Source organism: Agromyces intestinalis (assembly GCF_008365295.1).
Classification (GTDB): domain Bacteria; phylum Actinomycetota; class Actinomycetes; order Actinomycetales; family Microbacteriaceae; genus Agromyces; species Agromyces intestinalis.
Genome location: NZ_CP043505.1, coordinates 1,192,261 through 1,249,536, shown reverse-complemented (window position 1 = coordinate 1,249,536; position 57,276 = coordinate 1,192,261). Strand labels below are relative to the sequence as shown.

General features: G+C 71.1%; 48 protein-coding genes (2 of these 48 cut by a window edge). 30 read left to right on the top strand and 18 right to left on the bottom strand.

Annotated elements, in window-relative coordinates:
* The 3 genes in view from FLP10_RS05830 to FLP10_RS05820 are tightly spaced (each overlapping or abutting the next) and all read left to right on the top strand, a layout consistent with a single transcriptional unit that may run on beyond the window.
* On the top strand, nucleotides 1-1,315 hold the 3' portion of the coding sequence (locus tag FLP10_RS05830; RefSeq protein WP_149160017.1) for a DUF5684 domain-containing protein. 287 nt of this gene lie to the left of the window's left edge; only the last 1,315 of its 1,602 coding nucleotides appear in the window; its start codon lies beyond the left edge, outside the window; it ends in the stop codon at nucleotides 1,313-1,315.
* A complete protein-coding gene (locus FLP10_RS05825; protein ID WP_149160016.1) occupies nucleotides 1,312-2,139 on the top strand; it encodes a PP2C family protein-serine/threonine phosphatase in 828 nt (275 codons plus the stop codon). The genes FLP10_RS05830 and FLP10_RS05825 overlap by 4 nt, the downstream gene beginning before the upstream one ends.
* Nucleotides 2,139-2,807, top strand: coding sequence for a hypothetical protein (locus FLP10_RS05820; protein ID WP_149160015.1), 669 nt, complete (start codon nucleotides 2,139-2,141; stop codon nucleotides 2,805-2,807). The genes FLP10_RS05825 and FLP10_RS05820 overlap by 1 nt, the downstream gene beginning before the upstream one ends.
* Here FLP10_RS05820 and FLP10_RS05815 read toward each other — a convergent pair.
* Nucleotides 2,791-4,197, bottom strand: coding sequence for an MFS transporter (locus FLP10_RS05815; RefSeq protein WP_246150213.1), 1,407 nt, complete (start codon nucleotides 4,195-4,197; stop codon nucleotides 2,791-2,793). The two genes, FLP10_RS05820 and FLP10_RS05815, sit on opposite strands and share 17 nt — an antisense overlap.
* A gap of 55 nt (nucleotides 4,198-4,252) precedes the next feature.
* Between FLP10_RS05815 and FLP10_RS05810 the strand changes: the two genes are divergently transcribed.
* Nucleotides 4,253-5,212: an ArsR/SmtB family transcription factor gene (locus FLP10_RS05810; protein WP_149160014.1), complete on the top strand. Its 960-nt coding sequence runs from the start codon at nucleotides 4,253-4,255 to the stop codon at nucleotides 5,210-5,212.
* A gap of 101 nt (nucleotides 5,213-5,313) precedes the next feature.
* On the opposite strand, the gene FLP10_RS05805 is transcribed toward FLP10_RS05810, so the two are convergent.
* The 4 genes from FLP10_RS05805 to FLP10_RS05790 form a co-directional block, all read right to left on the bottom strand.
* Nucleotides 5,314-6,288, bottom strand: coding sequence for an NADP-dependent oxidoreductase (locus FLP10_RS05805; RefSeq protein ID WP_149160013.1), 975 nt, complete (start codon nucleotides 6,286-6,288; stop codon nucleotides 5,314-5,316).
* 37 nt (nucleotides 6,289-6,325) lie between these two features.
* Nucleotides 6,326-7,099, bottom strand: a complete 774-nt coding sequence (locus FLP10_RS05800) for an alpha/beta fold hydrolase (protein WP_168209113.1) — start codon at nucleotides 7,097-7,099, stop codon at nucleotides 6,326-6,328.
* Entirely contained in the window at nucleotides 7,096-7,809 is a 714-nt protein-coding gene (locus FLP10_RS05795; protein WP_425457631.1) for a YqaJ viral recombinase family protein, read from the bottom strand. The genes FLP10_RS05800 and FLP10_RS05795 overlap by 4 nt, the downstream gene beginning before the upstream one ends.
* Nucleotides 7,810-7,997: 188 nt before the next feature.
* The gene (locus tag FLP10_RS05790; protein WP_149160011.1) at nucleotides 7,998-9,185 is read right to left on the bottom strand and encodes an ROK family transcriptional regulator; all 1,188 of its coding nucleotides are present in this window, start codon (nucleotides 9,183-9,185) and stop codon (nucleotides 7,998-8,000) included.
* Between the two features lie 116 nt (nucleotides 9,186-9,301).
* On the opposite strand from FLP10_RS05790, the gene FLP10_RS05785 reads away from it, so the two are divergent.
* The 7 genes from FLP10_RS05785 (at nucleotide 9,302) to FLP10_RS05755 (ending at nucleotide 17,485) form a co-directional block, all read left to right on the top strand.
* Complete coding sequence (locus FLP10_RS05785; protein WP_149160010.1) at nucleotides 9,302-10,420, top strand: Gfo/Idh/MocA family protein; 1,119 nt, start codon at nucleotides 9,302-9,304, stop codon at nucleotides 10,418-10,420.
* Nucleotides 10,417-11,991, top strand: a complete 1,575-nt coding sequence (locus FLP10_RS05780; protein ID WP_149160009.1) for a sugar ABC transporter ATP-binding protein — start codon at nucleotides 10,417-10,419, stop codon at nucleotides 11,989-11,991. Before FLP10_RS05785 ends, FLP10_RS05780 begins: the two co-directional genes overlap by 4 nt.
* Complete coding sequence (locus tag FLP10_RS05775; protein WP_149160008.1) at nucleotides 11,988-13,115, top strand: ABC transporter permease; 1,128 nt, start codon at nucleotides 11,988-11,990, stop codon at nucleotides 13,113-13,115. Before FLP10_RS05780 ends, FLP10_RS05775 begins: the two co-directional genes overlap by 4 nt.
* Nucleotides 13,112-14,257, top strand: a complete 1,146-nt coding sequence (locus FLP10_RS05770; RefSeq protein WP_149160007.1) for an ABC transporter permease — start codon at nucleotides 13,112-13,114, stop codon at nucleotides 14,255-14,257. Before FLP10_RS05775 ends, FLP10_RS05770 begins: the two co-directional genes overlap by 4 nt.
* A complete protein-coding gene (locus tag FLP10_RS05765) occupies nucleotides 14,257-15,465 on the top strand; it encodes a substrate-binding domain-containing protein (protein ID WP_149160006.1) in 1,209 nt (402 codons plus the stop codon). Before FLP10_RS05770 ends, FLP10_RS05765 begins: the two co-directional genes overlap by 1 nt.
* A 146-nt stretch (nucleotides 15,466-15,611) precedes the next feature.
* On the top strand, nucleotides 15,612-16,481 hold the full coding sequence (locus FLP10_RS05760) for a sugar phosphate isomerase/epimerase family protein (RefSeq protein ID WP_149160005.1): 870 nt from the start codon (nucleotides 15,612-15,614) through the stop codon (nucleotides 16,479-16,481).
* Entirely contained in the window at nucleotides 16,478-17,485 is a 1,008-nt protein-coding gene (locus tag FLP10_RS05755) for a sugar phosphate isomerase/epimerase family protein (protein ID WP_149160004.1), read from the top strand. Before FLP10_RS05760 ends, FLP10_RS05755 begins: the two co-directional genes overlap by 4 nt.
* Nucleotides 17,486-17,517: 32 nt before the next feature.
* On the opposite strand, the gene FLP10_RS05750 is transcribed toward FLP10_RS05755, so the two are convergent.
* The 3 genes from FLP10_RS05750 to FLP10_RS05740 form a co-directional block, all read right to left on the bottom strand.
* On the bottom strand, nucleotides 17,518-18,246 hold the full coding sequence (locus FLP10_RS05750) for an amidase domain-containing protein (RefSeq protein WP_149160003.1): 729 nt from the start codon (nucleotides 18,244-18,246) through the stop codon (nucleotides 17,518-17,520).
* A gap of 175 nt (nucleotides 18,247-18,421) precedes the next feature.
* Nucleotides 18,422-19,087, bottom strand: a complete 666-nt coding sequence (locus FLP10_RS05745; protein WP_149162106.1) for an ABC transporter ATP-binding protein — start codon at nucleotides 19,085-19,087, stop codon at nucleotides 18,422-18,424.
* Between the two features lie 89 nt (nucleotides 19,088-19,176).
* Nucleotides 19,177-20,736, bottom strand: coding sequence for an ABC transporter permease (locus tag FLP10_RS05740; RefSeq protein WP_149160002.1), 1,560 nt, complete (start codon nucleotides 20,734-20,736; stop codon nucleotides 19,177-19,179).
* A 152-nt stretch (nucleotides 20,737-20,888) separates the two neighbouring features.
* On the opposite strand from FLP10_RS05740, the gene FLP10_RS05735 reads away from it, so the two are divergent.
* From FLP10_RS05735 to FLP10_RS05725, 3 genes are read left to right on the top strand one after another with little or no spacing between them, the layout of a single operon-like run.
* On the top strand, nucleotides 20,889-21,080 hold the full coding sequence (locus tag FLP10_RS05735) for a hypothetical protein (protein ID WP_149160001.1): 192 nt from the start codon (nucleotides 20,889-20,891) through the stop codon (nucleotides 21,078-21,080).
* 34 nt (nucleotides 21,081-21,114) lie between these two features.
* Nucleotides 21,115-21,858, top strand: a complete 744-nt coding sequence (locus FLP10_RS05730; RefSeq protein WP_149160000.1) for a response regulator transcription factor — start codon at nucleotides 21,115-21,117, stop codon at nucleotides 21,856-21,858.
* A complete protein-coding gene (locus FLP10_RS05725; protein WP_149159999.1) occupies nucleotides 21,855-23,396 on the top strand; it encodes a sensor histidine kinase in 1,542 nt (513 codons plus the stop codon). The genes FLP10_RS05730 and FLP10_RS05725 overlap by 4 nt, the downstream gene beginning before the upstream one ends.
* Nucleotides 23,397-23,414: 18 nt before the next feature.
* On the opposite strand, the gene FLP10_RS05720 is transcribed toward FLP10_RS05725, so the two are convergent.
* The 3 genes from FLP10_RS05720 to FLP10_RS05710 all read right to left on the bottom strand — a co-directional run bounded on the left by FLP10_RS05720 (nucleotide 23,415) and on the right by FLP10_RS05710 (nucleotide 26,102).
* Nucleotides 23,415-23,813 carry a RidA family protein gene (locus FLP10_RS05720; RefSeq protein WP_149159998.1) on the bottom strand — a complete coding sequence of 133 codons (399 nt, stop codon included), beginning with the start codon at nucleotides 23,811-23,813 and terminating at the stop codon, nucleotides 23,415-23,417.
* 92 nt (nucleotides 23,814-23,905) lie between these two features.
* A complete protein-coding gene (locus FLP10_RS05715) occupies nucleotides 23,906-24,346 on the bottom strand; it encodes a MarR family winged helix-turn-helix transcriptional regulator (protein ID WP_168209112.1) in 441 nt (146 codons plus the stop codon).
* Nucleotides 24,347-24,356: 10 nt separating this feature from the next.
* A complete protein-coding gene (locus FLP10_RS05710; RefSeq protein WP_149159996.1) occupies nucleotides 24,357-26,102 on the bottom strand; it encodes an MFS transporter in 1,746 nt (581 codons plus the stop codon).
* 157 nt (nucleotides 26,103-26,259) lie between these two features.
* Between FLP10_RS05710 and FLP10_RS05705 the strand changes: the two genes are divergently transcribed.
* From FLP10_RS05705 to FLP10_RS05670, 8 genes are all read left to right on the top strand, one after another.
* The gene (locus FLP10_RS05705; protein ID WP_149159995.1) at nucleotides 26,260-27,489 is read left to right on the top strand and encodes a PucR family transcriptional regulator; all 1,230 of its coding nucleotides are present in this window, start codon (nucleotides 26,260-26,262) and stop codon (nucleotides 27,487-27,489) included.
* 123 nt (nucleotides 27,490-27,612) lie between these two features.
* Nucleotides 27,613-28,707 carry a DUF916 domain-containing protein gene (locus tag FLP10_RS05700; protein WP_149159994.1) on the top strand — a complete coding sequence of 365 codons (1,095 nt, stop codon included), beginning with the start codon at nucleotides 27,613-27,615 and terminating at the stop codon, nucleotides 28,705-28,707.
* A 77-nt stretch (nucleotides 28,708-28,784) separates the two neighbouring features.
* Nucleotides 28,785-31,172: a M64 family metallopeptidase gene (locus FLP10_RS05695; protein ID WP_149159993.1), complete on the top strand. Its 2,388-nt coding sequence runs from the start codon at nucleotides 28,785-28,787 to the stop codon at nucleotides 31,170-31,172.
* Between the two features lie 167 nt (nucleotides 31,173-31,339).
* A complete protein-coding gene (locus FLP10_RS05690; protein WP_149159992.1) occupies nucleotides 31,340-33,679 on the top strand; it encodes a Xaa-Pro dipeptidyl-peptidase in 2,340 nt (779 codons plus the stop codon).
* A 419-nt stretch (nucleotides 33,680-34,098) separates the two neighbouring features.
* Entirely contained in the window at nucleotides 34,099-34,614 is a 516-nt protein-coding gene (gene rplJ / locus FLP10_RS05685) for a 50S ribosomal protein L10 (RefSeq protein WP_149159991.1), read from the top strand.
* A 50-nt stretch (nucleotides 34,615-34,664) separates the two neighbouring features.
* Nucleotides 34,665-35,054 (top strand): 50S ribosomal protein L7/L12, encoded by a 390-nt coding sequence (gene rplL / locus FLP10_RS05680; protein ID WP_092672623.1) that lies wholly within the window; start codon nucleotides 34,665-34,667, stop codon nucleotides 35,052-35,054.
* 166 nt (nucleotides 35,055-35,220) lie between these two features.
* Nucleotides 35,221-35,685 carry a MarR family winged helix-turn-helix transcriptional regulator gene (locus tag FLP10_RS05675; protein ID WP_149159990.1) on the top strand — a complete coding sequence of 155 codons (465 nt, stop codon included), beginning with the start codon at nucleotides 35,221-35,223 and terminating at the stop codon, nucleotides 35,683-35,685.
* Complete coding sequence (locus FLP10_RS05670; RefSeq protein ID WP_149159989.1) at nucleotides 35,682-36,920, top strand: MFS transporter; 1,239 nt, start codon at nucleotides 35,682-35,684, stop codon at nucleotides 36,918-36,920. Before FLP10_RS05675 ends, FLP10_RS05670 begins: the two co-directional genes overlap by 4 nt.
* Nucleotides 36,921-37,067: 147 nt before the next feature.
* Here FLP10_RS05670 and FLP10_RS05665 read toward each other — a convergent pair whose 3' ends face one another.
* The 6 genes from FLP10_RS05665 to FLP10_RS05640 all read right to left on the bottom strand — a co-directional run bounded on the left by FLP10_RS05665 (nucleotide 37,068) and on the right by FLP10_RS05640 (nucleotide 44,857).
* Entirely contained in the window at nucleotides 37,068-38,195 is a 1,128-nt protein-coding gene (locus FLP10_RS05665) for a Gfo/Idh/MocA family protein (protein ID WP_149159988.1), read from the bottom strand.
* Nucleotides 38,192-40,159, bottom strand: a complete 1,968-nt coding sequence (locus FLP10_RS05660; RefSeq protein ID WP_149159987.1) for a DUF6807 family protein — start codon at nucleotides 40,157-40,159, stop codon at nucleotides 38,192-38,194. The genes FLP10_RS05665 and FLP10_RS05660 overlap by 4 nt, the downstream gene beginning before the upstream one ends.
* A gap of 158 nt (nucleotides 40,160-40,317) precedes the next feature.
* The gene (locus FLP10_RS05655) at nucleotides 40,318-41,652 is read right to left on the bottom strand and encodes an ABC transporter substrate-binding protein (RefSeq protein ID WP_149159986.1); all 1,335 of its coding nucleotides are present in this window, start codon (nucleotides 41,650-41,652) and stop codon (nucleotides 40,318-40,320) included.
* 64 nt (nucleotides 41,653-41,716) lie between these two features.
* Nucleotides 41,717-42,652 carry a carbohydrate ABC transporter permease gene (locus FLP10_RS05650; protein WP_246150212.1) on the bottom strand — a complete coding sequence of 312 codons (936 nt, stop codon included), beginning with the start codon at nucleotides 42,650-42,652 and terminating at the stop codon, nucleotides 41,717-41,719.
* The gene (locus FLP10_RS05645) at nucleotides 42,639-43,568 is read right to left on the bottom strand and encodes a carbohydrate ABC transporter permease (protein ID WP_149159985.1); all 930 of its coding nucleotides are present in this window, start codon (nucleotides 43,566-43,568) and stop codon (nucleotides 42,639-42,641) included. The genes FLP10_RS05650 and FLP10_RS05645 overlap by 14 nt, the downstream gene beginning before the upstream one ends.
* A gap of 260 nt (nucleotides 43,569-43,828) precedes the next feature.
* Nucleotides 43,829-44,857 carry a LacI family DNA-binding transcriptional regulator gene (locus tag FLP10_RS05640; protein WP_149159984.1) on the bottom strand — a complete coding sequence of 343 codons (1,029 nt, stop codon included), beginning with the start codon at nucleotides 44,855-44,857 and terminating at the stop codon, nucleotides 43,829-43,831.
* 263 nt (nucleotides 44,858-45,120) lie between these two features.
* Between FLP10_RS05640 and FLP10_RS05635 the strand changes: the two genes are divergently transcribed.
* From FLP10_RS05635 to FLP10_RS05625, 3 genes are all read left to right on the top strand, one after another.
* Nucleotides 45,121-46,479, top strand: coding sequence for an ABC transporter substrate-binding protein (locus FLP10_RS05635; protein ID WP_149159983.1), 1,359 nt, complete (start codon nucleotides 45,121-45,123; stop codon nucleotides 46,477-46,479).
* A gap of 110 nt (nucleotides 46,480-46,589) precedes the next feature.
* The gene (locus tag FLP10_RS05630; RefSeq protein ID WP_149159982.1) at nucleotides 46,590-47,558 is read left to right on the top strand and encodes a carbohydrate ABC transporter permease; all 969 of its coding nucleotides are present in this window, start codon (nucleotides 46,590-46,592) and stop codon (nucleotides 47,556-47,558) included.
* The gene (locus tag FLP10_RS05625) at nucleotides 47,555-48,547 is read left to right on the top strand and encodes a carbohydrate ABC transporter permease (protein WP_149159981.1); all 993 of its coding nucleotides are present in this window, start codon (nucleotides 47,555-47,557) and stop codon (nucleotides 48,545-48,547) included. The genes FLP10_RS05630 and FLP10_RS05625 overlap by 4 nt, the downstream gene beginning before the upstream one ends.
* 89 nt (nucleotides 48,548-48,636) lie before the next feature.
* On the opposite strand, the gene FLP10_RS05620 is transcribed toward FLP10_RS05625, so the two are convergent.
* Nucleotides 48,637-49,053 carry a nuclear transport factor 2 family protein gene (locus tag FLP10_RS05620; protein ID WP_149159980.1) on the bottom strand — a complete coding sequence of 139 codons (417 nt, stop codon included), beginning with the start codon at nucleotides 49,051-49,053 and terminating at the stop codon, nucleotides 48,637-48,639.
* Nucleotides 49,054-49,175: 122 nt separating this feature from the next.
* Between FLP10_RS05620 and FLP10_RS05615 the strand changes: the two genes are divergently transcribed.
* From FLP10_RS05615 to FLP10_RS05595, 5 genes are all read left to right on the top strand, one after another.
* Entirely contained in the window at nucleotides 49,176-51,101 is a 1,926-nt protein-coding gene (locus FLP10_RS05615) for an ABC transporter ATP-binding protein (RefSeq protein WP_246150211.1), read from the top strand.
* Between the two features lie 98 nt (nucleotides 51,102-51,199).
* Nucleotides 51,200-53,464, top strand: a complete 2,265-nt coding sequence (locus FLP10_RS05610; protein ID WP_149159979.1) for an adenylate/guanylate cyclase domain-containing protein — start codon at nucleotides 51,200-51,202, stop codon at nucleotides 53,462-53,464.
* 2 nt (nucleotides 53,465-53,466) lie between these two features.
* Entirely contained in the window at nucleotides 53,467-54,888 is a 1,422-nt protein-coding gene (locus FLP10_RS05605; RefSeq protein WP_149159978.1) for a mechanosensitive ion channel domain-containing protein, read from the top strand.
* A gap of 208 nt (nucleotides 54,889-55,096) precedes the next feature.
* On the top strand, nucleotides 55,097-56,464 hold the full coding sequence (locus FLP10_RS05600) for a cystathionine beta-synthase (RefSeq protein WP_149159977.1): 1,368 nt from the start codon (nucleotides 55,097-55,099) through the stop codon (nucleotides 56,462-56,464).
* Nucleotides 56,465-56,557: 93 nt separating this feature from the next.
* Nucleotides 56,558-57,276, top strand: partial view of a cystathionine gamma-synthase gene (locus tag FLP10_RS05595; RefSeq protein WP_149159976.1) — the 5' portion only. 454 nt of this gene lie beyond the right edge of the window; 719 of the gene's 1,173 nt are visible here — the first part of the coding sequence; it begins with the start codon at nucleotides 56,558-56,560; its stop codon lies beyond the right edge, outside the window.

The window sequence follows — 57,276 nt, the reverse complement described above, 5'->3', positions numbered from 1 at the left end:
GCTGTTCGGCAAGGGCGCCGGAATGACCGTGCTCGCGGTGCTGGTGCCGCCGCTCTGGGCGACGCTGCTCGGCTGGGGCAAGGTCGCTCCCGACCTCGAGCACGGTCGGCTGCCTGCCGCGCCGGCGCCGGCACGGGTCTCGGCGGCGACGGGGCCGCTCGCGACCGTGCAGCCCGGCCCGGTGCCCGCGCCGCCCCTCGGCTCTCCGGCGACGCCCGGCGCGTGGCCCATCGACGCACAGGCCCCCTACGATGCGCCCACCGCGCAGGCCCCGTACGGTGCGCCCACCGCGCAGGCCCCCTACGGTGCGCCCACCGCGCAGGCGCCGTACGGTGCGCCCGGGCCGGCGCCCTTCGCCACTCCTGCGGTGCCGTCCGCAGCTGTCGACGCCACCCTCCAGCAAGCGCCCGTCGCGCCCGGTCCGCCGCCCGAGAGCGTGGCGAACCCGGCAGCACCGAACCCGTGGGCCCCGGTCGATGCGCCGTACGTCGCCCCGACGGCGCCCGTCGCTCCGGCGGCGTCGTTCACCCCGGCAGAGGCGGCCCCCGCGCCGGCTCCGTTCACGCCGGTCGAACCGGCCACCCGGGCCCCCGCGCCGGCTCCGACTCCCGATCCGACGCTCCAGCCCGTCGAGGCGCCGAGCCGGGCCGAACCGTCGCACGGCATGATCGTGCCGCCGGCCGGCATTCTCGGCGCGGGCGACGCCGGGTCTGCGCATCCGCCCGCCGCTGCGCCGAGCCAGCCCGCCTGGCCGGCCCAGCAGCCCGCCGATTCGAGCCGGGCCCAGGCGGCCGCCTGGTCGGCGCCGAGCGTGCCGGTCGCGCCGGTCGCGCCGCCCGGCGCGCTCGACGAGGCCGACGGCGCCACCGTGCTGCGGTTCGACGACGCCGCGATCGATGCCGCCCGCCAGCCGGGGCCTGCGGCGGCCGAGCCCGAGCCGTACGTCGACGATGACTACGAGGCGACCGTCGTGGTCGACCGCCGACCGCGCGTCGCTTGGCGGCTCCGGCTCGACGACGGCAGCGAACTCGCCCTCAGCGGCGATCGCGTGCTGCTCGGACGCAACCCGGGCGAGGCGGCCGCCGGCGAGCAACGGCTCGCCGTGCCCGACTCCACCCGCACGCTGTCGAAGACGCACGCGCGGCTCGAGCTCGTCTCGGGTCAGTGGGTCATCACCGACCTCGGTTCGACCAATGGCGTGCTCATCGAGGTCGCGGGCGACGAGCAGCTCATCGACGCGGGTGTCGCCACGCCCGTGCCCGACCGCTTCGTGCTCGGCAAGCTCGGCATGCGGATCGTGATGGAGGCGCCGTGACCGTTCCCGTGATGCTCAGCGTCGGCGCGGCGACCCACCCGGGTCAGCGCCGCGAGGTGAACGAGGACTCGTACCTCGCCCGATCGCCCCTGTTCCTGGTCGCCGACGGCATGGGCGGCTACGAGGCGGGCGACCGGGCGAGCCGCGCGGTCGTCGACGCGTTCGACGCGCGGGGAGCCGAGGGCGCTGCGACGACCCTCGAAGCCGTCCGCGATGCGCTCGCCGATGCCGACGAGGCGGTCGCGTCGATCGCCGCGGGCACCTCGCGCGGAGCGGGCAGCACGGTGACCGGCGTCGCCCTCGTCGACGACGAGGGCACCCCGAGCTGGCTGGTGTTCAACGTCGGCGACTCGCGCGTCTACCGCCATCTCGGCACCGAACTGCAGCAGCTCACGGTCGACCACTCGCTGGCGCAGGAACTCGTCGACGACGGGTCGCTCGCACCCGAGGACATGCGCTCGTACGCGCAGCGCAACGTCATCACGCGGGCGATCGGCGCTCCCGACAGCACCGCCGACAGCTGGCTGCTCCCGGTCACGAACGGCGAGCGGCTGCTGCTGTGCTCCGACGGGCTCACGAGCGAAGTCTCCGACGAGGCGATCCGCGCCACCTTGACGATGTCGGGCCGGCCCGAGTCTGCCGCTGAAGCGCTCGTCGCCCGCGCCAACGAGGCCGGCGGTCGCGACAACATCACCGTGGTGGTGGTGGATGTGGTGGCGGGCGGCCTGCCCCAGTCCTTCGCCGGCGAATCGACGTCGAGGTCGGCCCCGGTCGAGTCGACGCTCGACGCGACGACGATCCCCGTGCGCGAGACGAGGCCGTGATGAGCGAGACGCGCAACCCGATCGAACCCGCCCCCGGCGAGGTCGAGGAGCGCACCTTCGTGATCGAGCGCCCGCGCCCGGTCGCCGAGCCGTACCCCGACTTCGAGGAGCGCACGATCGTCGTCGGGCGTGCCGATTCCGCCGCCGAGGCGGCCGACGACCTCGACCGAACGGTGGTCGTCGCGTCGGGCGAAGCCCTGGCATCCGACGATGTCGACCGCACCGTCGTCGTCGGTCGCACGGGCGACGGCTTCGAGGCCCCCGAGCGCGCCGCCGACGACGTCGACCGCACCATCATCGTGGGTGATGGCGCGCCTGCTGCGGACGCGACCGTGAGCTCGGGCGCGCGCCCGAAGCCGAACACGTCGCGCCGGCGTCGGCGCACCCTCACCCCGGCGCCCCTCGACCCGGCGACGCTGCGCCCGTCGGTGCCCGGTCGCGGCGCGGGCGCCGTCGAGAACTACCCCACCCGAGCGGTGCCGTCGAGCATCGCGCCGATCCCCGTCGTCATGGACGACACCCCGCCGAGCCGCGTCATCGCCGCGAAGCCGTCGATCGCGCGTCGCGCACGCCGCGACGCCGCTGCGGGACTCGTGGTGGTCGCGGCATCCGTGGTCGTCTCACTGGGCGGGTTGATCACGCTCGCGCTCGTCATTCCCTCGCTGTGACCCGCGCGTCGGCGCTTCGCACCGGCGCGGTATCCGAAGCATCCGACTCGATCGAGGCATCCGGACCGGTCGCGGCCGCCTCGGCCGCGCGCTCCTGCGCGCCGGCTGCGATCCGCGCGATGACCCACACGCCGAGCCCCGAGACGAGGAAGACCGCGGCGAGCACACCCCAGCCGAGCACGCCGTGCTGCTCGACGGTCAGGGCGACCAGCAGCGGCGCGCACATCGAGCCGACCGAGAATCCCATGCCGAACACGCCCTGGTAGGTGCCGCTGCGCACCGGGTCGGCGAGCTCGAAGCTGAGCCCCCAGCCGCCGGCCTGCGACAGCACCTCGGCGAACGCGTGCGCGAGCGCCGCGGCGACGAGCACGACCACCGCGACCCAGACGGGCTGCCCCGTCGCCATCGCGTAGACGAGGCAGGAGGCGGCCATCAGCCATGCCGCGATCGCCGAGACCCGCCCGGCCCGGCGCAGGTCGTGCGTGCCCTTCGACAGAGGAACCTGGAACAGCACCACGATGACCGTGTTCAGGATGAGCGTCGCAGAGACCAGCACCTCGGGTGCGTTCGTGTCGTGTGCGATCCAGAGCGGAACGCCGAGCTCCGCGACGCCGAACTGCATCGCGAACACCGCGCACAGCGCGGTGAGGGCGAGGTAGCGCGGGTCGCGCCACGGGGAGTGGGCGGCGAGCGTGCGGCGGGCGGCTCGCCTGGTCGCGACGGCGTCGGTGGAGCCGGTCGCGGTCAGAACCGGGTCGGATGCCGCGGCCGCCGGCGCGTCGACGGATGCGGGGAGCTTCGCGAGGCGCACCAGCCCGAGCAGGTAGGCGATCGCTGCGACCAGCAGCAGTGCCCGGTAGGCCTCAGCGGTGCCGACGGCGAGGGCGATCGCGCCGAGACCCGAGCCGACCGCGATCGCGAGGTTGGTGACGGTGCGCAGCACCGCGCGGGCGTGCACGCGCGACTCGCCGACGAATGCGCGGGCGATGATCGCCATCCGGTTCGAGTTCGCCGCCTGGCCGAATCCGCCGACGAGCATCGCCACGACGAGCGCGGACGCGAAGTCGCCCACGAACGCGTATCCGGCCAGCCCCACGCCCTCGAGTGCGGTGAGGGCGAGCAGCATCCGTTTGGGCGAGAACCGATCGGCGAGCCAGCCGCCCGCGAGCGAGGCGAGCACCCCGAGTCCGCTCGACGCGGCGAGCACGATCGCGACCTCGTGCGCCGGCAGGTGCACGATGAGCGTGAAGTACAGCACCGTGACGGTGAGGAAGATGCCGCGGCCGACGCGGCTGATCATCGTCGCGGTGACGAGGATGCGCAGCACGGGGTCGGAGACCGGGCCGAGCAGGCGCGTGAACAGGGCGGTGGGCGAGGTCGAACGGGTCACGTTCCAGTTCTTTCATCGCTCGACGCGCCGCGAAACCGATGTAGCGTAGTGCTTCATGCTGCGCTACCTGCTCACCGAGGACGACCTCGGCGCCGTGCGCTTCGGGATCTCGCCGCTGTGCGAGCTCGGGCTCAGCCTGCGGGCCATCCTCGACCCGTCGCGGTTCCCGCTGCAGGTCGGTTGGCTGCGGCGAACCGAGGCCGCGCGCGAACGACTCGACATGACGGTGCTCGGCGCGCTCATCGACGAACGGCTGTGGACACCTGACTTCCTGAACCCGCGACCAGAATCGCCGCTCACCCGGCTCGAAGACGAGCTGGCGGTGCTCGCGGCCACCCCGCGCGAGGTGTTCCGCGCCGACCTCGTCGGCGTGCACGGGCGCGTGCCCGACGTGTTCGAGGGGTCGAGCCGTCGCGCACTCGCCCGCATCGTCACCGAGCTGACCCGCTTGTGGGAGACCTGCTTCGAACCGTACTGGCCGCGCATGCGCGCCGTGCTCGAGGCCGACATCGGCTACCGCGGCCGACAGGTCGCGCAGGCGGGCGTCGCGGCGATGCTGAACGGCCTGTCGTCGGGCATCGCGTACGAGCAGGGCGTGGTGAGCGTCGCCCTGCGCGACCCGAGCGAGCGGTTACGCGCCGTCGGCGGCGAGGGGCTCACGCTCGTGCCGACGATGTTCACGCGCCGGGCGTCGGCCCCGGTCGGCGACGGCCTGCCGATGGTCATGTACTCGGCGCGCGGTCAGGGCGCGCTGTGGGAGGCCGAGCCGGTCGCGAACCCCGCCGCCGTCGCAGCCGTGCTCGGCGAGGTGCGGGCGAGCCTGCTGACGGTGCTGGGCGAGCCGGCGTCGTCGACCGAGCTCGCCGTGCGGCTCGACGTCACCCCGAGCGCGGTCAACCAGCACCTGCGGGTGCTGCGCGCGGCGGGCCTGCTCACCTCCTCGCGCTCCGGACGCAGCGTGCTCTACCTGCGCAGCGACCTCGGTGCGGCCCTGCTCGAGGGCGCCACCGGGTGAGCTCCCACCCGGTCCGCAGGGCCGTCGCGCAGGAAGCGCAGTTCACTGGAAGAACGTTCCTCACCAGAGGTCATCCCTGTGGTGAATCGGGTGCCCGATCCTCAGCGGGGATCGGGCGCGACCCGCAGCACCACCTTGCCGCGGACATGCCCGGACTCGAGCAGCCGGTGCGCCTCGGCGCCGTCGGCGAGCGGCAGCTCGCACTCGACGTGCACGCGTATCGCGCCGGTGTCGATGAGGCGCGTGATCTCGGCGAGCACGCGGGCGTCGGGCTCGACGACGTAGCCGGTGGCGCGCAGACCGCGCGCGGCCGCTTCGTCGCCCATCGTCGGCCACGAGCCCGTCGGCACGTTCACCAGCACCCCGTCGGGGTGCAGTACGTCGAGCGATCGGGTGCCGGTGTCGTCGGCGACGTTGCCGACCAGGTCGATCACGGCGTCCTGTTCGCCCGCGACGTGCTCGAACCGCTCGCGCGTGTAGTCGATCACGCGGTTCGCCCCGAGCGACCGCAGGAACTCGGCGTTGCGCGCCGAGCCGGTCGCGGTGACCTCGGCGCCGGCATGCGCTGCGAGCTGTACGGCGAAGTGTCCGACGCCCCCGGCTCCGGCGTGCACGAGCACCCGCGTGCCGGCGCCGACTCTCGCCGTCTCGAACACGGCGCCCCACGCGGTGAGCGCCGCCAGCGGCACGGCCGCGGCCTCGACGAACCCGAGCGAGGCCGGCATCGGTGTCACGCTCAGCGAGGTGACCGCGAGGTACTCGGCGTAGCTTCCCGCCACGCGCGGCACCCGCCCCATGCCGTACACCCGATCGCCGGGCTGCAGCGGGTGCGCCGCGTAGGGGCTCTGCTCGACCACGCCCGCGAAGTCGAACCCGAGCACGGCGGGCCAGGTCGCGATCGCGCCCGAGACCCCGCGGCCCGCGCGCGTCTTCACGTCGATCGGGTTGACGCCCACGGCGATCACGCGCACCAGCACCTCGTCGAGCACCCGGGTCGGGCGTGGCACGTCGGCGAGGCGCAACTCGTCGGGGCCGCCGGTGCGGTCGATCACGAGGGCCCGCATCGTGTCGTTCATGGATCCTCCCGGTGGGTGCGTTCGAAATCGAGGGGGTTCAGTCCTCGGCGAGGAAACGGCCGACGACGGCATGGATGGCGCGCGTCTGGGCAGGCAGCCCGGCATCGCGGGCGGGCACGGTCGAGAGCGGTGCATCGAGCGCTGCGGCCCAGCGCTGGGCGATCGGCAGCGGATGCACCGGGTCGCGTTCGGCGCCGACCACCAGCGAGCGGATGCCCGCCCGAGCGGATGCCGCGAGCTCGGCGTCGTCGGCGAAGGCGCGGTTGCGGGGGATCTCGACGAGCCGGATGGCCCGGGGTGCCGCGTCGGGCGCGGTGAACTGGGTGAGCAGCGCCCGGCCACCGGCCGGCGAGGCGTGCGCGACGCGCTCGTAGAGCTCGGTCGCGCGGAACAGGTCGGCACCGTCGGGCCCCGCCTCGGCGAGCATCTCGCCGATCACGGGGAAGGGCCGCAGGTGTTCGGGCAGCGATCGGTCGTCGAACGAGGGCCGCAGGTACACCGCCCGCCGCACCCGCAGCAGCCCGTCGATCGCGAGCCGCAGGCCGATCGCCGCACCCATCGAGATGCCGATGACGGTGAGTGGCGCGTCGTCGCCCTCGAGCTCGGCGAGGGTGCGCCGGGCGACGTCTTCGGCGAGCCGGTCGAGCTGGAAGTCGGCGGGCCGGCCCACCTCGGGGTAGGCACCGTGCGCCCGCACGTCGAGGGCGAGCACACGTTCGCTGCGGCCGGGCGAGGCGGCGAGCACCGGGGCGAGCAGGTCGAGCGGTTGGCGTCGGTCGGAGCCGAGGCCGTGCAGCAACAGGATCGTCACGCCAGCGGTCCGGGCCGGTAGTACGAGCGGTCTGACCTCCCGGCTGGAGCGGCCACGGATGCGTCGGGGGCGATCGCCGACAGCAGCTCGTTCGCGAGGCCGATGAGGATGGCGATCTGGTCTTCGTCGCGGTCGACCCAGCGGCACTCGGGGTCGCCGACGGGCACGAAGCCGTCGTGCTGCTCCCACACGACCAGGGTGCGCTCGGCACCGAGCACGTACTGCTGCCACCACACCTGGCGCAGGTATCCGCGGGGGATGCCCCGCCAGGGCTTGGAGGTGGTCTTGATCTCGCAGAGCTCGACCGCGCCGCGGTCGGTGACCCGCAACCCGTCGGGCGTGGCGAGGTGCCGCTGCTCGCCGTCGGCGTGGAAGAGCAGCGTCGACGGGTCGATGCCGTGCTGCTCGCGCACCCACGCGGCGATAACGGGTTCGCGCTCGCGCCCGTGGTCGGTGAACCGGCTGCCGCCGAACCCGCGGCCGCCCGTGCCGTGCAGCTTCTCCCATGCGGCGGTGCGCACCGAGTTGCGACCGGCGAGCTTCGCGGCATCCGTCGCGGTGACCCCGCGGGAGCGGGCCCGCAGCCACGCGACCCGATCGCCCGAGTCGGCCACGATGCGCCGCTCGTGCGGGTGCGGCGCGCGGATCGCCGCTGCGACCGCGGGTGCACGCTCGTCGAGGTCGAAGAGGGCGAACGGCTGGTCGATCACCCTCCGAGGTTACTCGCCGACCGCCCGCCCCCGCCGACCCCGCCGAGTGTTTCCGTTCGCGCACTGAGTTCCCGTTCGAGCGGAAACCTGCTGCGCAAACGGAAACACTCGGGGTGCGGGGTGGGGTGCGGGGTGGGGTGTGCGGGGTGGGGGTGCCGGGGTGGGGTGGGGAGGGGACGGATGCCGCGTCAGCGCGCCGCGAGCGCGTCGATGCCCTCGGGGCTGAGCGCGTGGTGGATCGCGAGCATGCTCGCGCCGAGCACGGCTGCGTTGCCGGCGGCCGCCGACTGCACGATCGCGAGGTGCTCGGTGGCCAGCGGCATCGACCGCGAGTACACCGCCTCGCGCACACCGGCGATGAGGTGTTCGCCCGCGCGGGCCATCGACCCGCCGATCGCGATGACCGACGGGTTCACGAGGCTGACGCACGCGGTCAGCACCTCGCCGATGTCGCGGCCCGCCTGGCGCACGGCCTGGATCGCCTCGAGGTCGCCGCGCTTGACCAGGTCGATCACGTCGTTGCCGCCGACCGCCTCGACGCCGCGCTCGCGCAGCGCCCGAGCGATCGCCGGGCCCGAGGCGAGGGCCTCGAGGCATCCGCGATTGCCGCAGTGGCACGGCACGTCGGCACCGCGCGCCACCTGGATGTGCCCGATGTCGCCCGCGATGCCCTGCGCGCCGCGCTGCAGCAGCCCGCCCGAGATGATGCCCGAGCCGATGCCGGTGGCGACCTTCACGAACACGAGGTGCTCGACCGCCGGCCAGGCCAGGGCGCGCTCGCCGAGCGCCATGATGTTCACGTCGTTGTCGACGAGCACTGGCACCTCGAGGTGCTGCTGCACCCAGCCGGGCACGTCGAAGCGATCCCATCCGGGCATGATCGGCGGGTTCACGGGGCGTCCGGTCGAGTGCTCGACCGGGCCGGGCACGCCGATGCCGACGGCGACGAGGTCGTGCCGGTCGCGGCCGAGTCCGTCGACGAGCGCGAGCCCCTGCTCGACCATCCAGCCGAGCACGCGCTCGGGGCCATCGGCGATGTCCATCGGCTCGCCGTGCTGGGCGAGCACGGTGCCGGTGAGGTCGGTGACGGCGATGATCGCGTGCGACGCGCCGAGGTCAGCGGCCAGCACGAGGCGCGACGCGGGGTTCAGCGCGAACTGCGACGGCGGCCGCCCGCCCGTCGAGACGGCATCGGCGACCGGCGTGATCAGGCCGAGGTCCATGAGCTCGTCGACGCGTGCGGCGACGGTCGATCGCGCGAGCCCGGTGGCCTGCGCGAGCGACGCCCGCGTGCGCGGTACGCCGTCGCGCAGCAGCTGGAACAGCTCGCTCGCCCCCGAGGTGCCGAGTGCCGATCCCCGACTGATGTCGACCATGTCACTGAGTAAAGCACACGCACTTCGAGACGGCATTGATCACAGCAATGTCACGAAACGGGCGACTTTTGCCGAACCACTGGCAGAAGTTGTGCAATCTGTGTCACCATGTGCCCATGACAACGGATGTCAGCGCCCGAGCCCGCACGCTGCGTGCCGGCTTCGTCGGAGGCGGCTTCATGGCCGCCGTGCACTCCCGGGCGGCGCGCGCGGCCGGTGCCGCACTCGAAGGTGCGGCGTCGTCGAGCCCCGAGGCATCCGTCTCCGCGGCCGAGCGACTCGGCCTGTCGCAGGGCTACGCCTCGCTCGACGACCTCATCGCCGATGTCGACGTCGTGCACGTGTGCACCCCCAACGCGACCCACGTCGACATCGCCACCCGAGCCCTCGAGGCAGGCCGGCACGTGATCTGCGAGAAGCCGCTCGCCACCGACATCGCGGGCGCCGAGGCGCTCGCCGCGCTCGCCGCCGATCGCGGGGTGGTCGCGGCGGTGCCGTTCGTCTATCGCTTCCACCCGATGGCCCGCGAGGCGCGAGCCCGCGTCGCCGCCGGCGAGACGGGGCGGCTGCTCGGCGTGCAGGGTGCGTACCTGCAGGACTGGCTCGCGGCTCCCGGCGACGACGACTGGCGGGTCGACCCGGCCCAGGGCGGCCCGAGCCGCGCGTTCGCCGACATCGGCTCCCACCTCGTCGACCTGCTCGAGTTCGTCTCGGGCGATCGCATCGTGCGGCTGAACGCCGCCACCCGCACCGCCTACCGGTCGCGGGCGACGAACACCGACATCGCCACCGAAGACCTCGTCGCCGTCGTCGTCGAGCTCGCGAGCGGTGCGATCGGCACCCTGCTGGTGTCGCAGGTCGCGCCGGGGCACAAGAACGGCCTGGTGCTCGAGCTCGCCGGCACCGACGCGAGCGTGCGCTTCGAACAGGAGCGCCCCGAGACGCTGTGGATCGGCCGCACCGACGTCTCGAGCATCGTCGAGCGCGACCCCGCCCGGCTGAGCGCCGACGCGGCGCGGCTGTCGATCGTGCCGGCGGGCCATCCGATGGGCTACCAGGACGCCTTCAACGCCTTCGTCGCCGACGCCTACGCGGCCGTCTCGGCAGCCGAAGCGGGCGCGAGCGAGGCGCCCGACGGCCTGCCGACCTTCGTCGACGGAGTGCGCGCGGTGCGCGTGACCGAGGCGGTGCTCGCCTCCGCGGCGAGCGGTCAGTGGGTGGAGGTGCGCGCATGACGGATGTCACGACCGCCGCGCCCGCCGGCGGTGCCACCGCCGAGGCCGCACCCGTGCTCGTCGCCTCCGGCCTCGAGAAGTCGTTCTTCGGCGTATCCGTGCTGCACGGCGTGGGCCTCGAGCTGCGCGCCGGCGAGGTGCACGGGCTGGTCGGCGAGAACGGCGCCGGCAAGTCGACGTTCATGAAGATCCTCGCGGGCGTCTACGAGCGCGACGCCGGCACGGTCGAGCTGGCCGGAGAGCCGGTCGACTTCCATCACCCCGTCGAGGCGGCGCACGCTGGGCTCGCGACCGTGTTCCAGGAATTCAACCTGCTGCCCGAGCGCACGGTCGCCGAGAATGTGTTCCTCGGTCGCGAGCCGCGCCGGCGCGGCTTCGTCGACCGCCGGGGCATGCTGCGCCAGACCCGCGAACTGCTCGCCGAGATCGGCATCGACGCGATCGACGCGGATGCCCCGGTGCGCAGCCTCACCGTCGCCGAGCAGCAGATCGTCGAGATCGTGAAGGCGCTCTCGACCGGGGCGCGAGTCATCCAGATGGACGAGCCGACCGCAGCGCTGGCCGACCACGAGGTCGAGCTGCTGTACGCGATCATCCGCCGCCTGCAGGCGCGCGGAGTCGCGATCCTCTACGTGTCGCACCGACTGAAGGAGATCTTCGACCTCTGCGACACCATCACCGTGCTGAAGGACGGCGCGCTCGTCTCGACGAGCCCCGCCGCCGACCTCGACACCGACGAGCTCGTGCGGCGCATGGTCGGCCGCCCGATCGAGGCGTACTACCCCGACCCCGAACCGGGCACCGAGCTCGGTGCGCCACGCCTCGAACTGCGCGCGGCCGGCAACGCCTACGTCGACTCCGTCGACCTCGAGGTGCGCGCGGGCGAGATCGTCGGCGTCGCAGGCCTGCAGGGCTCGGGTCGCACCGAACTCGTCGAAGCGGTCTTCGGCATCACCCCGTTCACGCGGGGGTCGATGCTCCTCGACGGTCGCGAGCAGCGCATCGGCGCCGCGCGGCAGGCGGTGAAGGCGGGCATCGCCCTCATCGCCGAGGATCGCAAGGCGCAGGGCCTCGCCGTCAATCAGTCGATCGGCGACAACGCGCTGCTGGTGATCCGCTCGGTGTTCGCCCGCCGCACCCGCGAGGTGCGACGCGAGCTGCCCGGCGTGCTGAGTTCGCTCGAGGTCATCTCGCGCGGGCTCGACCAAGAGGTGCAGTACCTCTCGGGGGGCAACCAGCAGAAGGTCGTGCTCGCGAAGTGGCTCGCCGCGCGCCCCCGCATCGTGCTGTTCGACGAACCCACCCGCGGCATCGACGTCGGCGCGAAGGTCGCCGTCTACCGCCTCATGCGCCGACTCGCGAAGGAGGGCGTGGCGATCCTCATGATCAGCTCCGAACTGCCCGAGGTCATCGGCATGAGCGACCGCATCGTCGTGATGCACGACGGTCGCGCGTCGTCGGAGCTGCCGGCCCGCAGCGATGAGGCCACGATCCTCACCGCCGCGACCGGCACACTCCGGCTGGGGGGCACCGGGGGAACGGATGCCACGGAACCGGGGGGAGCGCGATGAGCGCCGCGCCCGTGGCATCCGCCCCTTCCCCGCGTCCGCGCCGGCGGCGGCGGCTCGACGCGAGCCTCATCGTCGGCATCGCCCTCGTCGCGGTGATCGTGATCGGCGCGATTCTCGTCGCCACCGTCGGCCGCAACTTCTTCAGCCCCGGCAACATCCGCGACATCCTCACCGGCATGAGCGTGCTCGGGTTCGTCGCGATCGGGCAGACCTTCGTCATCCTGGGCGCGTCGCTCGACCTGTCGGTGCCGTACGTGGTCAGCCTGTCGAGCCTCATCGCGGCCGACCTCATGCGCGGCAACCCGGCGAACATCCCGGTCGCGGTGCTCGCCGCGCTCGGCGTCGCCGCACTCATCGGGCTGGCCAACGGGCTCATCGTCACGAAGCTGCACGTGAACGGCTTCATCGCGACGCTCGGGGTCGGGCTCATCATCGAGGGCTACCTCGACACGAACTACAAGGGCACCAGCGGCAACGTGCCGTGGGATTTCCAGCTCATCGGGGCGACCGGGCTCGGGCCGGTACCCGTGTCGACGCTCATCATGCTCGGCGTCGCGCTGCTCGGCGCGCTGTTCCTCGCCCGCACCCGCACCGGCCACCACCTCTACGCGGTGGGCGGCAACGAGCAGGTCGCCAGGTTCAGCGGCATCCGCACCGCCCGGCCGCTCATCATCGCGCACATGCTCTGCTCGATGACGGCCGCGCTCGCCGGGCTCCTGCTCGCGAGCCGGCTCGGCGTCGGCAGCCCGACCGTCGGCACCCAGGGCGGCTACGACCTGCTGTCGATCGCCGCGGTCGTGCTCGGCGGCACTCTGCTGATGGGCGGTCGCGGGTCGATCTGGGGCACCATCGGCGGCGTTGCGATCTTCGCGGTCGTCGACAACGTGATGAGCGTCATGCAGGTGAACCCGTTCCTGAAGGACGTGGTGCGCGGCATCGTCATCGTCGCCGCGGTCGCGATCTACACGAGCCGCCAGCTCGACCGACGCCGACCCAGGTTCGGGTCGGGCGGGCCCGCCGCCGACGGCGCGGGCGGGTCGGGCGCACGCGGCGCGGATGCCTCGGGCACGACGCCCGGCGCCGGCCCCGGGGCATCGGGTGAAGGACTGGAGGTGCGCGCATGACCGCGACCGACGCGACCGTCGCGCGACCGAGCCTGCTCGAGCGTCTCGCCGAGCTCGGCCGAGTGCTCGTGAGCCCGCGTGGTGCCGTGTTCCTGCTGCTCGCGGTGCTGCTCATCGCGATCGTGGTGCTGAACCCGTCGTTCGCCGAGCCCGGGCAGTTCATCCGATTCATCCAGCGCGTCGCACCCGTGGCGATCGTGGCGATCGGGCAGTACTTCGTGATCGTCGGCGGCGAGTTCGACCTCTCGATGGGCTCGGTGGTCACGGCGCAGGTCGTGATCGCCGGCAACCTGATCGGCCAGGACGAGTCGCGCTCGCTGCCGGTGCTCGCCCTCATGCTCGCGTTCGGCGCCCTCATCGGCCTGGTGAACGGCCTCATCGTCTCGTTCCTCCGGGTGCCGAGCTTCATCGTGACCCTCGGCATGATGCTCGCGCTGCTGGGCGGCGTGCTCTACTGGACGGGCGGCGCGGCGACCGGCAACCCGGCCGACGGGTTCCGCGAGATCGGGCGTGGCGGCATCCGCGGCATCCCGGTGCTCGAGATCCTGCCCTGGTCGGTGGTGGTGCTCGCGATCGTGCTGGCCGCCGCGATCTGGTTCTCGAAGCGGCCGTTCGGCCGCACCATCATCGCGCTCGGCGACAACCCCGTCACCGCCCGCTACTCGGGCACCCGCACCTGGTGGGTCAAGACCGCGACGTTCATCATCTCGTCGCTGTCGGCGACGGTGGCGGGCGTGCTGCTCGTCGGGTACGCGGGCGTGCACCCGTCGGTCGGCCGCGGCTACGAGTTCACCGCGATCACCGCGGTCGTGCTCGGCGGCGTGGTGCTCGGCGGCGGGCGCGGCTGGGTGGTCGCAGCGGCGGCCGGTGCGTTCTCGCTCGAGGCGCTGTTCACCTTGCTCAACTTCGCGGGCGTGCCGTCGACCTACCGAGACGCCGTCCAGGGCGTCATCATCATCCTCGCCGTCGCCTACTCGGCCACGGTGTTCCGCGCGCGCCGTCGCGGCCGCGCCATCGAGACTTCGCAGGCATCGGAAGCATCCGATGCGCCTGTGGAGGGGCCCGAGGCGACCGCCTCGGCTCGTCCTGCACCCATTCCCTCGACGCCGAGGGCAGACAACGAAACCAAAGGAGGTTCGTGATGCGACGCAGGCACACCACGGCAACTGCCATCGTCGGCGCTCTCGCGCTGATGGCGGCACTGGCCGGATGCACCACCGACCCCTCTGTGGCCCCGTCCGAGGAAGCGGCGGAACCCACGGAGGAGGCGGTCGACTGGTTCGATCAGGCGCTCTTCGACAAGCAGGACGCCGAACGCGACGTCGTGCCCGAGGGCCCCGACGGCCAGCCATGGCTCCAGTACATCAACGCCGAGTTCGTCGACACCGCGCAGTACGCGTCGGCGGGGCCGAAGAAGGCGTGTTTCGCGAACGCCTCGATCTCGAATCCGTGGCGGCAGACCGGCTGGATCACCATGAATGAACAGCTCAAGGTGCTGCAGGAGGCCGGCGCGATCAGCGAGATGGAGACCCGCGATGCGCAGGACTCGGATGACACGCAGATCGCCGACATCGACTACTTCATCAACGAGGGCAACTGCGACGTCTTCGTCATCTCGCCGAACTCGACGGCGGCCATGACGCCTGCGGTGCAGCGTGCGTGCGACACCGGCAAGCCGGTAATCGTGTTCGACCGCGGCGTGCAGACCGACTGCCCGGTCACGTTCATCCACCCGATCGGCGGCTTCGCCTGGGGCATCGACACGGCCGAGTTCCTGATCGACCGACTCGAGGAGGGGGACAAGGTCGTCGCGCTGCGGATCCTGCCCGGCGTCGACGTGCTCGAACAGCGCTGGGCCGCGGCCGAGAAGCTGTTCGACGAGGCCGGCATCGAGGCGGTCGACTACTTCACCGGGGCCGACCCGGCGGAGATCAAGAAGATCATCTCCGACGAACTCGCGAAGGGCGACGTCGCGGGGGTCTGGATGGATGCCGGTGACGGCGCCGTCGCGGCCATCGAGGCGTTCGAGGACGCCGGCGTCGACTACCCGGTGATGACCGGTGAGGACGAGATGAGCTTCCTGCGCAAGTGGAAGGAGACCGGGCTCGACGGCCTGGCCCCCGTCTACTCCAACTTCCAGTGGCGCACGCCGCTGCTCGCGATCCAGAAGATCTTCGCGGGCGAGCAGGTGCCGAAGGAGTGGGTGCTGCCGCAGTCGCCGATCGAGGCGGGCGAGCTCGACCAGTACCTCGCGCTGAACGAGAACATGCCCGACGGGCACTACGCGAAGTTCGGCGGCGAGGACCTGCCGGGGTACCCGCAGGTCTGGGAGGACCGCATCATCCCGTAATCCACCTTTCACCGACCGGTCGAGCGTTTCCGTTCGCGCCGAGTGTTTCCGATCCACCGGAAACCTCGTGCGCGAACGGAAACGCTCGGCGATCGGGCGGGCAGGGGGAAGGATGGGTGCGGACGGGACGGTTGCAAGGAGGCAGCATGCGCCGCACGATCGGCGTCAACACGTGGGTCTGGGTCTCACCGCTCACCGACGACTCGCTCCGCGAGATCGCGGCGAAGGCGGCCGGCATGGGGTTCGGTGCGCTCGAGCTGCCGGTGGAGCAACCGGGCGACTGGTCGGCGGATGTCGCGAGCGAGGTGCTGGCCGAACACCGTCTGTCGGCGGTGGTCGTGGGGGCGATGGGGCCGGGGCGCAACCTCGTCGCGGCGCCCGGATCCGAGGTCGTGGCGACCCAGAACTACCTGGTGCAGTGCGTGAAGACCGCCGAGCGGCTCGGCTCTCGCGTGGTCGCCGGCCCGTTCACCGCGGCTACCGGCCGCACCTGGCGCATGGACGCCGAGGAGCGCGAGGCGCGCTACCGGGAACTGCGCACCGCGCTCGCACCCGTGGTGCGGCAGGCGGAGGAGCGGGGCATCCGGCTCGCGATCGAACCGCTCAACCGGTACGAGACGAGCCTCGTGAACACCGTCGAGCAGGCCCTCGAGGCGCTCGGCCCGCTGCTCGGGCCGGGCCTCGGGCTCACGCTCGACAGCTACCACCTGAACATCGAGGAGAAGCACGTCGGCGACGCGATCCGTGCCGCCGGCGACCACCTCGCGCACGTGCAGGTGTGCGGCAACGACCGCGGCGCAGTCGGCGACGACCACCTCGACTGGCCGGAGTTCCTCGACGCGCTCGACGACGTCGGCTACACGGGCCCGCTCGGGCTCGAGAGTTTCACGGGCGAGAACGCGACGATCGCGGTGGCCGCCTCGGTGTGGCGCCCGCTCGCGTCGTCGCAGGACGAACTGGCGGCACGGAGCATCCGATACCTGACCGCCCTCCAGGACGAAAGGCACCCCGCATGAGCACCCACCCCGTCACCCTGTTCACCGGCCAGTGGGCCGACCTGCCGTTCGCCGAGGTCGCGCGCCGTGCGGCCGAGTGGGGCTACGACGGGCTCGAGATCGCCTGCTCGGGCGATCACCTCGACCTGAAACTCGCCGAGGAGGAGCCCGGATACCTCGACGAGCGCCGCGAGATCCTCAAGCGCCACGGGCTCGAGGTCTACGCGATCTCGAATCACCTCACCGGGCAGGCGGTGTGCGACGACCCCATCGATTTCCGGCACCAGGCGATCGTGCGGCCCGACACGTGGGGCGACGGCGACCCCGAGGGCGTGCGGCAGCGTGCGGCCGACGACATGAAGCGCTCGGCGCGGGTGGCGCGGAAGCTCGGCGTCGACGTCGTCGTCGGGTTCACGGGCTCGAGCATCTGGCCGTACGTCGCCGGATTCCCACCGGTGCCCGCCAGCGTGATCGAGGCCGGATACGAGGACTTCGCGAACCGGTGGAACCCGATCCTCGACGTGTTCGACGCTGAGGGCGTGCGCTTCGCGCACGAGGTGCACCCGTCCGAGATCGCGTACGACTACTGGACTTCGGTGCGCTCGCTCGAGGCGATCGACCACCGTGAGGCGTTCGGATTCAACTGGGACCCGTCGCACATGATGTGGCAGGGGATCGACCCCGTCGGGTTCATCGTCGAGTTCGCCGACCGCATCTACCACGTCGACTGCAAGGACACCCGGCTGCGGCCGGCGACCGGGCGTGCGGGCGTGCTGGGGTCGCACCTGCCGTGGGGCGACCCGCGGCGCGGCTGGGACTTCGTGTCGACCGGGCACGGCGATGTCCCCTGGGAGGACGCGTTCCGCGCGCTCGACGCGATCGGCTACACCGGGCCGATCTCGGTCGAGTGGGAGGACGCCGGCATGGACCGCCTGCACGGCGCCGCCGAAGCGGTCGGGTTCATCCGCTCCAAGCTCTTCCCGCGGCCGACCGCATCGTTCGACGCGGCGTTCTCGAACCAGTAGCCGACGCTGGTCGATTGGGCGCGCAGCGCCGACTACTGCGGGATGCTCCAGTAGTACGCGACGCCGCCCGGGTGGATCTCGTGGATCGCCTCGTCGACCGTGCGGTCGAACGTCGCGTCGGTGTGCCCGGCGTACTCGATCGAGATCGTGCCGTCGGCGAGCGTGGTCACGCCGGTGACGATGCCGGTGTGGTCGCGGTCGCCCGAATCGTCCCAGTCGAACTGCACGATGTCGCCGACCTTCACCTGGTCGCGCTGGTCGTCGGTGAGTGCGGTCGCACGCTCGGGATGCGCGACCAGGTAGTCGCGGAACGCGGTGGAGCTGATCCAGGCGTCCGAACTCGCGTACGGGTCGCCGTCGGTCGTGTGCCACCACTCGTCGTCGACCTGCCACCCCCGGGCGAGCAGCGACTGGCTCGCGAAGTTCACGCAGTCGCTCTCGTCGAGGTAGCCGAACTCGTCGTCCGCGGTGTCCTGCCAGTGCGCTTCGACGTACGCGAGCTGCGCGGCGACCGGGGCGGGCAGGACCTCGCTGCCGGCGGCTTCGCTCGAGCCATCGGATGCCGCGTCCGCCCCGGCGGCGCTGCCCGTCAGCGAATCACGCGCAGCGGGGGAAGCATCCGTCCCGCCCGGCGCCGAACCGATCGCGACGGCACCGACGGCGAGGCCGGCGACCGCGAGCGCGGTCGCGGCGATCACGAGGGTGCGTGGCCGACGGGAGTCGCGGGCCGATGCGGATTCGGGGGAGCGGTGCTGAGACATCCCGACCGACGGTAGGCGCCGAGTCTGTGCGAATCATCCGCACCGCGTATCGATCGGCTCTGGGTCCGGCCGGCCGCGGAGACGCCGACGGCGGATGCCCCGGCTGGGGAGGGAGTCCCGCCGCGGCATCCGCCGTCTTCGCGCACCCGCCGGGAGCTGATCCGGCGGGACGTGTTCAGCGTTCGGTGACGACGCCGTTCTTGATGTGCAGGCGGCGTTCCGCCCGCTTCGCCACCGCGCTGTCGTGGGTGACGATGATGAGCGTGAGCCCGCGGTCGCGCCAGAGGCCCTCGAGCAGGTTCAGGATCTCGTCGCGGGTCTCCTCGTCGAGCGCGCCTGTGGGTTCGTCGGCGAGCAGCACGACCGGTTCCTTCACGAGGGCGCGCGCGATGGCGACCCGTTGCTGCTGACCGCCGCTGAGCTCGCCGGGCACGTGCGAGGTGCGCTCGGCGAGGCCGACCGAGGCCAGCGCCTCGGTCGCGCGGCGGGTGCGCTCGGCGGCCGGGATTCCGAGTGGTTCGAGCGCGGTCTCGACGTTCTCCTGGGCGGTGAGCGTCGGAATCAGGTTGAAGCCCTGGAACACGAATCCGATCTCCTTGGCCCGGATCCTGCCGAGCTTGCCGTCGGGCAGATGGCTGAGCTCGTCGGAGCCGAGCGTGATCGTGCCCGACGTCGGGCGGTCGAGCGCACCGAGCATCTGCAACAGCGTCGACTTGCCGCCGCCGGTCGGGCCCTGGATCGCGACGAGCTGGCCCGCGGGGATCTCGAGCGTCACGTGCTTCAGCGCGGTCACCGTGCGCGTGCCGGTGTACTGCTTGCCGACGTTCTCCAGCCGGTACATGGCGCTGCCTCTCTCTGGTCGGGTAGGGGTGACGGATGCCTCGGGCGAGACAGCCCCGGTGGCCGGCGTGGCCGCGGTGTCGACGGCGCTCATGCGACGCTCCGCAGCGCCTCGGCCGGTCGCAGCCGGGATGCCCGCCATCCGCCGATGGACCCGGCGACGAGACCGCCGAGTACGGCGAGGCCGATGGCGATCAGGATGACGCTCACGGTCACCGGGGCGTTGAGCACGACCTCGGTGGTCGAGCTCGCCGCCTCGGCCATGCGACCGAACGGTCCGCCGCCTCCGCCCAACTGCCCGCCGCCGGGGCCGCCGGCGCCGCCGCCCGTCGCGCCGGCGCCGCCTGCGGCGAACGAGCCGCCGGTGGCGCTGCCGCCGAGGGTCGGGCCGATCAGGTTGATGACCCAGATGCCCGCGAGCCCGACGACCAGGCCCGCGGCACCGCCGATGAGGCCCTGCACGAGCGACTCGCCCGCGACCTGCCCGACGATGCGGCGGTTCGACCAGCCGATCGCCTTCAGGGTGCCGAACTCGCGAGTGCGTCGGGTGACGCCCTGGATGGTGAAGAGGATCGCGATGAGGAACGCGGCGGCCAGCACCGCGATGGAGAGCCAGAGGCCGAGGTTCGCGATCAGGCTGGAGGCGCTCGCGAGCGACCCCGAGACGTTCGACGCCAGATCCGACTGGGAGCTGACGGTGGCCTCGGGCAGCGCCGCCTCGATGTCGGCCTGCACGGCATCGATCCGGTCGGAGGACGTGGCCTGCACGTAGACGCTCGAGACCATGTCGTCCTGGCCCGAGAGCGACTGCGCGAGGTCGAGCGGGATGTACGCGTTCGATGCGGTGGCCGAGTCGGCCGAGGTCGACGTCACGGTGCCGACGATCTCGAAATCGGTACCGCCGATGTTCAGGGTGTCGCCGACGGCGAGTTCGGCGCTGGTCGCGTAGTCCGCGTCGAGTACGACCACGGCGTCGCCGGCATCGGATGCCTCGAGCCCGCGCCCGTCGGCGAGCTCGACGGCCGACAGCGGCCCGACCGCGTCACCCGACGGGTCGATGCCGAGCACCGTGAAGTTGTCGACGTCGAACGCGCTGCCGCCCGCGCCGTCGAAGCCGCCCTGCGGGGGCTGGCCCTGCGCCTGGTCGGTCGGCCCCTGCTGGGCGGTGTCGCCGCCCGCTGCGTTGCCGCCCTCGGTGCGCTGCTGGAAGTCGGGCAGCTCACCCGAGAACGAGATGTTGCTGAGCGAGAGGGTGGCCGCTGCCGCGGCCACGCCGTCGATGCCCTGCACGGTCTCGAGCGCCGAGGCGTCGAAGGTCGACGAGCCGAACCCGGCGGTGAGCCGTGACTGGCTGATCGCGGTCGAGCCGTCGGTGGTCTGGCCGTCGGCTGCGCCGAACTCGAAGCGCTGGGGCCCGCCCCCGCCCTGACCGTCCTCGCCCTCCCCGGGCGGGGTCGGGGTCCGGCTCACGGTGAGGTCGGTGCCGACGCCGTAGACCGACTGGAGTACGGCGGCCTGGGCGTCGCGCACGCCGACCGAGACGGCGTTCACGATCATGACGAGCGCGATGGCCAGCGCCATGCCGATCGCGATGATCGCGGTCTGTCTGCGGCGCCCGGCGAGTTCGCGCCGGAGGTAGGTGAAGAACATGTCGCCGACGCTAGGTCGACGGGCTATGCCGCCCCTTTCACGTTCCCATGGATCGGCCATGAGCTACTGCGCGACGTCGTTCGCCGCAAGCCCGCTGCGGGCGCAGACGCCAGCGCGTAGGTTCGATCACCTCACCGACGAAGGGAATCCCGATGTCCGACCCCGAGCTCACCCCGTCGCATCCCGACCGCGGAGCGGAAGAGATCGTGAATCCCGAGGATCTGCCGTCGCAGGTCGATGTGACCGAACACGACGGCGTCACCCGGGTCGACATCGCCGACGACGCGCAGACCCGACCCGGCGCAGCCGAGCCCCGCCTCGACGAAGGCACAGACGAGGCATAGCAGACGCATAGCGCTCCCACCGATACTGGGACGCATGTCGAACGAGCGCGCCCAGCACCTTCCCCAGCTCCACAAGCCCGACGGGTCGATGGTGCGCGTGCTCGTCGTCGACGACGAGGCGTCCCTCACCGACCTGCTGAAGATGGCCCTGCGCTACGAGGGCTGGGACGTGCGCACCGCCGCCGATGGCCTCTCGGCCGTGCGGGTCGCGCGCGAGTTCCGCCCCGACGCGATCGTGCTCGACATCATGCTCCCCGACATCGACGGACTCGAGGTGCTGCAGCGCGTGCGCGCCGACGGTGCCGAGACGCCCGTGCTGTTCCTCACCGCGAAGGACTCGCTCGACGACCGCATCGCGGGTCTCACCGCGGGGGGCGACGACTACGTCACCAAGCCGTTCAGCCTCGAAGAGGTCGTCGCGCGCGTGCGCGGACTCATCCGCCGCTCGACCCTCACCCTCGCGCAGGAGCGCGACCCCGTGCTGCGGGTCGGCGACCTCACCCTCGACGAGGACTCCTACGAGGTCGAGCGCGCCGGAACGCCGATCGAGCTCACCGCGACCGAGTTCGAACTGCTGCGGTTCCTCATGCGCAATCCGCGGCGGGTGCTGTCGAAGGCGCAGATCCTCGACCGGGTCTGGTCGTACGACTTCGGCGGCCGCGAGACGGTCGTCGAGCTCTACATCTCGTACCTGCGAAAGAAGATCGACGCGGGGCGGGCACCCATGATCCACACTGTGCGCGGCGCCGGCTACATGCTGAAGGCGGCGACCGGATGACCCGCCCCGGCGATCCAGGCCACGCGGCGTCGGCACGCGCGCGGGCGACGACGGGTGCGGTGGCGGCTGACGGCGGGCTCGAATCCTCCGACGCCGGGGCAGCGACCCGGCCGGGTCGCGCACCCTGGACGCTGCGCCGGCGACTGCTCACGCTCGTCGCCGGGCTGCTCGTCGCGATGGGCGCCGTGATCGGCGTCGCGACCGTGGTGCTGTTCCACGCGACCAGCGTCGAGCGGCTCGACGCCAGCCTGCGAGCGGCGGCCGCGCGTGCCGACGAGGCGACCGGTCCGGGCATCCCCGCCAACCCCAGAGAGACCGTCATCGGGTTCCTCAGCGTGCCGGGCCAGCCCGACGGAACCGTCGGCGCGATCTTCGCGGGCCCGGCGTCGGATTCGGCGTACATCGCCGATGGACAGCTGCTGCCCGCCGGGCCCGCGGCGACGGCCGCCCTCGCCGAGGTGCCGACCGATCGGTTCGTGCACACCGTGACGGTCGGCGAACTGGGGGAGTACCGTTCCCTCGCGATCGAGACCTCGCCCGACGTGCGCATCGCGCTGGCCCTGCCGCTCGCGGCGGTGACCGCGCAGACCACCCAGCTCGCCGTGACGGTCGCCGTCGTGGCGCTCGGTGGGCTGGTGTTCGCGCTCGGGGTCGGCTCGTACGTCGTGCGCCGTTCGCTCGCGCCGCTCGAGCAGGTGACCGCGACCGCGCAGGCGGTGTCGGAGCGGCCCCTCGACCGCGGCGACGTCGACCTCGACGAACGGGTGCCCGTCGATGACCCCCGCACCGAGGTCGGCCGGCTCGGCACGGCGTTCAACCGCATGCTCGGCCACGTGGCGTCGGCGCTGTCGGCCCGTGAGCAGTCCGAGCGCAAGGTGCGCCGCTTCGTGGCGGATGCCTCGCACGAACTGCGCACGCCGCTCGCCTCGATCCGCGGCTACGCCGAGCTCACGCGCCTGCACGGCGGCGACCTGTCCGACGACGTGACGCACGCGATCGGCCGCATCGAGTCGGAGTCGCTGCGCATGACCGAGCTCGTCGAGGACCTGCTGCTGCTCGCCCGCCTCGACGAGGGTCGTGAGCTCGAGCACCGGCCCGTCGACCTGCGTGCACTGGTCGCCGACTCGGTCGCCGACGCGCAGGCTGCCGGCCCCGACCACGACTGGTCGGCCGACCTGCCCGACGCCCCCGTCACCGTGGTGGGCGACGAGGCGCGGCTGCGCCAGGTGCTCGCCAACCTGCTCGCGAACGCGCGGGTGCACACGCCAGGCGGCACGGCGGTCGCGGCGCGACTCCAGGCCGACGACACCCGTGCTCGCCTGGTCGTGGTCGATGACGGACCCGGCATCGACCACGACCTGCAGGCGCGGCTGTTCGAGCGGTTCACCCGCGGGGATTCGTCGCGGTCGCGGCGCGCCGGCAGCACCGGGCTCGGACTCGCCATCGTGAAGGCGGTCGTCGAGGCACACGACGGCACGGTCGAGGTCGAGAGCGAACCCGGGCGCACCGCGTTCACCGTGACCCTGCCGGCCGGGTAGCCCCACCGGCGTGGGTGGCTACTGCGCCCGTGGGATCGCGGCGATCGCCTCGATCTCGACGAGGGCATCCGGCCGGGCGAGTGCAGAGACCTGCGTGCCCGTGATCGCGGTGGGGTGCATGCCCCAGATCGGGATGACGGCCGAGTAGCCGTCTTGGAACGACTCGCCCGAAAGGAGCGTGATCGTCAGGTGCACCACGTTCGTCTGGTCGGCACCCGCGGCCTCGAGCACGGCGAGCACGTTGCGGATCGCCTGCGCTGACTGGGCGGCCAGGCCACCGGGGACGATCTGCCCCGAGGCATCCGTGCCGTTCTGGCCGCCGACGTAGAGCGTGTCGTGGTCGCCGCGCACGAGGACGCCCTGGCTGAAGGCCGGATTGGTGTGCAGGGCGGGAGGATTCAGATGCTCGATGTTCATGTGTACCGGTCTACCGGCGACCCCCGACATCCTCCGCAGATCACGGAAGGCGGGGCCGTCGGCCCCGCCTTCCGTCAGATGCGAGATCGTGGTCAGGCGTCGGCGATCGCCCGCAGCACGTCGGCGAGCAGAAGCAGCTCCTCGACCGATCGGCCCTCGAGCGAGCCGCGCAGGCGAGCCTGATTGGCCCGGCGCACCTCGGCGATGCGCTGCTCGGCGAGCGGCGTGCCGACGAGCACTCTGGCTCGCCCGTCGCGCTCGTCGGCACGGCTCTCGACCAACCCCATCTCCTCGAGCTGGCGCACCTGACGGCTCACCGCGCTCTTGTCCATGTCGAGCTGCTCGGCGAGCACGTGCGCGTTGGTGGATCCGGCGCGCACGATGCTCGCGAGCAGCTTGTAGCCGGCGGGCTGCAGCTCGGGGTGCACCTGCTTCGCCGACTCGAACCAGAGCAGCCTGGCCCGGTTGAACACGATGCCGAACTGCTCCTCGACCGCCGCGATGGCGTGGTCGAGGGCAGCTTCGGCGGTCATGAGGGACATGTTATCGCCGGGCCTCCGGAGCGTCCCGTCCCTCGACGGCGGCGACCGACCCGGTGGCCACGCCGACCGGCTCGCGCGAGTCATCCGCCTCGTCGAACTGCTCGGCGACGGTGGCGACCGGCGCGCCGATCTCGGCCTCGGCCAGCTCGACGACGGCGTTCTCGGCGTCCTCGGCCAGCTCTTCGGCCAGTTCCTGCGCCGCCGACTTGGTCGACAGCTTCTTGTTCGGCAGGAACGCGATGGCGATGAGCGACAGCACCGCGAGCGGCACCGCGATCCAGAACACCTCGGAGATGCCCTGCCCGTAGGCGCCCTCGATGATGACGCGGATCGTGTCGGGCAGCTCGTGCACGTTCGGCAGCGCACCGCTCTGCAGGCCCTTCAGCGCCTCGAGCTCCTCGGGCGACGACGGCACGAAGCCCTCGAACCCGTCTGCGATGTGCGTGGAGACCTGGGTGGCCAGCAGCGACCCCATGACGGTCACGCCGACCGTGCCGGCGATCGAGCGGAAGAAGTTCACGTTCGACGAGGCCGCGCCGAGCTGCGACACCGGGGTGTCGTTCTGCACGACGAGCGTGAGGTTCTGCATGACCATGCCGAGGCCGGCGCCGAGCACGACCATCGCGACGCTCACGACGAGGTAGTCGGTGTCGTAGCGCAGGGTGGTCATGAGGAACGTGCCCGCGATCACGAGCAGTGCGCCTGCGACCATGAAGCCCTTCCACTTGCCGAACCGGCTGATCAGCGCGCCGACGATGATCGAGGCGCCCATCTGGCCGACGATCATCGGGATCGTCATGAGACCCGACTCGGTCGGTGTGGCACCACGCGCCAGCTGGAAGTACTGGGCGAGGAACACGCTGGTCGCGAACATCGCCACGCCGATGGCGATCGAGGCGATCACCGCGAGCGTGAAGGTGCGGTTCTTGAACAGCTTCATCGGCACGATCGGCTCGGCGACGAAGAACTCGACGATGACGAACGCGATGAGCGCGGCTGCGGCGACGCCGATCATGACGAGGCTGGTCTTCGAGTCCCAGGCGAACTCCTTGTCGCCGAGGGTGACCCAGACCAGCGCGAGCGAGACGCCGACCGCCATGAGGGCCGCGCCGAGGAAGTCGATCTTCACGGGGCGCTTCGGCATCTTCGGCAGGTGCAGCGTGAACTGCAGCAGCACCAGCGCGACGATCGCGAGCGGCAGCGGCAGGAAGAAGTTCGCGCGCCAGCCCCACGCATCGGTGATGACGCCGCCGAGGAGCGGGCCGCCGATGGTGGCGACGGCCATGATGCCGCCGACGAAGCCCATGTACTTGCCGCGCTCGCGCGGCGAGATGATGAGCGCGACGATGATCATGACGAGCGACATGAGGCCGCCGGCGCCGAGGCCCTGCACGACGCGCACCGCGATGAGGGTCGTCGTGTCCTGTGCGAAGCCGGCGATCGCGGTGCCGACGACGAACAGGCCGATGGAAAGCTGCAGCAGCACCTTGCGGTTGACGAGGTCGGCGAGCTTGCCCCAGATCGGGGTCGAGACGGCGGTGGCGAGCAGGCTCGCCGTGATCACCCACGTGTAGGCGGACTGGTCACCGCCGAGGTCGGCGATGATGCGCGGCATCGAGGTCGAGACGACGGTGCCCGAGAGCACGGCGACGAACATCGTGACGATGAGGCCCGAGAGCGCGACGAACACCTCGCGCGGGGTGCGCTCGGCCTGGGCCGGCGAGTGCGTGTCGGAGACAGCGGACAAAGAGGATCCTCCGATGATGGATAAGTTGATACCGATCAACTATAGGCAGATGGTTGAAATCTGTCAACTTTGGATTTCGGTCAACTATTCTGACGGCGTGTCATACGCCGCCCCGGCGACGTAGACTGCTCCGACGTCGACACCCGAGGCAGCCCCGATGAGCGTGAATCAGCTGGTCAACCACATCGCGAGAGTGGTGGGCCGACCGGCCGTGCTCGAGGACCAGCGCCAACGCGTCGTCGCGTACAGCCCGCAGTCCGGGGTCATCGACGAGGTACGGCGCAAGACGATCCTGCAGCACCACGCCGGGCCGGCCGTGAGCTCGTGGCTGCTGCGGCTCGGCGTCTACAACGCCAAGGTCTCCACGAGGGTCCCGCAGAACGCCGAGCTCGGCATGCTGCCCCGCCTGCTCGTGCCGATCCGGCGCGCCGACGAATCGATGGGCTTCCTGTGGTTCATCGACGCACCCGACCGCATGGGCGTCGACGAGATCGAGCGCGCCGACCACCTCGCCGAACGCCTGGCCGAGGAGTGGACGAGGGCCCGCGCCCAGCACGATCTCGAGATCGCGCTGATGAACGAGCACACCCGCGACCTGCTGTTCGGCAACGCCAAGGCCCGGGCGCGGTCCGCCGGGGCGATCATCGAGGAGGGATTCTTTCCCGATGACGCGGGCGTGCGGGCCATCCAGCTCAGCGTGCGCGCCGGCAGCGGCGTCGACGCCGACGACGCTCGCGAACTCCTCGAGCGCTCCGCGCGCACGGCGACCCAGCGGTCGGTCCTGCGCGGGGCGCTGCACCTCGTGCGCGGCGATCGTGCGGTCTTCCTCGTGCCGCAGGCCCGTGCGGGCGACGGCACGGCCGTGGATTCCGACCACGCGGCCGGTGCACTGCTCGACGCCGCGACGGCCGTCTTCGCGCCGGTCGGTGCGGCCGCGGCTCCGCTCGTCTCGATCGGCGGCGCGCGAGACCTGCTCGGCGCCGCGCGCGCGAGCGCGGCCGAGGCGGAGCGGGCCGAGCGCATCTCGCTCGCCTTCGGGTTGGCGGGGCCGATCGCGCACTGGGATCGGCTCGGCATCCACCGCGGGCTCGACAGCGCGGCCGCTGCGGGCCTGGTCGCGGCGGACTTCCAGCTCGGCCTCGACCGGCTGCTGGGCGAGCGCGACGGCCGGATGCTCCTCGAGACCGCCGAGGCGTACCTCGCGCTCGGCGGGCGCGCACAAGAGACGGCGGCGCGACTCAACGTGCATCGCACCTCGCTGTACCACCGGCTCGGCCGGCTCGAGCGCATCCTCGGCATCGACCTGCAGAACGGCGTCGAGCGGCTGGGCCTGCACCTCGCGATCATGCTCATGAAGGTCGAGGCCGACCCGGCCGAACGGGTCTGAGCCGTCGCATTCGACAAACGTCGAACGGCGGGCGCCAGGTGTTCGACAGCTGGCTCATGCCCTGCGCACAGCGGATTCCTAGGCTGGAGCCGAGGCAGTGGCCGCGCGTCGGAGGGAGTTCGGATGTCGACGACGAACATGACCCGCAGGGCGGCTGCGGCCGCGGCGATCACGACCCTGCTCATGCTGGGCGGCGGCGTCGCCGCGCACGCCGAGGAGGTCGACGAGGCGATCTGGGGCGTGCAGCCGTCGAGCGAGCAGGGGCCCGACGGCCGCGGCGCGTTCGAGTACACGCTCGGCCCGGGCGAGACCGTCACCGACTACGTCGGCGTCTCGAACCTCGGTGCGGCGCCCATCTCGGTCAAGGTCTACGCGATGGATGCCACGACCACCGCCGACGGCGCCTTCACGCTGCCGCCCGCCGGCACCGAGTCGGAGGACGTCGGTGCCTGGGTCGGTGTCGGCGGCGACGAGGTGTTCGAGATCGCACCCGGCACCCGACTCGACATCCCGTTCCGGCTCACCGTGCCGCCCGACGTCTCACCGGGCGATCACGCCGGCGGCATCGTCGCCGCGCTCAGCGAGCTCTCCGCCACGGGCGACGGTGCGCAGCAGGTCGCGGTCGACCGCCGCGTCGGCGCGCGCATCTACGTCACCGTGCCGGGCGAGCAGCTGCCCGCCCTCGATGTGCGCGACGTGACCATCGCCTACGACGGCGGCTGGAACCTCTTCGATGGCACCGCGAACGTCACGTACACGCTCGCGAACTCGGGCAACATGCGGGTCGGCGGCGAATCGCAGCTGGTGGTCGACGGGCCGTTCGGCTGGCGGCTCGGCGAGGCAGAGGCTCGCGAGCAGGCCGAGATCCTCCCGGGCGCGAGCGTCCGGGTCGAGGAGCAGCTCACCGGCATCATTCCGGCGCTGCTCGTCTTCGCGTCCGTCGAGCTGACACCCGGGCTCGACGGCGGTGCCGCCGTCGGCGGCGAGCACCTGGCGAGCGGAACGGGCTGGGCGATCCCCTACCCCGTGGCGCTCGTCGCCCTTCTGCTGCTGGGCATCGCCGGATTCGCCGTCGCGAAGCGGATCCGTCGGGCGAAGGCGGCTCGGCCGAAGGCTCGGGAACCCGAGCCCGAGGCATCCGACTCGGTTCCCGAACCGGTCGACGACGCAGCAGGCGACGACGATGCCGCCCGCCGCGACCTCGTCGACGCACGCTGAACGATCCGAACGAACGCCGATGCGGTCGGCGCGATCCGTCGCGCCCGCGGCACGGCTTCGACCCCCAGGGAGAGACCATGACCGATCCATCCAAGACGGCCCGACGGCGCACCGCCGTCGCCGCCCTCGCCGTGCCGCTGCTCGTGGGCGGGCTCGTCGCCGTCGGTGCGCAGCCGGCCGCGGCCGACGACGCCGTGGGCAGCGCCACGCTCGTGCCGATCCAGATCACCGGCGACCCGGCCGAGCGGTTCTCGCTCGTCATCCTCGGCGACGGGTACACCGCGGCCGAGCTGCCGAAGTTCCGCGAGCAGGTCGACGAGCACCTCGAGACCATGTGGAGCATCGAGCCCTACAAGAGCTACCGCAACTCGTTCAACGTCTACGCGGTCGAGATCGTCTCGGGCGAGTCGGGCGTGAGCTGCGACGACTCGCTGGACTCGCCGCGTCGCGACACGCCGCTGAAGATGGCGTTCTGGGGCGGATGCAGCGCTTCGAGCGTGCAGCGCCTGCTCACGGTGAACAACACGATCGCCCGCCAGTACGCGAACCTCGCGCCGAAAGTCGACCAGATCCTCGCGCTCGCGAACAGCGACACCTACGGCGGCGCGGGCGGTGCGTACGCGACCGCGAGCGGCGGCAACGCGTTGTCGGCGCTCATCTCGCCGCACGAGATCGGTCACTCGCTCGGCGGCCTGCAGGACGAGTACGACTACTACACGCGCGGCGTGACGACCGGCAACTACACCGGCGGCGAGCCGTCGAGCGCCCACCACACGAAGCTCACCGTCGACCAGATGGCGGCGCAGCAGGTGAAGTGGTGGCGCTGGCTCGGCGAGCCCAGCGAGTCGGGCGGCGTGATCGGCGCCTACGAGGGCGGCATGTACTACTCGACGGGCGTGTGGCGCCCCAGCCGGCACTCGATGATGAAGACCCTCGGGTACCAGTTCGACCAGGTCGGCCGCGAGATCATGACGGAGCGCATCTCGTCGAAGGTGCCGCTCGTGCCGGCGTCGACGCCCGAGGGCACCGTCGCGCGCGACGCCGTGCTCTGGGTCGAGACCTCGCACCCGGTGTACCACGAGATCGACGTGACCTGGTCGGTGAACGGCGAGGCGGTCGACCTCGGCGGCAACCAGCGCAACCTCGACCTCGCGACGCTCGACGTGGCCGCAGGCGCGACCGTGACCGCGACGATCGTCGACAACACCGAGTTCGTGCGCGACCCCGCGCTGCGCGCCCGCGCGTCGATGACGCAGACCCGCACGTGGACCGTCGGTGACACGACGCTGCCTGAGGCGACCCCGTCGACGCCCGAGATCACCGAGGCGACGACGACCGACCACGCGGCCGGCTCGAGCGACGTCCTCTACGTCGAGACCAACCACCCCGACGGACGCATCATGGATGTCGCGTGGCAGGTCGACGGCGTCACGGTGCCGAACCCCTACGCCAAGCGGAACCTGCCGCTCGCGACCCTCGGCCTCGGCGCCGGCGAACACACCGTCACCGCGACCGTGACCGACCCCGAGTTCCCCGACGCCGGCTCAGTCGTGCAGACGTGGACGGTCGATGCGGCGGGTCCGTCCGTGGAGGCCACGATCACCGCGCCCATCGCGTCGAGCACTGCAGCGAACGGCGAGCCGCACTACGTGGTGAACGAGCAGTTCGACATGAAGCTCGTGGCGACCGACGACCGTGACGGCGCGCTCGTGACGGAGTTCCGCCTCGACGGCGACGGCTGGCACAACTACTACGGCTGGCCGACCGACAAGGATGCGCCGTTCCGCTTCACGCCGACGGGCACCAACATCGACGACCTGATCTACGGCAACCTCGGTACGGGCGGCATGTCGCTCTCGCCCTTCCAGGAGCGCGAGCCGGGGTACGGCACGCACCGTGTCGAGTACCGCGCGACCGACGCCGCCGGCAACATCGGCGAGGTCAAGGCGTTCACCGTCACCGTGCTCGGCGGCGACGACGCCGACCCGCGCCAGGTCATCCAGGCGGATGTCACGGGCGGAGCCCTGTCGATGGCCGTCTCGAGCACCGACCCGGTCGTGCTCGAGCCCGTCGTGCTCACGGGCGCCGACCAGTCGACCTCGGGCTCGCTGCACGCCGTGCGCGTGTCGGACTCGCGCGGCACCGCCGCCGGATGGAACCTCACCGGCCAGGTGTCGGACTTCACGAGCGGCACCGGCGTGATCCTCGCCGAGAACCTCGGCTGGACGCCGGCGGCCTCGGTTGAGACGGGCGGGCTGCCGACCGTCGACGAGGAGGCTCCCGTGGTGACCCCGGGCGCCGGCGTCGCGCCGGGCGCCGGCCTTCGCGCACCGCTCACGCTGTGCGCGGCCGGCACCGGCCACAGCGCGGGCGCGTTCGCCTGCTCGGGCGGCCTCGAGCTCGGCGTGCCGGGCTCGACGCGGTCGGGCACCTACACGGGCGTGCTCACCCTCACGCTCATCTGATCGACCCGGGGGCGGGCGGACGCAGGGGCCGCCCGCCCTCGGGGCGCACCATCGCAGCACCAGCACCACGCACTACCAGCACCAGCACCACGCACTACCAGCACCACGCACTACCAGCCCCAGCGCACCACCGACTCACCTCGCACCACCCGATGAAGGAGAGAGACATGCCACACCCGAACGGCGTCCCACGGCGTCGACTGCGACGGACGGCGATGCTCATCGCCGGTCCCGTGCTCATCGGCGGGATCGCCCTCGCCGGCCCCATGGCGGCGACCGCGGCCCCCGCCCCCGAGCCCGCGGCGCCGACGTTCCAGGATGGCCTCTCGCAGGCGGTCTTCACGAAGACCACGAGCGAGTGGATCCGCCAGGAGCTCTGGGTCGAGAGCGAGGTCGATTCCGACCGCGACGGTCGCAACGACCTCGTGCACATCGACGTCACCCGGGTGCCCGAGACGAACAGCGACAACCTGAAGGTGCCGGTCATCATGGAGATGAGCCCGTACTACGCGGGCGGCAGCAACGTCGGCAACTGGGCGGTCGACCACGAGCTCGGCGACCCGCCGACCTCGAAGCCGGGCTTCGCCGCACCGGCCGCACCGCGCACCAGCCCCAAGATCTCGAGCAGCTTCGAGTCGACCTGGGTGCCGCGCGGCTTCGCCGTGGTGCACGCCGAATCGCTCGGCAGCGGCTTCTCGGAGGGGTGCCCGACCTCGGGCGGGCTCAACGAGTCGCTCGGCGGCAAGGCGGTCGTCGACTGGCTGAACGGCCGTGCGAAGGGCTACACGTCGACCGCCCGCTCCACCGAGGTGACGGCGAACTGGGCGACCGGCAGCGTCGGCATGATCGGCACGTCGTACAACGGCACGCTGCCCATCGGCGTGGCGAGCACCGGCGTGAAGGGCCTCGACGCGATCGTGCCGATCTCGGCGATCTCCGACTGGTACAACTACTACCGCGCGAACGGCGCGGTGCGCGCCCCGGGCGGCTACCAGGGCGAAGACCTCGACGTGCTCGCCGACTACGTGCACACGCGCGCCGACCAGGCCGTCTGCCAGCCCGTGATCGACGAGCTGCGCGCCAACCAGGATCGCGCCACGGGTGACCGCAGCGAGTTCTGGGCCGAGCGGAACTACCTCGCGAACGCCGACAAGATCACCGCTGCGACCCTCGTCGCCCACGGCCAGAACGACTGGAACGTGATGACGAAGAACGCGTCCGACCTCTACGAGGCGGTGAAGAAGAACGGCACCCCCCACCAGATCTACCTGCACCAGGGCGGTCACGGGGGTGCGCCGAACGACACGCTGCTGAACCGCTGGTTCACGCGCTACCTCTTCAAGGTGCAGAACGGCGTCGAGTCGCTGCCCAAGGCGTACGTCGTGCGCGAGAACAACCAGCTCACCGAGTACCCCGAGTGGCCGCAGCCGGGCACCGCGCCCGTCACGCTGAACCTCGCGGCGGCCGGTGCGGCAGGCGGCATCGGCGGGCTCGACTTCGGCACGGATGCCTCGGGTCGCACCGAGTCGTTCGTCGACGACGCGCAGCAGCGCGCGACCACGCTCGCGCAGGCGGCGCAGTCCGAGAACCGCCTCGCCTACCGCTCGCGTGAGCTCACCGGGGCGGTGCGCCTGTCGGGCACGCCGAAGGTCTCGCTCGACCTCGCGGTCGACCGCGACAAGGCGAACCTCACGGCGCTGCTCGTGAGCTACCCGGCCAGCGGTGCGCCGAAGATCGTCACGCGCGGCTGGATGGACGTGCAGAACCGCAACTCCGACGCGGTGACCGACCCGATCGAGCCCGGCACGTCGTACCGGTTCGACTTCGAGTTCGAGCCGAAGGACTACGTGTTCCCGGCCGGATCGCAGATCGGCCTGGTCGTCATGAGCTCCGACTACGAGTACACGATCCGCCCCGCGGCGGGCACCCGGCTCACCCTCGCCCCCGCCGGCTCGAACCTGCAGCTGCCGATCGTCGGCGGCGCCGGCGAGCTGCTCGCCAACCTCGCCGCCGGCGGTCCGGGCGCGGGCTACCAGGTGATCAGCGCCGAGGTTACGGGCGGTGCGCTGTCGATGGCCGTCTCGAGCGCCGACCCGATCGCCCTCGACGCGGTCGCGCTCACCGGTGTCGACCAGTCGACGTCGGGCGCGCTGCACCCCGTGCGCGTGGTCGACTCGCGCGGCACCGCCGCCGGGTGGGACCTCACGGGCCAGGTGTCGGACTTCACCAGCGGGTCGGGCGTCATCCTCGCCGAGAACCTCGGGTGGTCGCCCGCGGCCTCGGTCGAGACGGGCGGGCTGCCGACCGTCGAGGACGAGGCGCCGATCGTGGCGCCGGGCTCGGTCGTCGAGCCGGGTGCGGGCCTGCGTGCGCCGCTCACCCTCTGCACCGCCGGATCCGGCCACAGCGCGGGCGCGTTCGCGTGCTCGGGCGGGCTCGAGCTCGGTGTGCCCGGCTCGACGCGGTCGGGCACCTACACGGGTGTGTTTACGCTCACCCTGATCTGATCGATCACCTCCGCCGATCGGCGGCGACGGGCCGGGAGCGAACCTCCCGGCCCGTCGCCGTTCCATGCTGGGCTGGGCACGCCGGGCGCGCAGCGCATCATCGGGGTCGCGTGTTGTCGCATGGTGCGGCGCAGAGCGACAACGAGCGTCCCCGGTGGATGTCTCGTCGCGATGTCGTGCCGATTTGGCCGGCCACGCGGCATCCGATAAGCTGCTCTGAGCCGAAGACCGCTGGTTGTCGTGTTTCGCGTGCGAAATCGACCGAAGTCCTGCGAAAGCAGGTGCCCGCGCAGGTGTGACGAAGACTTCCGGGTTTCCCGACCGAGCTCCGCGCAACTGCGCCGGGGCTCTTTTCTTTGCCAGCGCTCCGAGGCCGTGCACCGCCACCGCGATGCACGTTGAGTACACAAGGAGTGGCCATGGCGAACAAGGAAGCCGCGGTTGCCGAACTCACGAACCTGTTCGAGAGCTCGACTGCCGTTCTGCTGACCGAATACCGCGGCCTCACGGTTGCCCAGCTCAAGCAGCTGCGCAACAGCATTCGTGAGGACGCGAGCTACGCCGTGGTGAAGAACACGCTGACCAAGATCGCGGCGAACAACGCCGGCATCTCGTCGTTCGACGACGAGCTCGCCGGTCCGTCTGCGATCGCGTTCGTGCACGGCGACCCGGTCGCTGTCGCGAAGGCACTGCGCGACTTCGCCAAGGCGAACCCCCTCCTCGTGGTCAAGGGCGGCTATTTCGATGGCAAGCCCCTGACCGCCGAAGAGGTAGGCAAGCTCGCCGACCTCGAGTCCCGTGAAGTGCTGCTGGCCAAGCTCGCCGGCGCCTTCAAGGCCTCGCTGTTCGGAGCCGCATATCTGTTCAACGCACCGCTCTCGAAGGCCGTTCGCACGGTCGACGCGCTGCGTGAGAAGCAGGAGTCCGCTGCGTAGGCGCGAGCCTCTCAAGCGGTGAGTAACCAAGGAATCTAAGGAGAAACATCATGGCGAAGCTGTCCACTGAGGAGCTGCTCGAGCAGTTCAAGGGCCTGACCCTCATCGAGCTCTCGGAGTTCGTGAAGGCGTTCGAGGAGACCTTCGAGGTCACCGCGGCCGCCCCCGTCGCCGTTGCCGCCCCGGCCGCCGGTGGCGCCGGTGCCGCCGCCGAAGAGGTCGAGGAGAAGGACTCCTTCGACGTCGTCCTCGAGGCTGCCGGCGACAAGAAGATCCAGGTCATCAAGGTCGTCCGCGAGCTCACCTCGCTCGGCCTCGGCGAGGCCAAGGCCGTCGTCGACGGTGCTCCCAAGGCCGTGCTCGAGGGCGCGAACAAGGAGACCGCCGACAAGGCGAAGGCCGCCCTCGAGGAGGCCGGCGCGACCGTCACCCTCAAGTAATGCGTGCCCTCGTCAGAGGGCGGCTCACTTGAGGTGACCTGCGTCACCTGAACACACGGATGCCCCGTGCCGACATGTCGGCACGGGGCATCCGTCGTCTCCGCCCCGCCCCCGCAGTCCACCGGGCGTCGGCGACATATAGATAGTTTGGCTATATACTCGTGGGATGCCCGCTCCCGATGAACTCACCGTCCTCATCGGCGACCTCGTGGCGCTGAGCCATCGGCTCACCCGCCTGGCCGCCGCGGCCACCGGCAGCACCGAGTCGCCCGCCGTGTGGCGCACGCTCAGCGTGCTGCGCGATCACGGACCGCTGCGCTTGGGCGAGCTCGCGAAGGCGAGCCGCGTCAGCCAGCCGACCATGACCAAGCTCGTTCACACGCTTCACGAGCGCGACTGGATCCGCCGCATCGCCGACCGCGACGACGCACGCGCCTGGCTCATCTCGATCGACCCGCGCGGGCGCGCCGCGCTCGACGCCTGGCGCGAAGAGCTGGCCGGCCGGCTCGCGCCGATGTTCGCCGACCTCGACGCCGACGAGCTCGCCGCGCTGACGCACTCGACCGACATCATCCGCGAGCGCATCGAACGCGCCGACGCGGCCGCAGCAGCGAAGGGAGCCGTCGCGTGAGCGCACACGGCGCATCCGGTTCGATCCTGAAGCAGCCGAAGGCGGTCTGGGCGGTCGCATTCGCGAGCGTTATCTCGTTCATGGGCATCGGGCTCGTCGACCCGATCCTGCCGGCGATCGCCGAGAGTCTCCAGGCCACCCCGACCGAGACCGAGATGCTGTTCACGGCCTACCTCGCGGTCACGGGTGTCGCGATGCTCTTCACGAGCTGGGTGTCGAGCCGCATCGGCGTGAAGAAGACCCTGCTCGTGGGCCTCGTGCTGATCGTGGTCTTCGCGGCCGCGGCCGGCCTGTCGAACAACGTCGAGGCGATCATCGGCTTCCGCGCGGGCTGGGGCCTCGGCAACGCGTTCTTCATCTCCACCGCCCTCGCGACGATCGTCGACTCGGCGAAGGGCGGCCGCGCCGCCGCGATCATCCTGTACGAGGCGGCGCTCGGGCTCGGCATCGCCGCCGGACCGCTGATCGGCGCGGCGCTCGGCAACATCAGCTGGCGCGGCCCGTTCTTCGGCACCGCGAGCCTCATGGCCGTCGCGTTCATCGCGATCGTCGCATTCCTGCCGAAGACGGATGACTCGAAGCTCGAGCCGACCAGGCTGAGCGCGCCGTTCAAAGCGCTCGCCCAGCCCACGCTGCTCGCCCTCGCGCTCGCCGCGCTGTTCTACAACATCGGCTTCTTCGTGCTGCTCGCATACTCGCCGTTCGTGCTGGGCTTCGACGTGTGGGGTCTCGGCCTCACGTTCTTCGGGTGGGGCCTGGCACTGGCGATCACGTCGGTGTTCCTCGCGCCCGTGCTCACCGCGCGGATGCGCCGCTCGCGCGTGCTCTGGATCGCGCTGCCACTGCTCGCGGTCGTCCTCGTGCTGTGCGGGGTGTTCTGGAACGACCCCACGATGCTGGTCGTGCTCATCGTGGCGGGCGGGCTGGTGCTCGGCGTGCTGAACACCGTGCTCACCGAGTGCGTCATGGGGGCGACCGATCTGCCGCGAGTGGTCGCGTCGGGCGCCTACTCGGCGGTGCGCTTCATCGGCGGCGCGATCGCTCCGCCGGCTGCGACCGAGATCGCGAGGGAGTTCGGTGCGGATGCCCCGTACTTCGCCGCTGCCGTCTCGGTCGCGATCGCCGCGGTCATCGTGATCGCGTGCGCCAAGCCGCTCGCCCGTGCCGACGTCGACGAGGAGGAGCTCGACGACGTCGACGAAGCCGAGGCGGTGCTGCTCGGCGACGCCGCCTGAGGCCGCCGCTCCAGTCCTCCGCCCGGTGCCCGAACCCTACGGGGCATCGGGCGGAGCCGTCTGCGGCGTGAGCTGTGCGCGACGTGACGGGTCGGTGCCGCAGACGGTCGGTCGGCGCGGGGGTCCCGTGCGGGATGCGAAGGGATGCTACGCCCAGGGGGCGCCCAGCTCGGCGAAGGTGCGGCCCTCGGCGACGACCCGCTCGCTCCACGTCTCGACGTCGCGCACCACGAGGTGCGCGTCGCCCGAGGCATCCGACCGCCGCTCGACGAATCCCGGAGCGATCGGCGACGGATCCGGCGCGAGTCGCACCGCTTCGAGCACGCGCATGAAGCCACCCGTCGCGGCGAGCGGCACGAGCAGCGGCACACCGTCGACCACGTGGTCGACGAGGTTCGCGAGCAGGTTCGTGCGCTGGTGCGAGGTCGTCCAGGCGATGCTCGATCCGGGCGTCGTGACCTGCACGAGGTCGAGCGTGTACCAGAGCACGATGCGTCCGGTCGATCCGTGCACGATGACGCACGGCTCGCTGCGCCGCGGCGCAGTCAGCACCAGCGCGCCGGCGAGCGAACGGCCGCCCGCGAGCGCCGCCACGTACGACGACGTGTCGTCCGCGTCGATCGCGTTGGCCCGGTGCAGGTCGAGACGCAGGCTCGTGACATCCGACTCGGTCGTGGCATCCGCGACCGCGAGCGCCGTCGCCGTGGCATGGGCGAGCGGGTTCGTGACCGCGCCGTCGACGACCGCGCGCCCGTCGAGCGTGCGACGCCCGGCCCAGGGCGCGCGGGTCCAGTACGACTCGGTGCGCAGCCACGTGCCGAGCGCGCCGTAGCGTTCGACCTGCCCGATCGTGCCGCCGGCCACGAGCGACCGCACGAACGGCACCGCCTTCGATCCGAGGCTCTGGAAGCCCACCTGTACGGCCCGCCCGGCTTGCTCGGATGCGTCGACGAGGGTGCGGAAGTCGGCGAGCGACGGCGTCGGCGGCTTCTCGAGGAGCACGTGCACGCCCGCCTCGAGGGCGGCATACGCGAGCGGCAGGTGCGTGTGCATCGGTGTCGACAGCACGACGACGTCGAGGTCGGCCCGGGTGATCAGGTCGGTCGCGTCGTGGAAGACCGCCACGTCGCCGAGGTCGACCTCGGGCGGGCGGTGGTCGGCGACGGCCACGAGACGGGCACGGCCGGATGCCTCGAGTGCACGCGCGGCGGCGACATGCGTGGCGCCGTGCCCGTGGATGCCGGCGACGCCGATGCGGGGCAGCGGGGCGGTCATGCCCGCGGATCCGGCGCGGCGGTCGGCGACTGTGCAGCCGTCGGCGATGCCGCCTCGTCAGGCGCCCCGGCGAGCCCGGCGACTTCCGCGAGCCCCGCGACCCCGGCGAGCCCGGCGACCCCGGCGATGGCCTCGAGCTCCGCCGCATCGGTGATCGCGCGATCGACGAGCACGGCGTCGATGCCGAGCGCGAGCCGGCCCCCCTCGGGCAGTGTGCGCACGGCGTCCCACGCGACCGCAGGGCCGACGCCGAGGTACTCGGCGACCCGGGCGAACCACGGCATGACCTCGCCGTCGGCGGGCTGCACGAGCAGCACGGTCACCGCACGCCCGACATCGACCACGGCCAGCCACGGGGAGCGCGAGCCGTGCGCGGCATCCTCGCCCACTCCGTCGCGCGTCAGCACCGTGGCATCCCACCGGGGGAACCGCCAGAAGAGGCCGCCGTACCCGGCGCCCTCGCGACCGTTCGTGGCCGGCGACCCGAATGCGAGCGCGCCGAAGTTGGCGGTCAGCAGGCTCCGCCAGCCGAGCGCCCACGCGTCGCCGCCGCCCGCGCGAACCGGCCGGCCGCGCAACGTGCGCACCTCGCTGAGCTGCGCCTCGCCGCGCTCGTCGAGCCAGGTGAGGCGTTCGGTGAGCACCTCGCCGTCGATCGTGATCTCGTCGCGCCGCTGACGGCCTTGATTCTCGAGCATGATCGAGCCGATGTCGTGCACGTAGGTGCGACCGCCCCAGTAGGACGTGCCGTTCACGTCGGGCAGGGCGAGGCCGATGCCGAAGTGGTGCAGGTGATCGGTCGGGTGGCTGTCGGTGACGCGCACGCCCGCGAGCGTGGTGACGGGGTGCAGGAACGGGCGCGGCGAGAGCACCGAGTCGATCGTGGTGCCCTCGTCGTAGCGGGCGACGATGCCGTCGCCGATGCGCAGCACGGGGCGTCCGGGGCTGAGCCAGCCCGACGCCTCGGGAGCGGGTCCGGTGCTCTGGCGCACCTCGAGGATGGGCCGGTACGAGAGCGGATGCGTCGCGGGCGCACCGGCCATCGCGTCGCGCAGGCGCCGCCAGGCCTGGGCGCCGATCTCGACCCGGGGCACCGACATGGTCGTGAGCGCGGGCGCCGAGAACCGCGCCAGCGGGATGTCGTCGACGCCGGCGACCGAGATCTCGCCCGGCACGTCGACCCCGAGTTCGCGCAGCCGGGCGAGCAGGCCCAGCGCCACGAGGTCGTTGAACGCGAGTGCGGCCGTGGCCCCCGAGGCGAGCAGCGCATCGGCGGCGTGGTAGCCGTCCTCCACTTGCGAGCCGGCGGCGAGGTCGAGGATCTCGAGGCCCGGGTAGCGCCCGGCGACCTCGGCGAGGCCGCGCCGGCGCAGCCGGTCGGCGAACGCCTGCGGGGGCCCCGCGAGGTACGCGATGCGGGTGTGCCCGAGCGACGCGAGGTGCTCGGCGAGGGTGCGGGCGGCGTGCTCGTAGTCGACCGACAGCTCGGCCGCCGGGTCGCTCGCGACCGGCCGGTTCACCACCACGGCGGGCCCTGAGCGGGCGATCAGGGCTTCGAGCCGGTCGCCCGGCATACGCGGCGACACCAGCACGAGCGCGTCGCACCGCGAGCGCGCCTCGATCGCGATCTCCTCCTCGTCGGCGACCCGCTCGGCGGTGTCGGCGACGAGCACGCGGTACCCGTCGCGCGCGGCTTCGCGGCTGAGGCCCTTGAGCACGCCCTGGAACATCGGATTCTCGAGGTCGGGCACGACGAGCGCCACGGTGTTGCTGCGCCCGCTCACGAGGTTGCGCGCGGTCTGGCTCGGCGAGTAGTTGAGCTTCTCGACAGCGTCGCGCACCTTGGCGGCGATGGTCGGGTCGACGGTCTGGTTGCGGTTCAGGACCCGGGACACGGATGCCTGCGAGACGCCGGCGTATTCGGCCACCTGAGCGATGGTGACCTGACGGGGCGACTTGGGCACGGGGACCTCCGGCTTTCGGTGATCGGAAACGAACGTACGCCGGTCGGCGGGCGGTCGCAGCGGGAAACACGGGGATGCCACGCGAAGTGGGGGAGGGGAGCGGCTGCCGCGCGAACGCGGCAGCCGCTCGAAGGTGAAGAGGCAGTGGCGACGACGACCTACACGGCCGCGTCGTCGAGCGCGGTCTGCAGCTCGTCGATGAAGCTCTTCGCCGCCTCTTCCGGGGTGAGCTCGCCGAACAGCACACGCTGGGTGTGCTGGTCGATGATCGTCTCGATCGCACCGCCGCCCGGGGGCGTGGCGGGCGGGGCGTCGCCGACGAGCGGAGCGAGGTCGTCGAGGAACGCGACCACGGTCTGGTTCACCTCGTCGAGCTTCGGCGTGATGTACTCGCGGATCTTCTCGTTGGCGGGCACCCCCCGCTCGGCGAGCAGCAGGTCGGCTGCCGCCTCGCTGTTCGACAGCCAGTCGATGAAGGTCGCGACCTCGGCCGGGTGCTCGGTCTTCGCCGACGCCGACCAGAACATGGACGGCTTGTAGTACGCCCACCCGTCGGGGGCGTCGTCGAGTGCCGGCACGCGCAGCGCGACGAGGTCTTGGCCGCTCGCGTCGCGCAGCGCCTGCACCTGGTTCGACCACCAGGGCCCGAACGCCGACGCGTTGGTGGCCGTGAACGACTCGGCGAGACCGCCCGACTCCCGCTCGATCGTCGCCGACGGATCGGGCGTCGCGCCGCCCTCCGTGGCATCCAGCAGGAACTGCCACCACGACGCGAGGTCGTCCTCGGTGGCGGCCACGCCGCCGTCGGTCGTGTAGAGCGCGCTGCCGCGCTGGCGCAGCCAGTTGTTCAGGCCGCCGTCCTCGAAGCCCCACGACTGGGTGCCGACGACCGAGCCGCCCGAGGCCTCGCCCACCTTCACTGCGGTCTCGACGAACTCGTCCCACGTCCAGGTCTCGTCGTCGGGCAGGTCGACGCCGTACTGGTCGAGCAGAGTCGTGTTAGCCATGATCGTGTACGAGTTGATGCCGATCGGGATGCCGTACAGGGTGTCGTCGAGCGCGCCGGTGCCGAGCACCGCGGCCGGGAAGTCCTCGGTGCCGAGGATCGACGAGTACCCGCCCAGGTCGGCGAGCACCCCGTTCGCGGCGTAGGTCGAGAGCTGCTTCTCGTCCATCTGGATGATGTCGGGGGTGTCGCCCGCGGCGACCGACGTCGACAGCTTGTCCCAGTACCCGGCCCAGTCGGTGTACTGCGGCTCGATCGTGATGTTCGGGTACTCATCCTCGAAGGCGGCGATGAGTTCCTCGGTGATCGCATGGCGGGTGTCGTTGCCCCACCAGGTGAACGAGAGGGTCACGGGCTCGTCGGAGAGGGTCAGGTCGGACTCGGTCGAGCCGCCGGTGTCGCTGCCGGCGCACGACGTGAGCGCCAGCACGGACACCGCGCCGATGGCGGCCGCGATGCCGCCCCGGCGGCGAGAGATGCCTCGCATGGTCATTCCTTTCGGTTGCGTGTGATCGTGGTGCAGAGGTGGTGGTGCGGACCGGGGGAGCCGGTCACTTGATCCCCGTCGTCGCGATGCCCTTGATGAGGAACCGCTGGCCGAAGAGGAAGATCAGGAAGATCGGGATGAGCGACACGACGCTCATCGCGAACATCTCGCCGTAGTCGGTCGCGCTCTGCGCGTCGACGAATGCGCGCAGTGCGAGCGGCACCGTGTAGAGGTTCGGCTTGGTCAGGTAGATGAGCTGGCTGAAGAAGTCGTTCCAGGTCCAGATGAACGTGAAGATGGTCGTGGTCGCGAGGGCGGGAACCATGAGCGGCAGGATGATCTGCAGGAAGATGCGCGGATGCCCCGCTCCGTCGATGCGTGCGGCTTCGTCGAGCTCTCTCGGGATGCCGCGGATGAACTGCACCATCAGGAAGATGAAGAACGCGTCGGTCGCGAGCAGCTTCGGCAGGATGAGCGGCAGGAACGTGTTGACCCAGCCGAGGTTCGAGAACAGCACGTACTGCGGCACGATGACGACGTGGATCGGCAGCATGATGCTGAGCAGCATGATCGCGAACCAGGTCTTCTTGCCGGTGAACTCGAGCCGCGCGAACGCGTAGGCCGCCAGCGAGCACGACACGAGGTTGCCGATGATGCTGCCGGCGACCACGAGCGCCGAGTTGAGCAGGTAGACGTTGAACGGGTACGAGAGGGCGTTCCATCCGTCGACGTAGTTCTCGAACTCGAAGCTGTCGAGGATGATGCCCGGCTCGCGGAAGATCTCCTCGTTCGGTCGCAGCGAGCTGACCACCATCCAGATCACCGGGTAGAGCATGATGAGCGCCGCGACGATGAGCAAGACGTGCCGGATCACCCTGGTGGCGGGCGTGCGCAGCGGGTTGCGGCGGCGGCGCTGCTCGCGGACCGCGCCGGTCGGCAGCCCGGTGACGACCGACTCGGTGAGGGGGGCGGAGTCGAGCATGGTGTCAGTCCTGGTCATCGTAGAAAACCCAATACTTGGAGGCCCAGAAGTTGATGGCCGTGAAGGCGGCGATGATGAGCAGGAGCAGCCACGCCATCGCCGATGCGTAGCCCATCTCGAGGTTCGTGAACCCCTTCTGGTAGAGGTACAGCGTGGCGAAGAGGGTCGAGTCGACCGGCCCGCCCGTGCCGCCCGAGACGATGAACGCCTGGGTGAACGACTGGAACGCGTGGATGATCTGCAGCACCAGGTTGAAGAAGATGATGGGCGTCAGCATCGGCAGCGTGATGCGCCAGAACTGCTGGCGTCGGTTCGCACCGTCGACCGAGGCCGCCTCGTAGTACATGGCCGGGATCTGGCGCAGACCGGCGAGGAAGATCACCATCGGCGAGCCGAAAGTCCACACGTTCAGCAGGATCAGCGTGCCGAGTGCGGTGTCGGGGCTCGAGATCCAGCCCTGGCCTTCGATGCCGAACCAGCCGAGCACGATGTTCACGAGGCCGTCGACGCCGAAGATCTGGCGCCAGAGCATCGCGATCGCGACCGACGCCCCGAGCAGCGACGGCAGGTAGAACGCCGACCGGTAGAACGCCAGCCCGCGCAGCCCCCGGTCGAGCACCACCGCGAGCAGCAGCGCGAGCGCGAGCTGCAGCGGCACCGAGACGAACACGTACTGGAACGTCACGCCGAGCGAGGTGTGCAGCCGCTCGTCCCCGAGCATCTTCTCGATGTTCGCCAGCCCGGTGAACCGCGGCGGGCTCAGCAGGTTGTACTTCGTGAACGCGAGCACCAGGGAGGCGATCATCGGGCCGACGGTGACGATCGCGAGGCCGAGGAACCAGGGCGTGAGAAACAGGAACGCCGCGCGGTTCTGCTTCTTCTGGCGCGGAGCGGTCGAGCCCTTCAGGCTGCGCAGCTCGCCGAGGGCGCTCATCGTTCGGCCCCGGCGGTCGGGTGCGGCGGTGCGGATGGCGGTTCGGATGGCGCGGGCGACGGTGCCACGTGCTCCTCCAGTCGATCGTCGTCGATGTCTCGGATCGTCGAGTCAGAAAGCGCTATCTCGACGTGACTGGTTTTCTAGCAGTGGGAAACCGCATTCCACAAGACCCCGGCCTGAAATGGCTGGTCAGCGCGTAGACATCTTCCAGAAAGGGGTTTCTGGTGATCGCGCGATCATCGCCGGTGGTCGCGCGATCATCGCCGCGGACGGCTCGTGCTCGAGCGCACCACCAGCCGGGTCGGCAGCGGCGCGCCCGAGTCGGGGAGCGGATCGGGCTCGTCGCCGCGGGCGATCAGCCGCAGCACCACCTCGACGGCCACCCGACCCTGTTCCTCGGGGTACTGCTCGATCGTGGTGAGGCCGAACATCTCGGCGTGCTCGTGACCGTCGATGCCGATCACCGAGAGCTCGCCCGGCACGTCGATCCCGAGCCGTTCGGCCGCGCGCATGGTGCCGAATGCGACCTCGTCGGAACACGCGACCACGGCCGTCGGGCGCATGCCCGGCTGGCCGAGCAACTGCAGCGCGGCCGCGTAGCCGCCGGGCATCGTCATCGGCGTCTCGACGATGTTCGCCCGTCCGCCCGGAGCGAGCCCCGCGGCGGCCATCGCCTCGAGGAAGCCGTGCCGGCGCTCGCCGGGCACGCTGTGCGGCGAGGCCGCGGCGCCCGGGCCCGCGAGGTGCGCGATGCGGGTGTGGCCGAGGTGTAGCAGGTGCTCGGTCGCGAGCTGGGCGACGGCGCGGTCGTCGATCGACAGCCGCGCCGCGCCTGGGGCCCGACCGCCCAGGCAGAGCACCGGCTTGTCGCGGCGGTCGAGCACCGCGACCTCGTGCTCGTCGAGGTCGACGCCCACCGCGATGAGCGCATCCACGCGCTTGCGTGCGAGGAAGAAGTCGAACACCCGCGATCGCGCGTCGTCGCCGCCGGGCGGCACGTTGTAGAGGGTCAGGTCGTAGCCCGCCCCGATCAGGGCGCGTTCGATGCCCTCGAGCACCTCACCGAAGAACCAGGCGTTCACGAACGGGATCACGACGCCGACGTTCTTCGTGCGGCCGGTCACGAGGCTCGCCGCGTCTGGTGATGCGATGTAGCCGATCTCGGCGGCAGCGTGTTCGACCCGGCGACGGGTCGCCTCGGCGACATGGCCCTTGCCCGTGAGGGCCCGGGACGCCGTCGCCTTCGACACGCCGGCGAGACGCGCGACATCGCCGATCGCTGGCATCGCGCCTCCCTTCTGCGGGGTCGCTCGAACGTGAGCATAGCCCCGGAGAGGCCGCGGATGGAACCGGTTCCAGCCGCTTGGCATCGAGCGTCGCCGACCTGCGACAGCCAAGGAGAGAGCGCTCTCTCCTAGATTCCGCCCAAACTCCGAGCAGTGTCCGAAACGTGACCAGCGACACCTTGCAGCGGCGCGGTGACCTGTCCTAGCGTGGGCAACTGGAACCGATTCCGGTTCCCGTCCTGCGCACTCAACGAGGAGAAGACATGAGACTCACACGGCATCGCCGATGGCTGGTCCCCGTCGTGGCGGCCGCCGCCGTCGGGCTGACGCTCACCGCCTGTACCGGCGACGTCTCGAACGAGGACGCCGCCGACGTCGACTGCGGCCCCTACGAGCAGTACGGCACGTTCGAGGGCAAGAACGTCACCATCTCGGGCACCATCCTCGACCTCGAAGCCGACCGCCTCGTCGAATCGTGGAGCGACTTCGAGACCTGCACCGGCATCGAGGTCGACTACCAGGGTTCGAGCGAGTTCGAGGCCCAGATCGCCGTGCTCGCCGAGGGCGGCAACGCTCCCGACATCGGCATCGTGCCCCAGCCCGGCCTGCTGCAGAGGCTCGCCGCGGGCGGCTGGCTGATCCCCGCGTCGCAGCCCGTCGAAGACAACGTCGACGAGTTCTGGAGCGAGGACTGGAAGCAGTACGGCACGGTCGACGGCACCTTCTACGCAGCACCGCTGATGGCGAGCATCAAGGGCTACATCTGGTACTCGCCGACCGAGTTCGAGGAGAAGGGCTACGAGATCCCGAAGACCCTCGACGAGCTGACCGCACTGAGCGAGCAGATCGCGGCCGAGGGCGAGCACAAGCCCTGGTGCGCCGGCTTCGAGTCGGGCGACGCGACCGGATGGCCCGGCACCGACTGGATCGAGGACTACATGCTGCGCCTGCACGGCGCCGACGTCTACGACCAGTGGGTCACGCACGACATCCCGTTCAACGACCCGCAGGTCGCCGAGGCGTTCGACGCCGCGGGCGAGATCCTGAAGAACCCCGACATGGTCAACGGCGGCATCGGCGACGTGTCGACGATCGTCAGCGAGGCGTTCCAGACCGCGGGTCTGCCCATCCTCGACGGCGAGTGCTCGCTGCACCACCAGGCCTCGTTCTACGAGACCTTCTGGAACCCCGAGGGCGGCGACGAGAACACCGTGGCCAGCGATGGCACCGTGTTCGCGTTCCTCATGCCGCCGGTGAACGCCGACGACCCGCTGTCGGTCACCGGCGGTGGCGAGTTCCCGGTCGCGTTCCGTGACGCGGAAGAGGTCGAGGCCGTGCGCGCGTACCTCTCGAGCGACACGTGGGCGAACAACCGAGTGAGCCTCGGCGGCGTCATCAGCGCGAACAAGGGGCTCGACCCCGAGGTCGCCTCGAGCGAGCTGCTCGTGCAGTCGATCGAGATCCTGCAGGACGACGAGACCACGTTCCGCTTCGACGGATCCGACCTGATGCCCGGTGCTGTGGGCGCCGATTCCTTCTGGAAGGGCATGGTCGCGTGGGTCACGGGTCAGAGCACGCAGGACACGATCGACACGATCGAGGCCAGCTGGCCCGCGAGTTGATCAGCGCGCCGCCCGGCCGAACCCTCGGCCGGGCGGCATGATCGAGGGGCGGGGACGAGCTTCCCGCCCCTCGTCACCCCCAGAGCTCGACGACGAACCCGGGAGGCACGATGACCACGGAAGACCTGCTCGGCAAGATCCTGCAGGTGGTGATGGGGCTCGCCATCTTCGCCGCGATCATCGGCCTCCTCATCTTCTTCATCGACAAGGCGCCCAAGCGAGGGCGCGACTACTGGCAGCTGGCCGGCTTCCTCACGCCGGCGCTGCTGTTCCTCATCGTCGGACTCGTCTACCCGGCGATCCGCACCAGCATCCTCGCGTTCCAGACCAGCGGCGGCGACTGGACGCTCGACAACTTCGTGTGGACCTTCACCCAACCCGTCGCACTGCGCACGCTCTTGAACACCATCGTCTGGGTGCTCATCGTGCCGACCGTGTCGACGGCGATCGGGCTCGCGTACGCCGTGTTCATCGACCGGTCTCGCGGTGAGAAGTACTTCAAGGTCGTGCTGTTCATGCCGATCGCGATCTCGTTCGTCGGCGCCGGCATCATCTGGCGGTTCGTGTACGAATACAAGTCGGCTGGCCGCGAGCAGATCGGCCTGCTGAACGCGATCGTGGTCGCGTTCGGCGGCGAACCCGTGCAGTGGTTGCAGACCGACCCGCTCAACACGTTGCTGCTCATCATCGTGATGATCTGGATCCAGACCGGCTTCGCGATGGTGCTGCTGAGCGCGGCGATCAAGGGCGTGCCGACCGAGCAGGTCGAAGCCGCCCAGCTCGACGGCACCAACGCCTGGCAGCGGTTCTGGAACGTCACCGTCCCGGGCATCCGCGGTTCGCTCGTGGTCGTGCTCACGACGATCTCGATCGCGACGCTGAAGGTCTTCGACATCGTGCGAACGATGACCGCGGGCAACTTCAACACCTCGGTCATCGCCAACGAGATGTACACCCAGGCGTTCCGCGCCAGCGAGGTCGGGCGCGGGTCGGCGCTGGCGCTGATCCTGTTCGTGCTGGTGCTGCCGATCGTCGTCTACAACATCAATATCCTGCGCAAGCAGAGGGAGATCCGATGAGCAGCGTCGCCCCGGCCGATCTTCCGATCGGCAAGGATCTCGGCTCGATCGAGGCCGCCGAGCAGGCCGAGTACGGCCCCACCAAGACCGCGCGGGTCAAGAAGCGGCTCACGTCGCGAACCGCCACGATCATCTCGCTGATCATCGCGGTGCTGTGGACGATCCCGACGTTCGGTCTGCTCGTCTCGTCGTTCCGACCGGGCGACCTGGTGCGCACCACCGGCTGGTGGACCGTCTTCGAGAACCCCGGGTTCACGCTCGAGAACTACGCCGACGTCCTGCTGTCGCCGTCGCAGTCGTCGCCGCAGCTCGGCGCGTACATCGTGAACTCGCTCGCGATCTCGCTGCTCGGCACGCTGATTCCGCTCGTGCTCGCGACGATGGCGGCCTACGCGTTCGCCTGGATCAAGTTCAAGGGCGCGAACGTGATCTTCATCCTCGTGTTCGCGCTGCAGATCGTGCCCCTGCAGATGGCGCTCGTGCCGCTGCTGCAGATCTTCTCGACCTGGCTGCGGCCCATGCAGGCGTGGGTGCACGATGTGATCCCGATCATCCCCGAGCAGAACTACGCGCCGGTGTGGCTCGCGCACTCGATGTTCGCGCTGCCGCTGGCGATCTTCCTGCTGCACAACTTCATCTCCGAGATCCCGAACGACGTGATCGAGGCGGCGCGCGTCGACGGCGCCACCCACGGGCAGATCTTCTTCCGCATCGTGTTGCCGCTCGCCACGCCGGCGATCGCGTCGTTCGCGATCTTCCAGTTCATCTGGGTGTGGAACGACCTGCTCGTGGCCCTGATCTTCTCGGGCGGCACACAGGACGTCGCGCCACTGACCCAACGATTGGCCGAGCTCGTCGGCTCGCGCGGTCAGGAATGGGAACGCCTGACGGCCGGCGCATTCATCTCGATGATCATCCCGTTGATCGTGTTCTTCAGCCTCCAGCGCTACTTCGTGCGCGGCCTGCTCGCAGGCTCGACGAAGGGGTAGCGGACCCGGACTGTCGCTACGGCAGGGGGAGGCGGATGCCGCGGGTGGGGGCCCGCGGCATCCGTCTCGTGCGGTGCGAGCGCCGCGTCTCAGCCGAGCGGGTGCAAGGCGTGGTCGCCCGTCACCGAGCGACCGCTCACGACCCGGCCCTCGCGCACGACGAGCAGGTCGATGCCCGTGCGGTGGAATCCGCCGGCCTCGGAGCCGACGTCCCACAGCAGGGTCAGTCGGCCGTCCGCGGCCGGGATCGGAGAAGTCGGCAGCGAGTACACGACATCGGGGAACCGCGCGCGGATCCCGTCGATGACGGCCTGCAGTTCGGCCGGGCCGACGGTGGTCTCCCAGTCGGGCACGGGCTGGGTGCGCCCGAATTCGACCCGGGCATCGGCGGTGACGAGCTCGGTCGCGGGCAACTGCCCGTTCCACAGCTCGGTCCAGCGTCGGCTCACGGTCTCGGCGCCGGTCTCGGCGCCGGACTCGGTGTCGGTGGGTGCTGTCGTCGTCATCTCTCGTCCTTCCTTCCGGGGTTGCGTGCGCCACCCTGCCGCCGGCCACCGACATCTGCGTCCGGGCGCGATCGCGAGCGTGACGGGCCGTCGCGTCCGTGGTGCGGCGTAGGGTCGAGAGCATGAGCATGCACGGCGGCGGTGGGCGGGGCAGCGCCGCGCGCGCGGCGGGCGGTGGCGGGGGCGGCCGGCGCATCGGCACGGCCGACGAGCAGACGCAGCGCGCGATCAACGCCGACGCGCCGAAGATCCCGCACCTGCTGCGCCGCATCGCGGGCCTCTTCGCCGCGCACAAGGCCGCGCTCATCACGACCGTCGCCCTCGTGCTGGTCGGTGCGGCCCTCAGCGTCGTGCCGCCGCTGCTCACCCAGCGTGCGTTCGACGACGGCCTGTTCCCGGTCGACGCCAGCGGCGAGGCATCCGGCCCGAACCTCTCGGCGCTGACCTGGATCGTGGTCGCGATGATCGCCGTCTTCATCGTTTCGGCGCTGCTGGGCGTCTGGCAGACCTGGCTCACCGCGACCGTCGGCAACCAGGTGATGGGCGCGCTGCGCGTGCGCCTGTTCAGCCACCTGCAGGCCATGGAGCTCAGCTTCTTCACCCGCACGAAGACGGGCGTCATCCAGTCGAGGTTGCAGAACGACGTCGGCGGAGTGGCATCCGTGCTGACCAACACCGTGTCGAGCGTGCTCGGCAACACCGTCACGGTGATCAGCGCCTTCGTGGCGATGCTGCTGCTGAACTGGCAGCTCACCCTCATCGCGCTCGTGCTGCTGCCCGTCATGGTGATCGCGCAGCGGCGGGTCGGCCAGGTGCGCGCTCGCATCGCGGCCAAGACGCAGGAGTCGCTGTCCGAGATGACCGCGATCACGCAGGAGACCCTGAGCGTGTCGGGAATCCTGCTCGCCAAGAGCTTCACGCGTCAGCAGAGCGAGATCGACCGGTACGCCGACGAGAACCGCACCCAGATCGGGTTGCAGGTGCGCCAGCAGATGACCGGCCAGTGGTTCTTCGCGATGGTGAACATCTTCATGTCGGCAGTGCCCGCGATCGTCTACCTGCTCGCCGGGTGGCTCATCGCGGGCGGCGTCGCAGACATCACGGCGGGCACGATCGTCGCGTTCACGACGGTGCAGGCCCGGCTGCTCTTCCCGCTCATGGGGCTCATGCGGGTCGCCCTCGACCTGCAGACCTCGAGCGCGCTCTTCGCGCGCATCTTCGAGTACCTCGACCTGCGGCCATCGATCACGGACGCCCCGAAGGCGAAGGATGTCCCGCAGGGCCCCGAGCTCGGGCGGGTGGAGTTCGACCACGTGTCGTTCCGGTACCCGGATGCCGACGACGACTCGCGCCCGACCCTCGACGACGTCTCGTTCACGATCGAACCCGGACAGTACGCCGCGTTCGTCGGGCCGTCGGGCGCGGGCAAGACCACCGTGTCCTACCTCGTGCCGCGGCTGTACGAGGCATCCGGCGGTTCGGTGCGCTTCGCCGGGGTCGACGTGCGCGACCTGCGGCAGACCTCGCTCGTGTCGAACATCGGCATCGTGAGCCAGGAGACCTACCTCTTCCATGCCACGATCGCCGAGAACCTGCGCTACGCGAGGCCCGACGCCACCGACGCCGAGCTGGAGGCCGCGGCGCGTGCCGCGAACATCCACGAGACCATCGCGTCGTTCCCCGACGGCTACGACACCGTCGTGGGCGAGCGCGGCTACCGCCTCTCGGGGGGCGAGAAGCAGCGCATCGCGATCGCGCGCGTGCTGCTGAAGGACCCGGCCGTGCTGCTGCTCGACGAGGCGACGAGCGCGCTCGACACCATCAGCGAGCGCGTCGTGCAGGCGGCGCTCGACGACGCCGCTCGCGGGCGCACCACCATCGCGATCGCGCACCGGCTCTCGACCGTGGCATCCGCCGATGTGATCTTCGTCGTGGTCTCGGGCCGCGTCGTCGAGCGCGGCACGCACGCCGAGCTCCTCGCCGAGGGCGGCGTGTACGCGTCGCTGTACCGGGAGCAGGCTGACCGGCCCGAGGTGCCGGCGAACTGAGGCGGCCCCCTCGCTCCGCGAGACGCGCGCTTCCGGTGGCCCCACCGCGCCCGCCTCGCTAGGGTGAGGAGCATCGCGGTCGGAGGGGGACGCCCGCAATGGACGAGCAGCGCGCGACGCGTTCGACGGGTCCGAGCGCGCCCGCGGTCGAGCCGCCGAAGACCGGTGCGGTGCCGGCGGCCGGCGGCGCATCCGCGTCCGGTGTCGCGCCGGCGACGGGCGCCGTGCCCGCCGCCGCGACCTCCGCCCGTCGCCGGCGCCGCGGAATCAGCATCCAGTCGAAGCTGCTCATCATCCTGCTGGTGACGAGCCTGCTGTCGGCGCTCGTGGTCGGCGTGATCGGCTGGATCAGCGGCCGCGATTCGTTGCGCGCCGCCGCCTACGACGAGCTCACGACGATCCGCGAGTTCCGCACCGCCGAGCTGCTGCGCACCCTGCGCGACTTCGAGGCGGGCGTCCGGGTGGCCGCGGCGAACGCGAGCGCCGAGATCGCGTCGGCCGAGTTCAACCGCGCGTTCGCCGACCTCGAGCAGACCGACATCTCCCAGGCCGACGCCGAGCGACTGCTCGACTGGTATCAGACCTCGTTCGTGCCGAAGCTCGAGGAACGGTCGGGCGAGACCTTCGATGCCCGCGCCCTCGTGCCGTCGAGCCCGGCCGGGCAGTACCTGCAGTTGCGGTACACGGTGCCGACCGACCCGTACGAAGACCAATCCGCGGCCACCGCCGTCGAGGACGCGGGCGACGGCAGCGCCTGGTCGGCGGTGCACGCGCGGTTCCATGACTACTTCACCCGGCTCGTCGACAACTTCGGGTACGTCGACGTGCTGCTCATCGACGACCGCGGCCGGGTGGTCTACACCGTCGACAAGGGCATCGACCTCGGCACCGACCTGCAGAGCGGGCCGTTCGAGCGCACCGCGCTCGCCGACGCGTATCGCGAGGCGCTGCGGTCGGGCAGCACCACGACGGTCGCGACGACCGACTTCGAACCCTATGTGCCGTCGCTCGACGTGCCCACCGCGTGGGCGGTGTCACCGGTGGGCGACGCGGGGGACATCACGGGGGCGCTCGCGGTGCAGGTGCCGATCGCGACGATCGACGACGTCATGACCGGCGACGAGGGGTGGGAGCAGCAGGGGCTCGGCGAGACCGGTGAGGTCTTCCTCGTCGGCGCGGACGGGTTGATGCGCTCGAACTCGCGGCCGCTCATCGAGGATCCCGACACCTACGCCGAACGGGTCATCGACCGCGGCACGCCCCCGCGCGTCGCCGAGCAGGTCGTCGCGGCGGGCAGCACCGTCCTGCTGCAGCCGGCGTCGTCGCCCGCGGTCGCTGCGGCGCTCGCCGGCGGCACCGGCGTCATGTCGAGTCAGGAGTACATCGGCGGCACGAGTCTCGTCGCGTATGCGCCGTTCGACGCGGCCGACGTCGAATGGGTGATGGTGGCGCGCATGGAGGCGAGCGAGGCGTTCGCACCGGTCGACGTCTTCACCCGCACGCTGGTGCTCACGACGCTCGGCATCATGCTCGTCGTGAGCCTGCTCGCACTGCTGCTCGCGCAGGCGTTCACCCGGCCCATCCGCCGACTGGGCGAAGCGGTGCGCAGGGTTGCCGGCGGCGACCTCGACGTGAAGGTGCAGACGAACACTCGAGACGAGTTCGGCGACCTCGGCTCGGCGTTCAACGACATGGCGAAGAGCCTGCGGGTCAAGCAGGACCTCATCGACCAGCAGAAGGCCGACTACGACAAGCTGCTGCTCACCCTCATGCCCGCGTCGGTCGCGCGGCGGTACCGCAAGGGCGAGGACGCGATCGCCGAGGAGCACCAGGATGTCTCGGTCGTGTACGCCGAACTCATCGGATGGGACGACTTCGCCGACTCACTGGGCGGCGAGGCCGGGGTGTCGCGCCTGAACGAACTGGTGCACAGCTTCGACGAGGCCGCCGAGCGCATCGGCGTCGAGAAGGTGCGGCCGCTGCGCGAGGGTTACCTCGCGAGCTCGGGGCTCATGGTTCCGCGTATCGACAACGTGCGGCGGGCTGTCGACTTCGCGGTCGAGCTGCATGACGTCGTCGAGCGGTTCAACGCCCGCAACGACGCGAAGCTCGCGATGCGCACCGGCGTGGCGACCGGCACCGTGACGGCCGGGCTGGTCGGCCGCACCAGCCTCGCGTACGACCTCTGGGGCGCGGCGGTGAACCTCGCCCACCGCGTGCAGGCGGTGACCGGCGAGCCCGGCATCTTCGTGAGCGAGAGCGTGCGCGACGGCATCGGCGATGCGATGCGTTTCGAGCAGGCCGGAACCGTCGACGCGAAAGACGGCCGGCAGGCGGTCTGGAAAGTCGTTCGAGAGGCCTGACCATGGACGCGGGCGTCGACACGGGGTGGGTGATCTGGGCGATCGCGATCGCGGTCGGGATCCCGCTCGTGCTCGTCGTGCTCACCGAGGTGCTCGCCGAGCTCACCCGACGCCGCAACCCGGCCGCCGGCCCGGTGCGGTTCCTGCGCAACTGGGTGGTGCCGGTCGCCGCGGTGCTGGTGTTCCTGCTGTTCGCGGTGCAGCAGCCGGCCGAGCAGGTGGGGGTGCGGCTCGTCGCGACGCTGTTCGGATTCCTGCTCATCCTGCTCGTGCTCGCGGCGTTCAACGTGGCGCTGTTCCAGAACGCACGGGCGGGCACCTGGCGCGACCGGATCCCGAACATCTTCGTGTCGATCGTGCGGGTGCTGCTCATCCTCGTCGGGCTCGCGCTGATCTTCTCGTGGGTGTGGGGCGCCGACGTGGGCGGGTTCTTCACCGCGCTCGGCGTGACGTCGATCGTGATCGGCCTCGCGCTGCAGAACGCGGTGGGCAGCGTGATCTCGGGGTTGCTGCTGTTGTTCGAGCAGCCGTTCACGATCGGCGACTGGCTCGACACGGGCGACGTGCGCGGTCGGGTGATCGACGTGAACTGGCGCGCCGTGCACATCGAGACGCCGTCGGGCACGCGCATCGTGCCGAACGCATCGCTCGCCGACGCCTCGTTCACGAACCTCAGCCGGCCGCCGAACGGGTACCACGTGTCGGTCGACATCGCGTTCGGCGTCGACGACCCGCCGTTCGACGTCATGGCGGTGCTCGCCGAGGTCGCCGGCGCGCTGCCCATGCTCGCGCCGGGCGGCAGGCCGGTCGCCCGCTACAACGGCGAGAGCGCCTACACGGTCGACCTGCCGCTGCGCAGCCCGGCGGTGGCCGCCGAGGCCCAGGGCACGTTCCTCGCGTGGCTCTGGTACGCCGCGAGGCGGCGGCGCCTCTCGCTCGACGGGGATTCCACGGATCCGGTCGCCGACCCCGAGCGGCTGCGGGCCGCGGTCGACCAGGTCGCGCCGCTGCTGCACCTCGACGGGCCGGCGGCCGAGGCGGTGCTCGCCGACTCGCACCTCGAGCGGTACGGCGTCGGCGAGGCGGTGCAGCGGGTCGGGGTCGTGCCTCGGCACCTGCGCGTCGTCGTCGAAGGCCGCATGCAGCTCTGGGTCATGGCGGGCGACCAGCGGATCGACATCGCGACGGCGGAGGCGGGGGAGTACGTCGGGCACACGTCGCTCACCCGCGAGCCCGCGTTCGTCGGTGCGACCGCGCTGGACGTCACGACGGTGCTCGTGATCCCGCGCGCCACGCTCGACGCGCTGGTCCGCTCCCACCCCGAGCTCGCGCGCAGCATCGGCCGCGTGATCGAGAAGAAGCGTCGCCTGGCCGAGCAGGCGGTCGCGACCGCGGGCGTCGCACGCGGCAGCCTGCTCGGGTGAGTCGGGCGGATGCCGCGAAGCGGCGTGCGAGCGGATGCCGCGACGGATGCCGCGAACGGAATACGCCGCGACGTGGCATCCGGTCGCTTCGCTATGGATAGAGTGGTGCGCGTGATCCGTCTCTCGTGTTGTCGTCGCTAGCCACCCTCCCGCGACCCCGCAGGCACGAGCGGCGCAACGGCGCGCGCGACCCAAAAGGACTGACCACATGCGCTATGCAGAGAACATCGCCGACCTCGTCGGCCACACCCCCCTCGTCAAGCTGAACCGCGTCACCGCGGGCGCGACCGAGGCCACCGTGCTCGCCAAGGTCGAGTACCTCAACCCGGGCGGCTCGGTGAAAGACCGCATCGCGTCGCGCATGATCGACGCGGCCGAGCGCGACGGACTCCTGAGGCCCGGGGGCACGATCGTCGAGCCGACGAGCGGCAACACCGGCGTCGGCCTCGCGCTCGTGGCGCAGCAGCGCGGCTACCGGTGCATCTTCGTGGTGCCCGACAAGTTCGGCGAGGAGAAGCGCAACGTGCTGGCCGCCTACGGCGCCGAGGTGGTCGTGACGCCGACGTCGGTCGCGCCCGACAGCCCCGAGTCGTACTACGGCGTCTCCGACCGGCTCGCCCGCGAGATCCCGGGCGCCTTCAAGCCGAACCAGTTCGCGAACCCGAACGGGCCGCGTGCGCACTACGAGACCACCGGCCCCGAGATCTGGCAGGACACCGAGGGGCGGGTGACGCACTTCGTCGCGGGCATCGGCACGGGTGGCACGATCACCGGCACCGGCCGTTACCTGCGCGAGGTCTCGGGCGACCGGGTGCGCGTGATCGGGGCCGACCCCGAGGGTTCGGTGTACTCGGGCGGCACCGGCCGACCGTACTTCGTCGAGGGTGTCGGCGAGGACATGTGGCCCGACACCTACGACCCCGCCGTTCCGAACGAGGTGCTCGCCATCAGCGACGCCGACTCGTTCCGGATGACGCGTCGGCTCGCGCGCGAGGAAGGCCTGCTGGTCGGCGGCTCGAGCGGCATGGCGGTGGCCGCGGCGCTGCAGGCCGCGAAGGGCGCGTCGCCCGCCGACGTGTTCGTCGTGCTGCTGCCCGACGGCGGCCGCGGGTACCTCGGCAAGATCTACAACGACAAGTGGATGCGTGCGTACGGCTTCGGCAACGCGCCATCCGGTCACAGCGTCGCCGATCTGCTGGCGGCGAAGGCCGACCGCACCGCCCCGCTCGTCTACGCGCACCCCGCCGACTCGGTGCGCGAGGCCATCGACCGGATGACCGACACGGGCGTCTCGCAACTGCTGGTGCTCTCGGCCGAGCCGCCCGTCGTGCTCGGCGAGGTGCGTGGCGCGGTGCACGAAGACGAACTGCTCGAGCTGGTGTTCTCGGGCCGGGTGAAGCTCACCGACCCCGTCACCTCGGTGATCGGCGAGCCGCTGCCCCTCATCGGCGTGAACGAGCCGGTCGCGGCGGCGCGGCAGGCGCTCGGCGATCGGCCCGCGCTGCTGGTCGCCGACGGCGGCAAGGCGCTCGGCGTCGTGACTCGCGCCGACCTCCTCACCTACCTCTCCCACTAGAGCTTTTTTCAGGAGTTTTCGCGGGCTTCGCCGCGAAGACGGCCTGATTCAACCCTTCATCATTGATTTCGACCAGAAACGGATGTCACGAGCATGAGCGTTCCTGAAAAGAGTGCGGGTGGGTTCGACACCCGTGCGATCCACGCCGGGCAGGCCTTCGACCCGACGACCGGTGCGGTCATCCCGCCCGTCTACCTCACTTCGACGTACGTCCAAGACGGCATCGGGGGCCTGCGCAACGGGTACGAGTACTCGCGCGGCGGCAACCCCACTCGCACCGCCCTCGAGACGCAGCTCGCGGCCCTCGAGGGAGGCATCCGCGGCCTGTCGTTCGCGTCGGGCCTCGCCGCCGAGGACGCGCTGCTGCGTACCGTGCTGCGCCCCGGCGACCACGTGGTGATCGGCAACGACGTCTACGGCGGCACGCACCGGCTCATCCGCCGCATCTTCGGCGAGTGGGGCGTGACGCACTCGACGGTCGACACGAGCGACGTCGCCGCGGTGGAGGCGGCGATCGAGCTCGGCACGACCAAGGTGCTCTGGGTCGAGACCCCGTCGAACCCGCTCATGAAGATCAGCGACATCGCGGCGCTCGCCGAGGTCGGCCACGAGGCCGGGCTCGTCACGGTCGTCGACAACACGTTCGCGAGCCCCGCGCTGCAGCAGCCGATCTCGCTCGGCGCCGACGTGATCGTTCACTCGACCACGAAGTACCTGGGCGGGCACTCCGACGTGATCGGCGGTGCGCTCGTGTTCGCGGCCGGGCAGGAGGAGCTCGCCGAGCGCGTCGAGTTCACGCAGTTCGCCGCGGG

Bases quoted from the DNA above. Each gene is read 5' to 3' on its own strand.
- FLP10_RS05810 (WP_149160014.1), top strand. From the start codon at position 4,253: ATGCTGCGCTACCTGCTCACCGAGGACGACCTCGGCGCCGTGCGCTTC.
- FLP10_RS05650 (WP_246150212.1), bottom strand. From the start codon at position 42,652: ATGACCAGGACTGACACCATGCTCGACTCCGCCCCCCTCACCGAGTCG.
- FLP10_RS05605 (WP_149159978.1), top strand. From the start codon at position 53,467: ATGGACGCGGGCGTCGACACGGGGTGGGTGATCTGGGCGATCGCGATC.
- FLP10_RS05780 (WP_149160009.1), top strand. From the start codon at position 10,417: ATGACGGATGTCACGACCGCCGCGCCCGCCGGCGGTGCCACCGCCGAG.
- FLP10_RS05720 (WP_149159998.1), bottom strand. From the start codon at position 23,813: ATGAACATCGAGCATCTGAATCCTCCCGCCCTGCACACCAATCCGGCC.
- FLP10_RS05750 (WP_149160003.1), bottom strand. From the start codon at position 18,246: ATGTCTCAGCACCGCTCCCCCGAATCCGCATCGGCCCGCGACTCCCGT.
- FLP10_RS05820 (WP_149160015.1), top strand. From the start codon at position 2,139: ATGAGCGAGACGCGCAACCCGATCGAACCCGCCCCCGGCGAGGTCGAG.
- FLP10_RS05745 (WP_149162106.1), bottom strand. From the start codon at position 19,087: ATGTACCGGCTGGAGAACGTCGGCAAGCAGTACACCGGCACGCGCACG.
- FLP10_RS05715 (WP_168209112.1), bottom strand. From the start codon at position 24,346: ATGACCGCCGAAGCTGCCCTCGACCACGCCATCGCGGCGGTCGAGGAG.
- FLP10_RS05765 (WP_149160006.1), top strand. From the start codon at position 14,257: ATGCGACGCAGGCACACCACGGCAACTGCCATCGTCGGCGCTCTCGCG.
- rplJ (WP_149159991.1), top strand. From the start codon at position 34,099: ATGGCGAACAAGGAAGCCGCGGTTGCCGAACTCACGAACCTGTTCGAG.
- FLP10_RS05610 (WP_149159979.1), top strand. From the start codon at position 51,200: ATGGACGAGCAGCGCGCGACGCGTTCGACGGGTCCGAGCGCGCCCGCG.
- FLP10_RS05785 (WP_149160010.1), top strand. From the start codon at position 9,302: ATGACAACGGATGTCAGCGCCCGAGCCCGCACGCTGCGTGCCGGCTTC.
- FLP10_RS05730 (WP_149160000.1), top strand. From the start codon at position 21,115: ATGTCGAACGAGCGCGCCCAGCACCTTCCCCAGCTCCACAAGCCCGAC.
- FLP10_RS05805 (WP_149160013.1), bottom strand. From the start codon at position 6,288: ATGAACGACACGATGCGGGCCCTCGTGATCGACCGCACCGGCGGCCCC.
- FLP10_RS05645 (WP_149159985.1), bottom strand. From the start codon at position 43,568: ATGAGCGCCCTCGGCGAGCTGCGCAGCCTGAAGGGCTCGACCGCTCCG.
- FLP10_RS05770 (WP_149160007.1), top strand. From the start codon at position 13,112: ATGACCGCGACCGACGCGACCGTCGCGCGACCGAGCCTGCTCGAGCGT.
- FLP10_RS05600 (WP_149159977.1), top strand. From the start codon at position 55,097: ATGCGCTATGCAGAGAACATCGCCGACCTCGTCGGCCACACCCCCCTC.
- FLP10_RS05740 (WP_149160002.1), bottom strand. From the start codon at position 20,736: ATGTTCTTCACCTACCTCCGGCGCGAACTCGCCGGGCGCCGCAGACAG.
- FLP10_RS05705 (WP_149159995.1), top strand. From the start codon at position 26,260: ATGAGCGTGAATCAGCTGGTCAACCACATCGCGAGAGTGGTGGGCCGA.
- FLP10_RS05655 (WP_149159986.1), bottom strand. From the start codon at position 41,652: ATGCGAGGCATCTCTCGCCGCCGGGGCGGCATCGCGGCCGCCATCGGC.
- FLP10_RS05760 (WP_149160005.1), top strand. From the start codon at position 15,612: ATGCGCCGCACGATCGGCGTCAACACGTGGGTCTGGGTCTCACCGCTC.
- FLP10_RS05700 (WP_149159994.1), top strand. From the start codon at position 27,613: ATGTCGACGACGAACATGACCCGCAGGGCGGCTGCGGCCGCGGCGATC.
- FLP10_RS05755 (WP_149160004.1), top strand. From the start codon at position 16,478: ATGAGCACCCACCCCGTCACCCTGTTCACCGGCCAGTGGGCCGACCTG.
- FLP10_RS05665 (WP_149159988.1), bottom strand. From the start codon at position 38,195: ATGACCGCCCCGCTGCCCCGCATCGGCGTCGCCGGCATCCACGGGCAC.
- FLP10_RS05790 (WP_149160011.1), bottom strand. From the start codon at position 9,185: ATGGTCGACATCAGTCGGGGATCGGCACTCGGCACCTCGGGGGCGAGC.
- FLP10_RS05640 (WP_149159984.1), bottom strand. From the start codon at position 44,857: ATGCCAGCGATCGGCGATGTCGCGCGTCTCGCCGGCGTGTCGAAGGCG.
- FLP10_RS05775 (WP_149160008.1), top strand. From the start codon at position 11,988: ATGAGCGCCGCGCCCGTGGCATCCGCCCCTTCCCCGCGTCCGCGCCGG.
- FLP10_RS05690 (WP_149159992.1), top strand. From the start codon at position 31,340: ATGCCACACCCGAACGGCGTCCCACGGCGTCGACTGCGACGGACGGCG.
- FLP10_RS05620 (WP_149159980.1), bottom strand. From the start codon at position 49,053: ATGACGACGACAGCACCCACCGACACCGAGTCCGGCGCCGAGACCGGC.
- FLP10_RS05615 (WP_246150211.1), top strand. From the start codon at position 49,176: ATGAGCATGCACGGCGGCGGTGGGCGGGGCAGCGCCGCGCGCGCGGCG.
- FLP10_RS05695 (WP_149159993.1), top strand. From the start codon at position 28,785: ATGACCGATCCATCCAAGACGGCCCGACGGCGCACCGCCGTCGCCGCC.
- FLP10_RS05725 (WP_149159999.1), top strand. From the start codon at position 21,855: ATGACCCGCCCCGGCGATCCAGGCCACGCGGCGTCGGCACGCGCGCGG.
- FLP10_RS05625 (WP_149159981.1), top strand. From the start codon at position 47,555: ATGAGCAGCGTCGCCCCGGCCGATCTTCCGATCGGCAAGGATCTCGGC.
- FLP10_RS05635 (WP_149159983.1), top strand. From the start codon at position 45,121: ATGAGACTCACACGGCATCGCCGATGGCTGGTCCCCGTCGTGGCGGCC.
- rplL (WP_092672623.1), top strand. From the start codon at position 34,665: ATGGCGAAGCTGTCCACTGAGGAGCTGCTCGAGCAGTTCAAGGGCCTG.
- FLP10_RS05735 (WP_149160001.1), top strand. From the start codon at position 20,889: ATGTCCGACCCCGAGCTCACCCCGTCGCATCCCGACCGCGGAGCGGAA.
- FLP10_RS05675 (WP_149159990.1), top strand. From the start codon at position 35,221: ATGCCCGCTCCCGATGAACTCACCGTCCTCATCGGCGACCTCGTGGCG.
- FLP10_RS05630 (WP_149159982.1), top strand. From the start codon at position 46,590: ATGACCACGGAAGACCTGCTCGGCAAGATCCTGCAGGTGGTGATGGGG.